The sequence below is a fragment of the Caulobacter sp. GW821-FHT11A05 genome (assembly GCF_058809015.1).
This window is the reverse complement of record NZ_JBXASF010000012.1, coordinates 1-54898: the sequence shown is the minus strand read 5'-3', so window position 1 is coordinate 54898 and position 54898 is coordinate 1. Positions and strand designations below refer to the sequence as shown.

At 69.1% G+C, this 54898-nt stretch carries 55 protein-coding genes and 1 pseudogene (1 of these 56 cut by a window edge); 30 read left to right on the top strand and 26 right to left on the bottom strand.

Features of this window, described 5'->3' with window-relative positions; translation table 11 throughout:
• The 5 genes from yidD to AC1RSK_RS16950 all read left to right on the top strand — a co-directional run.
• A protein-coding gene (gene yidD / locus AC1RSK_RS16970; RefSeq protein WP_492908775.1) for a membrane protein insertion efficiency factor YidD crosses the window boundary here: on the top strand, positions 1 to 122 show its 3' portion. It extends 121 nt beyond the left edge of the window; only the last 122 of its 243 coding nucleotides appear in the window; its start codon lies beyond the left edge, outside the window; the stop codon is at positions 120 to 122.
• Positions 119 to 2038, top strand: coding sequence for a threonine--tRNA ligase (gene thrS / locus AC1RSK_RS16965; protein WP_492908774.1), 1920 nt, complete (start codon positions 119 to 121; stop codon positions 2036 to 2038). The genes yidD and thrS overlap by 4 nt, the downstream gene beginning before the upstream one ends.
• Positions 2039 to 2306: 268 nt before the next feature.
• Positions 2307 to 3647: a flagellar protein export ATPase FliI gene (gene fliI / locus AC1RSK_RS16960; protein ID WP_492908773.1), complete on the top strand. Its 1341-nt coding sequence runs from the start codon at positions 2307 to 2309 to the stop codon at positions 3645 to 3647.
• Positions 3644 to 4054 (top strand): flagellar export protein FliJ, encoded by a 411-nt coding sequence (locus tag AC1RSK_RS16955; protein ID WP_492908772.1) that lies wholly within the window; start codon positions 3644 to 3646, stop codon positions 4052 to 4054. Before fliI ends, AC1RSK_RS16955 begins: the two co-directional genes overlap by 4 nt.
• Positions 4051 to 5106, top strand: a complete 1056-nt coding sequence (locus tag AC1RSK_RS16950) for an endo-1,4-beta-xylanase (protein ID WP_492908771.1) — start codon at positions 4051 to 4053, stop codon at positions 5104 to 5106. Before AC1RSK_RS16955 ends, AC1RSK_RS16950 begins: the two co-directional genes overlap by 4 nt.
• A gap of 324 nt (positions 5107 to 5430) precedes the next feature.
• Here the strand turns inward: AC1RSK_RS16950 and AC1RSK_RS16945 are convergent, their stop codons facing one another.
• Both AC1RSK_RS16945 and AC1RSK_RS16940 read right to left on the bottom strand, forming a co-directional pair.
• Positions 5431 to 5871, bottom strand: a complete 441-nt coding sequence (locus tag AC1RSK_RS16945) for a hypothetical protein (RefSeq protein WP_492908770.1) — start codon at positions 5869 to 5871, stop codon at positions 5431 to 5433.
• An 18-nt stretch (positions 5872 to 5889) separates the two neighbouring features.
• Positions 5890 to 6285 (bottom strand): DUF4282 domain-containing protein, encoded by a 396-nt coding sequence (locus AC1RSK_RS16940; RefSeq protein ID WP_492908769.1) that lies wholly within the window; start codon positions 6283 to 6285, stop codon positions 5890 to 5892.
• Between the two features lie 222 nt (positions 6286 to 6507).
• Between AC1RSK_RS16940 and secA the strand changes: the two genes are divergently transcribed.
• Both secA and AC1RSK_RS16930 read left to right on the top strand, forming a co-directional pair.
• Positions 6508 to 9276 (top strand): preprotein translocase subunit SecA, encoded by a 2769-nt coding sequence (gene secA / locus AC1RSK_RS16935; RefSeq protein ID WP_492908768.1) that lies wholly within the window; start codon positions 6508 to 6510, stop codon positions 9274 to 9276.
• 7 nt (positions 9277 to 9283) lie between these two features.
• Positions 9284 to 9751 carry a hypothetical protein gene (locus AC1RSK_RS16930; RefSeq protein WP_492908767.1) on the top strand — a complete coding sequence of 156 codons (468 nt, stop codon included), beginning with the start codon at positions 9284 to 9286 and terminating at the stop codon, positions 9749 to 9751.
• A gap of 242 nt (positions 9752 to 9993) precedes the next feature.
• On the opposite strand, the gene AC1RSK_RS16925 is transcribed toward AC1RSK_RS16930, so the two are convergent.
• Genes AC1RSK_RS16925 through AC1RSK_RS16895 form a run of 7 tightly spaced genes read right to left on the bottom strand, consistent with a single transcriptional unit; the run spans position 9994 to position 13626 of the window.
• Positions 9994 to 10734 carry a glycosyltransferase family 2 protein gene (locus tag AC1RSK_RS16925; RefSeq protein ID WP_492908766.1) on the bottom strand — a complete coding sequence of 247 codons (741 nt, stop codon included), beginning with the start codon at positions 10732 to 10734 and terminating at the stop codon, positions 9994 to 9996.
• 27 nt (positions 10735 to 10761) lie between these two features.
• Positions 10762 to 11205, bottom strand: a complete 444-nt coding sequence (locus AC1RSK_RS16920; RefSeq protein ID WP_492908765.1) for a hypothetical protein — start codon at positions 11203 to 11205, stop codon at positions 10762 to 10764.
• Positions 11205 to 11672, bottom strand: coding sequence for a hypothetical protein (locus tag AC1RSK_RS16915; RefSeq protein WP_492908763.1), 468 nt, complete (start codon positions 11670 to 11672; stop codon positions 11205 to 11207). The genes AC1RSK_RS16920 and AC1RSK_RS16915 overlap by 1 nt, the downstream gene beginning before the upstream one ends.
• 7 nt (positions 11673 to 11679) lie before the next feature.
• On the bottom strand, positions 11680 to 12135 hold the full coding sequence (locus tag AC1RSK_RS16910; protein ID WP_492908762.1) for a hypothetical protein: 456 nt from the start codon (positions 12133 to 12135) through the stop codon (positions 11680 to 11682).
• A 54-nt stretch (positions 12136 to 12189) separates the two neighbouring features.
• A complete protein-coding gene (locus tag AC1RSK_RS16905) occupies positions 12190 to 12642 on the bottom strand; it encodes a hypothetical protein (protein ID WP_492908761.1) in 453 nt (150 codons plus the stop codon).
• Between the two features lie 30 nt (positions 12643 to 12672).
• Positions 12673 to 13113, bottom strand: coding sequence for a hypothetical protein (locus AC1RSK_RS16900; RefSeq protein WP_492908760.1), 441 nt, complete (start codon positions 13111 to 13113; stop codon positions 12673 to 12675).
• A gap of 60 nt (positions 13114 to 13173) precedes the next feature.
• The gene (locus AC1RSK_RS16895; protein WP_492908759.1) at positions 13174 to 13626 is read right to left on the bottom strand and encodes a hypothetical protein; all 453 of its coding nucleotides are present in this window, start codon (positions 13624 to 13626) and stop codon (positions 13174 to 13176) included.
• A 161-nt stretch (positions 13627 to 13787) separates the two neighbouring features.
• Between AC1RSK_RS16895 and AC1RSK_RS16890 the strand changes: the two genes are divergently transcribed.
• Genes AC1RSK_RS16890 through AC1RSK_RS16835 form a run of 12 tightly spaced genes read left to right on the top strand, consistent with a single transcriptional unit; the run spans position 13788 to position 25520 of the window.
• Positions 13788 to 14702, top strand: coding sequence for a lysophospholipid acyltransferase family protein (locus AC1RSK_RS16890; RefSeq protein WP_492908757.1), 915 nt, complete (start codon positions 13788 to 13790; stop codon positions 14700 to 14702).
• A 22-nt stretch (positions 14703 to 14724) separates the two neighbouring features.
• Positions 14725 to 16290 carry an HAL/PAL/TAL family ammonia-lyase gene (locus tag AC1RSK_RS16885; RefSeq protein ID WP_492908756.1) on the top strand — a complete coding sequence of 522 codons (1566 nt, stop codon included), beginning with the start codon at positions 14725 to 14727 and terminating at the stop codon, positions 16288 to 16290.
• Positions 16290 to 16715, top strand: coding sequence for an acyl-CoA thioesterase (locus AC1RSK_RS16880; protein ID WP_492908755.1), 426 nt, complete (start codon positions 16290 to 16292; stop codon positions 16713 to 16715). The genes AC1RSK_RS16885 and AC1RSK_RS16880 overlap by 1 nt, the downstream gene beginning before the upstream one ends.
• The gene (locus AC1RSK_RS16875) at positions 16658 to 17242 is read left to right on the top strand and encodes a LolA family protein (protein ID WP_492908754.1); all 585 of its coding nucleotides are present in this window, start codon (positions 16658 to 16660) and stop codon (positions 17240 to 17242) included. The genes AC1RSK_RS16880 and AC1RSK_RS16875 overlap by 58 nt, the downstream gene beginning before the upstream one ends.
• Positions 17243 to 17248: 6 nt before the next feature.
• Positions 17249 to 19495 carry an MMPL family transporter gene (locus AC1RSK_RS16870; RefSeq protein ID WP_492908753.1) on the top strand — a complete coding sequence of 749 codons (2247 nt, stop codon included), beginning with the start codon at positions 17249 to 17251 and terminating at the stop codon, positions 19493 to 19495.
• The gene (locus tag AC1RSK_RS16865; RefSeq protein ID WP_492908752.1) at positions 19479 to 20717 is read left to right on the top strand and encodes an NAD(P)/FAD-dependent oxidoreductase; all 1239 of its coding nucleotides are present in this window, start codon (positions 19479 to 19481) and stop codon (positions 20715 to 20717) included. Before AC1RSK_RS16870 ends, AC1RSK_RS16865 begins: the two co-directional genes overlap by 17 nt.
• Entirely contained in the window at positions 20714 to 21307 is a 594-nt protein-coding gene (locus tag AC1RSK_RS16860; RefSeq protein ID WP_492908751.1) for a DUF3261 domain-containing protein, read from the top strand. The genes AC1RSK_RS16865 and AC1RSK_RS16860 overlap by 4 nt, the downstream gene beginning before the upstream one ends.
• Complete coding sequence (locus AC1RSK_RS16855; RefSeq protein WP_492908750.1) at positions 21304 to 22482, top strand: beta-ketoacyl-ACP synthase; 1179 nt, start codon at positions 21304 to 21306, stop codon at positions 22480 to 22482. Before AC1RSK_RS16860 ends, AC1RSK_RS16855 begins: the two co-directional genes overlap by 4 nt.
• Entirely contained in the window at positions 22479 to 22946 is a 468-nt protein-coding gene (locus AC1RSK_RS16850) for a hotdog family protein (protein ID WP_492908749.1), read from the top strand. The genes AC1RSK_RS16855 and AC1RSK_RS16850 overlap by 4 nt, the downstream gene beginning before the upstream one ends.
• Entirely contained in the window at positions 22943 to 23683 is a 741-nt protein-coding gene (locus AC1RSK_RS16845; RefSeq protein ID WP_492908748.1) for a 3-ketoacyl-ACP reductase FabG2, read from the top strand. Before AC1RSK_RS16850 ends, AC1RSK_RS16845 begins: the two co-directional genes overlap by 4 nt.
• Positions 23683 to 24900: a beta-ketoacyl-ACP synthase gene (locus tag AC1RSK_RS16840; RefSeq protein ID WP_492908747.1), complete on the top strand. Its 1218-nt coding sequence runs from the start codon at positions 23683 to 23685 to the stop codon at positions 24898 to 24900. The genes AC1RSK_RS16845 and AC1RSK_RS16840 overlap by 1 nt, the downstream gene beginning before the upstream one ends.
• A gap of 2 nt (positions 24901 to 24902) precedes the next feature.
• Complete coding sequence (locus tag AC1RSK_RS16835; protein WP_492908746.1) at positions 24903 to 25520, top strand: LysE family translocator; 618 nt, start codon at positions 24903 to 24905, stop codon at positions 25518 to 25520.
• On the opposite strand, the gene AC1RSK_RS16830 is transcribed toward AC1RSK_RS16835, so the two are convergent.
• From AC1RSK_RS16830 to AC1RSK_RS16820, 3 genes are all read right to left on the bottom strand, one after another.
• Positions 25517 to 27196: an ATP-binding protein gene (locus tag AC1RSK_RS16830; protein ID WP_492908745.1), complete on the bottom strand. Its 1680-nt coding sequence runs from the start codon at positions 27194 to 27196 to the stop codon at positions 25517 to 25519. The genes AC1RSK_RS16835 and AC1RSK_RS16830 overlap by 4 nt on opposite strands.
• Positions 27183 to 28706, bottom strand: a complete 1524-nt coding sequence (locus tag AC1RSK_RS16825) for an ATPase domain-containing protein (RefSeq protein ID WP_492908744.1) — start codon at positions 28704 to 28706, stop codon at positions 27183 to 27185. The genes AC1RSK_RS16830 and AC1RSK_RS16825 overlap by 14 nt, the downstream gene beginning before the upstream one ends.
• Before the next feature lie 104 nt (positions 28707 to 28810).
• Positions 28811 to 29062 (bottom strand): hypothetical protein, encoded by a 252-nt coding sequence (locus AC1RSK_RS16820; protein WP_492908743.1) that lies wholly within the window; start codon positions 29060 to 29062, stop codon positions 28811 to 28813.
• 288 nt (positions 29063 to 29350) lie between these two features.
• On the opposite strand from AC1RSK_RS16820, the gene AC1RSK_RS16815 reads away from it, so the two are divergent.
• A complete protein-coding gene (locus tag AC1RSK_RS16815; RefSeq protein ID WP_271066175.1) occupies positions 29351 to 29557 on the top strand; it encodes a cold-shock protein in 207 nt (68 codons plus the stop codon).
• Positions 29558 to 29634: 77 nt separating this feature from the next.
• Here the strand turns inward: AC1RSK_RS16815 and AC1RSK_RS16810 are convergent, their stop codons facing one another.
• The 9 genes from AC1RSK_RS16810 to AC1RSK_RS16770 form a co-directional block, all read right to left on the bottom strand.
• Complete coding sequence (locus AC1RSK_RS16810; protein WP_492908742.1) at positions 29635 to 29973, bottom strand: hypothetical protein; 339 nt, start codon at positions 29971 to 29973, stop codon at positions 29635 to 29637.
• Positions 29974 to 30163: 190 nt separating this feature from the next.
• Positions 30164 to 31789, bottom strand: a complete 1626-nt coding sequence (locus AC1RSK_RS16805) for an ApeI family dehydratase (RefSeq protein WP_492908741.1) — start codon at positions 31787 to 31789, stop codon at positions 30164 to 30166.
• Positions 31790 to 31988: 199 nt separating this feature from the next.
• Positions 31989 to 32561: a COG4648 family protein gene (locus AC1RSK_RS16800; RefSeq protein WP_492908740.1), complete on the bottom strand. Its 573-nt coding sequence runs from the start codon at positions 32559 to 32561 to the stop codon at positions 31989 to 31991.
• A 34-nt stretch (positions 32562 to 32595) separates the two neighbouring features.
• Positions 32596 to 32844, bottom strand: a complete 249-nt coding sequence (locus AC1RSK_RS16795; protein ID WP_492908739.1) for an acyl carrier protein — start codon at positions 32842 to 32844, stop codon at positions 32596 to 32598.
• An 11-nt stretch (positions 32845 to 32855) separates the two neighbouring features.
• Positions 32856 to 33122, bottom strand: a complete 267-nt coding sequence (locus tag AC1RSK_RS16790; protein ID WP_492908738.1) for a phosphopantetheine-binding protein — start codon at positions 33120 to 33122, stop codon at positions 32856 to 32858.
• Positions 33119 to 33898: a lysophospholipid acyltransferase family protein gene (locus AC1RSK_RS16785; RefSeq protein WP_492908737.1), complete on the bottom strand. Its 780-nt coding sequence runs from the start codon at positions 33896 to 33898 to the stop codon at positions 33119 to 33121. Before AC1RSK_RS16785 ends, AC1RSK_RS16790 begins: the two co-directional genes overlap by 4 nt.
• A complete protein-coding gene (locus AC1RSK_RS16780; RefSeq protein WP_492908736.1) occupies positions 33898 to 34551 on the bottom strand; it encodes a beta-ketoacyl synthase chain length factor in 654 nt (217 codons plus the stop codon). The genes AC1RSK_RS16785 and AC1RSK_RS16780 overlap by 1 nt, the downstream gene beginning before the upstream one ends.
• Before the next feature lie 153 nt (positions 34552 to 34704).
• On the bottom strand, positions 34705 to 36093 hold the full coding sequence (locus AC1RSK_RS16775; protein WP_492908735.1) for a carotenoid oxygenase family protein: 1389 nt from the start codon (positions 36091 to 36093) through the stop codon (positions 34705 to 34707).
• A gap of 23 nt (positions 36094 to 36116) precedes the next feature.
• The gene (locus AC1RSK_RS16770) at positions 36117 to 37169 is read right to left on the bottom strand and encodes a DUF2855 family protein (RefSeq protein WP_492908734.1); all 1053 of its coding nucleotides are present in this window, start codon (positions 37167 to 37169) and stop codon (positions 36117 to 36119) included.
• Between the two features lie 79 nt (positions 37170 to 37248).
• Here AC1RSK_RS16770 and AC1RSK_RS16765 point away from each other — a divergent pair, with 79 nt between their 5' ends.
• The 5 genes from AC1RSK_RS16765 to AC1RSK_RS16745 all read left to right on the top strand — a co-directional run bounded on the left by AC1RSK_RS16765 (position 37249) and on the right by AC1RSK_RS16745 (position 43403).
• Positions 37249 to 37851, top strand: coding sequence for a TetR/AcrR family transcriptional regulator (locus tag AC1RSK_RS16765; RefSeq protein ID WP_492908732.1), 603 nt, complete (start codon positions 37249 to 37251; stop codon positions 37849 to 37851).
• 60 nt (positions 37852 to 37911) lie between these two features.
• On the top strand, positions 37912 to 38979 hold the full coding sequence (locus AC1RSK_RS16760) for a calcium-binding protein (protein ID WP_492908731.1): 1068 nt from the start codon (positions 37912 to 37914) through the stop codon (positions 38977 to 38979).
• A gap of 59 nt (positions 38980 to 39038) precedes the next feature.
• On the top strand, positions 39039 to 39416 hold the full coding sequence (locus tag AC1RSK_RS16755) for a hypothetical protein (RefSeq protein WP_492908730.1): 378 nt from the start codon (positions 39039 to 39041) through the stop codon (positions 39414 to 39416).
• 60 nt (positions 39417 to 39476) lie between these two features.
• Positions 39477 to 40769 (top strand): hypothetical protein, encoded by a 1293-nt coding sequence (locus tag AC1RSK_RS16750; protein WP_492908729.1) that lies wholly within the window; start codon positions 39477 to 39479, stop codon positions 40767 to 40769.
• Positions 40770 to 40868: 99 nt separating this feature from the next.
• Entirely contained in the window at positions 40869 to 43403 is a 2535-nt protein-coding gene (locus tag AC1RSK_RS16745) for a beta strand repeat-containing protein (protein ID WP_492908728.1), read from the top strand.
• Between the two features lie 169 nt (positions 43404 to 43572).
• Here the strand turns inward: AC1RSK_RS16745 and AC1RSK_RS16740 are convergent, their stop codons facing one another.
• The 4 genes and pseudogenes from AC1RSK_RS16740 to AC1RSK_RS16725 all read right to left on the bottom strand — a co-directional run bounded on the left by AC1RSK_RS16740 (position 43573) and on the right by AC1RSK_RS16725 (position 48002).
• Entirely contained in the window at positions 43573 to 44640 is a 1068-nt protein-coding gene (locus AC1RSK_RS16740) for a lipocalin-like domain-containing protein (protein ID WP_492908727.1), read from the bottom strand.
• On the bottom strand, positions 44640 to 47180 hold the full coding sequence (locus AC1RSK_RS16735) for an FtsX-like permease family protein (RefSeq protein ID WP_492908726.1): 2541 nt from the start codon (positions 47178 to 47180) through the stop codon (positions 44640 to 44642). The genes AC1RSK_RS16740 and AC1RSK_RS16735 overlap by 1 nt, the downstream gene beginning before the upstream one ends.
• Positions 47177 to 47318: pseudogene (locus tag AC1RSK_RS16730) on the bottom strand (hypothetical protein); the annotation flags it as partial. The pseudogene AC1RSK_RS16730 and the gene AC1RSK_RS16735, both read right to left, overlap by 4 nt.
• 12 nt (positions 47319 to 47330) lie before the next feature.
• The gene (locus tag AC1RSK_RS16725; protein WP_492908725.1) at positions 47331 to 48002 is read right to left on the bottom strand and encodes an ABC transporter ATP-binding protein; all 672 of its coding nucleotides are present in this window, start codon (positions 48000 to 48002) and stop codon (positions 47331 to 47333) included.
• A gap of 388 nt (positions 48003 to 48390) precedes the next feature.
• Between AC1RSK_RS16725 and AC1RSK_RS16720 the strand changes: the two genes are divergently transcribed.
• Positions 48391 to 51780 carry a hypothetical protein gene (locus AC1RSK_RS16720; RefSeq protein WP_492908723.1) on the top strand — a complete coding sequence of 1130 codons (3390 nt, stop codon included), beginning with the start codon at positions 48391 to 48393 and terminating at the stop codon, positions 51778 to 51780.
• 16 nt (positions 51781 to 51796) lie between these two features.
• On the opposite strand, the gene AC1RSK_RS16715 is transcribed toward AC1RSK_RS16720, so the two are convergent.
• Positions 51797 to 52657: a pirin family protein gene (locus AC1RSK_RS16715; protein WP_492908722.1), complete on the bottom strand. Its 861-nt coding sequence runs from the start codon at positions 52655 to 52657 to the stop codon at positions 51797 to 51799.
• A gap of 101 nt (positions 52658 to 52758) precedes the next feature.
• Here AC1RSK_RS16715 and AC1RSK_RS16710 point away from each other — a divergent pair, with 101 nt between their 5' ends.
• The 4 genes from AC1RSK_RS16710 (at position 52759) to AC1RSK_RS16695 (ending at position 54817) form a co-directional block, all read left to right on the top strand.
• The gene (locus AC1RSK_RS16710) at positions 52759 to 53064 is read left to right on the top strand and encodes a type II toxin-antitoxin system TacA family antitoxin (RefSeq protein ID WP_492908721.1); all 306 of its coding nucleotides are present in this window, start codon (positions 52759 to 52761) and stop codon (positions 53062 to 53064) included.
• On the top strand, positions 53061 to 53564 hold the full coding sequence (locus AC1RSK_RS16705; protein ID WP_492908720.1) for a GNAT family N-acetyltransferase: 504 nt from the start codon (positions 53061 to 53063) through the stop codon (positions 53562 to 53564). The genes AC1RSK_RS16710 and AC1RSK_RS16705 overlap by 4 nt, the downstream gene beginning before the upstream one ends.
• A gap of 75 nt (positions 53565 to 53639) precedes the next feature.
• Positions 53640 to 54590 (top strand): aldo/keto reductase family protein, encoded by a 951-nt coding sequence (locus AC1RSK_RS16700; RefSeq protein ID WP_492908719.1) that lies wholly within the window; start codon positions 53640 to 53642, stop codon positions 54588 to 54590.
• Entirely contained in the window at positions 54590 to 54817 is a 228-nt protein-coding gene (locus AC1RSK_RS16695) for a hypothetical protein (RefSeq protein ID WP_492908718.1), read from the top strand. The genes AC1RSK_RS16700 and AC1RSK_RS16695 overlap by 1 nt, the downstream gene beginning before the upstream one ends.
• Positions 54818 to 54898 lie beyond the last annotated feature (81 nt).

Genomic DNA, 54898 nt, shown 5'->3' with positions numbered 1-54898 from the left:
TGATCCAGCACGGACCGATCAAAGGCGGCTACCTGACCGTCCATCGCCTGTGCAGATGCCATCCCTGGGGAGGATCGGGCTACGACCCCGTCCCCCCACCCAAGAAATGCGAAGTGTCATGATCGACCTGATTTTTCCCGACGGCAGCGTCCGTCAGTATCCCGAAGGCAGCAGCGGCCGCGACGTCGCCGCCGCCATCTCCAAAAGCCTTGAGAAGCGCACCCTGCTGGTCCGCCTGGACGGCAAGCTGATCGACTTCGACCGCCCGCTCTCCAGCGGCAAGGTCGAGTTCGTCGACCGCTCCGACCCCGACGCCCTCGACACCATCCGCCACGACACGGCCCACGTCCTGGCCGAGGCCGTGCAGGAGCTGTTCCCCGGCACGCAGGTGACCATCGGCCCCAATGTCGAGGACGGCTTCTACTACGACTTCGCCCGCAACGAGCCCTTCTCGACGGACGACTTCGCGGCCATCGAGAAGAAGATGCGCGAGATCGTCGACCGCGACGAAAAGATCGTTCGCGAGGAGTGGGACCGCGACGAGGCCATCGCCCACTTCGACAGCATCGGCGAACAGTACAAGGCGCAGATCATCCGCGACCTGCCGACGACCGAGCCGATCAGCGTCTATCGCCAGGGCGCCTGGAAGGACCTCTGCCGCGGCCCCCACCTGCCGTCGACGAAGCACATCGGCAAGGCCTTCAAGCTGACCAAGCTGGCCGGCGCCTACTGGCGCGGCGACCAGAACAACGCCCAGCTGCAGCGCATCTACGGCACGGCCTGGGCCTCGGAAGAGGACCTGGCCGCCTACCTCAAGCGCGTCGAGGAGGCCGAGAAGCGCGACCACCGCAAGATCGGCAAGATCATGGACCTCTTCCACATCCAGGAAGAGGGCAAGGGCATGGTGTTCTGGCACCCCAAGGGCTGGACGATGTACCGCGCCCTGGAGGCCTACATGCGCCGCATGACCGAGGCCGGCGGCTACGTCGAGGTCAAGACGCCCCAGATCCTCGACCGCTCCCTCTGGGAAAAGTCGGGCCACTGGGAGAAGTTCGGCCACGCCATGTTCACCTGCGAGACGGACGAGGGCGAGAGCCTGGCCGTCAAGCCGATGAACTGCCCCGGCCACGTGCAGATCTTCAACGTCGGCCAGAAATCCTACCGCGAGCTGCCCCTGCGTATGGCCGAGTTCGGCGCCTGCCATCGATTCGAGCCCTCGGGCGGCCTACACGGCATCATGCGGGTGCGGGCCTTCACCCAGGACGACGGCCACATCTTCTGCCGCGACGACCAGATCGAGGACGAAACGACGACCTTCGTGAAGCTCCTCTACCAGGTCTACGAGGACCTGGGCGTCGAGCTGCACAGCGTCAAACTGGCCCTGCGCCCGGACCTGCGGGCCGGCACGGACGAGGTCTGGGACATCGCCGAGAGTAAGCTGGAACGGGCCGCCATCGCCGCCGGCATGACGGTCGAGATGCTGCCGGGCGAGGGCGCCTTCTACGGCCCCAAGCTGGAGTTCCACCTGAAGGACGCCATCGGCCGCACCTGGCAATGCGGCACGCTGCAGCTCGACTTCGTGCTGCCTGACCGCCTCGACGCCGAATACGTCGGCGAGGACGGCCAGAAGCACCGGCCAGTCATGCTCCACCGCGCCATCCTCGGCACCTTCGAGCGCTTCCTCGGCATCCTGATCGAGAACTACGGCGGGGCCTTCCCGCTGTGGCTGTCGCCGGTCCAGGCCGTGGTGGCGACGATCACCTCCGACGCCGATGAGTTCGCGCTGGCGACGGCCGCGAAGTTCAAGGCCGCCGGCCTGCGGGTCGAGACCGATCTTCGCAACGAGAAGGTCGGCTACAAGATCCGCGAGCATAGCCTGGCCAAGGTTCCGGTCATCGCCGTCGTCGGCCGCAACGAAGCCGAAGCCGGCCAGGTCGCCATCCGCCGCCTGGGCAGCCAGGAGCAGACGATCGTCACGGTCGAGGACGCCATCGCGATGCTGACGGCGGAAGCGACGCCGCCGGACCTGAAGCGGTAGTCACAGTTCCTCCCCCTTTCGGGGGAGGGGGACCATCGCGCAGCGATGGTGGAGGGGGTCCCCACCGGCGGCGGCCAGGCCAACAGGCTCGGCCGCCGGCAGGGATTGGAGACCCCCTCCGTCAGCCGCTACGCGGCTGCCGCCTCCCCCGTATCGGCGCTGCGCGCCTGGGGGAGGAACTGCCGTTTCGCCGCACCGAGTCTTCACCACCGGTTAAGGCCGCGAGCCCAGAATCATCGCCTGTAACACGCTCCGGATTTTCCCCGCCTTGCGCAGTCTCATCGCCGCCGTCGAGCGTATCGAACCCCTGACCGTCTACGGTCGGGTGGCGGCCGTGAACGGGCTGTTGATCGAGGCCCGCGGCGGGCTTTCCCACCTCGCCGTCGGGGCCCGGGCCGAGATCACCCGCCGGGCCGCCACGCCGCTGGCCGCCGAGGTCGTCGGCTTCCGCGACAGCCGCGCCCTGCTCATGCCCTTCGGCCCGGTCGAGGGCGTCGCCCCCGGGGCCGAGATCCGCATCCAACCGGACGGCGCCAGCGTCCGCCCCAGCAAGGCCTGGCTCGGCCGCATCGTCGACGCCTTCGGCGAGCCCATCGACGGCAAGGGCCCCCTGCCCCAGGGCGAGGCCAGCTATCCCCTGCGCGCCTCCCCGCCGCCGGCCCACGCCCGTGGCCGGGTCGGCGAGCGGCTCGATCTCGGCGTCCGCGCCATGAACGTCTTCACCACCACCTGCCGGGGCCAGCGCCTGGGCATCTTCGCCGGGTCCGGCGTCGGCAAGTCGGTGCTGCTCTCCATGCTGGCCCGCCAGGCCGACTGCGACGCCGTCGTGGTGGGTCTGATCGGCGAGCGGGGTCGCGAAGTCCGTGAGTTCATCGAGGAGACCCTCGGCGAAGAGGGCCTCAAGCGCGCCGTGGTCATCGTCGCCACCAGCGACGAGCCGGCCCTCAAGCGCCGCCAGGCCGCCTACATGACGCTGGCCGTGGCCGAAGCCCTGCGCGACCAGGACATGGAAGTCCTCTGCCTGATGGACAGCGTCACCCGCTTCGCCATGGCCCAGCGCGAGATCGGCCTGGCCGCCGGCGAACCGCCGACCACCAAGGGCTATACCCCCACCGTCTTCACCGAGCTGCCCAAGCTGCTCGAACGCGCCGGCCCCGGCCCCGTGCGGCCCGACGGCACCACGGCGGGACCGATCACCGGCCTGTTCACGGTGCTGGTCGACGGCGACGATCACAACGAGCCGATCGCCGACGCCGTGCGCGGTATTCTCGACGGCCACATCGTCATGGAACGGGCCATCGCCGAGCGTGGGCGCTTCCCGGCGATCAACGTCCTCAAGTCGATCAGCCGCACCATGCCCGGCTGCCAGAACATGGACGAACGCGACGTGGTCAAGGGCGCCCGCCAGGTGATGGCCGCCTGGGCCAACATGGAAGAGCTGATCCGCATCGGCGCCTATCGGGCCGGGGCCGACCCGGTGGTCGACCGCGCCATTGCCCTGAACCCGGCCATCGAGGCCTTCCTCAGCCAGGACGCCCATGAGGCGACCTCGCTCGAGGACAGTTTCGCCCATCTCGACCAGATTCTGCACCAGGGTGAGTTCGCATGAAGGCCGTCGGCTCCCTGATCCGCCTCTCGACCTTCCAGGTCGAGGAACTGCAGAAGCGCCTCAGCGTCATCGTCGACGCCCGCACCCAGTGCGAGCTGAAGATGGCCGTGCTGGAGGCCGAGGCCGAAACGGAACTGATCAACGCCCGCGCCTGCGCCGAGGCCGGCTGGTACATGGTCGGCTTCCGCGAAGGGTTGAAGGTCCGCCGCAAGGCCATCCAGGACCGCATCGACAGCCTGGCCGCCGAAGAGGAAGGGGCCCGCGACGCGCTGGGCGAAGCCTTCGAAGGTCTCAAGAAGTACGAACAGGTGGCGACCAAGGTCGCCGCCGCCGCCCGCAAGGAAGAAAGCCGCCGCGAGACGGCCGCCCTCGACGAGCTGGGCCTGCGCCGGGTGTCGGCGCGGTGACTTCCGCGACCCGGCGCGCCGTCCTCGGCTCCGCCCTTGCCCTTGCCGCCTGTGGGCCCAAGGCCAACGGCCAGCCGGCCGGCGGTCCCGTGGCCCCGCTGAAGTCCCTGGCCCCCTTCCCGATCGGGACCTGCGTCCAGGTCCGTCTGCTCGAAGATCCGGCCTACGCCGCCCTGGTCGGCGAGCACTTCTCCCAGCTCACCGCCGAGTGGGAGATGAAGATGGAATACACCGTCCTCGATGACGGCTCCTTCCGCTTCGACCGCCCCGACGCCATCGCCGCCTTCGCCCGGGCCCGGGGCCTGCGCCTCTTCGGCCACACCCTGGTCTGGTATGCTCAGGCGCCGGCCGCCTTCGTGAACCTGGACGAGAGCCGCACCAGCTTCGCCCGCGCCTATGATGCCTACATCACCGCCTTCGTCGGCCGCTACCGGGGCCAGGCCAGCGGCTGGGATGTCATCAACGAGCCGATCCGCGATGACGGGTCCGGTTTGCGCGACCATCTGTGGAGCCGGCGCCTCGGCGAGATCGACCACATGGTCCGCGCCTTCCACGTCGCCCACGCCGCCGATCCGCAGGCGGTGCTGCTGGTCAACGACTACAATCTGGAGAGCAACCCGGCCAAGCTCGACCAGTACCAGCGCCTGATCGACCGCCTGCTGAAGGCCGGCGCGCCGATCACCGGCATCGGCTGCCAGACCCATTGCAACGCCGACCTGCCCGCCGGCGCCCTGACCCGGACGATCGAGGCCCTGGCCCGCTTCGGTCTCAAGGTCCACGTCTCGGAGATGGACGTCTCCATCGTCCGGGCCGGCGGCTGGTTCGTCTCCCGCGAAGAGAAGGAGGCGGCCCAGGCCCGCCTCTACGCCGAGGCCATAACCGCCTTCGCAGCCTTGCCCGAGGCCCAGCAGTTCGCCTTCACCGTCTGGGGCGTGCGCGACCCCGAGAGCTGGCTGGTCAAGGAGAATGGCGCCGACACCCCGCTGCTGTTCGACGGCGCGGGGCGGGCCAAGCCGGCGCTGCGGGCGGTGGAGGCGGCGCTGCGGGGCTGAGGGCTATCGAAGCGGCGATCCATTATACCGCGCCCCGACAGGCCTACAAAAAAGCCGTGCGCATTTCATTGGCCGCGACAAACCGGCGAAATCCCGCGGTCCGTGGGCTTTTGCGTTGGCCCAAGGGCCGCGAATGTCGCCCCGGACGTAGGTCGGTGCGTAGGCCGACCAGCGGGGTTTGTAGGTCGCTTTGTGCTTCCGGCGACCTACGCGGCGGGCGGGCGGCGCGGAAACAGCCGAAAAAAGGGACGGAAAGGCTCAGATTAGCGATGAATATGTCTAGACATATTCCGTAACATATTGATTTTTAAGCAATTTATGGCGCTAAATTTCCATCCCGGCCGCGACTTCGCCCAGAATGGAGTCCAGCGAGTCCCCCGAGGCCGTTTCCGACTCCGCGAACAGGCTGACCACCCCGGCGGGTAGCACCAGCCCGACGAAGCTGAACGCCCCGCCGGCCCGCAAGGCCCCGTGGTAGGCGACCATCCGGCCCCAGTCCTGGGTGACGATGACCGGGTCGACCATGTCGAACAGCCAGCCGTGCGCCTGGGCGGCGGTGAGGTGGGTCTCGATGCGGTGGTCGGCCAGCTTTCGCGCCACGGCGTCCAGCTCGTCGGCCGCCGTGACCATGACCTCGGCAGAGATCGTCAGGCTGGCATCGCGCAGCGGCGACTCGAACAGGTAGCGGCCCTGCATGTCGCCCGCGACCCGGACCCAGTCGTCGTCGAGCGTCAGGGCGAAAAGCGTCGTGTCCAGCCGCGACATCGGACCGGGAGGTTCGGCCTAGCCCGCGAACGGCCGCTGCGGCGGGCCGCCGGTGTTGACCGGGCCGCCCACTTCCCGCTCGGCGGCGATGCGCAGGCCCTTCAGGTCGTCGGCGATGCGGAACACCGCCACGTAGAACTCGCAGAAGGAGCGCCACAGCAGCACCAGGGCGAAACAGATCAGCATCCCGGCGACGGCCAGCGGAATGGCCAGGAGCTTGCCGACGATCTCCTGCTCCTTCAGCGCCACGCCGATGGCGGCGCCGATCGAGCCGAAGGCCCCCAGCACGATGACGCCCAGGCCGGCCCAGTAGATGAGATGGATAACCGGCCCCGTCAGGAGCCGCTCGAAGGTCAGCAGATCCCGGAGCACTTCACCGGTTTCGCCAGACTTCCGCTTAGGTTTCGTGGGCATCCCCGACCTCTTGGGTTGCGGCCGTGAAGACGCTGGCCGCTCGTTGCCGCATCGCTATCAGCGCGCGAGCGACCCTGCAATGGGCGCCCTTGTCACGGGTGCGCGCGTTGACTTCGGGGGGGTCGCTGCTTAAGTCTCCCGCGCGCTTGAAATGCGGTTTTCTGGCGTGTTCCCGGGCGTTTGCGCCCACGCCAGTCACTTCTATACGGACCTATTCCCTACATGCTCGGCTTCGCTAGAAAGCTCTTCGGTTCCGCCAATGACCGTCAGGTCAAGGCCTTCGCCGCCCAGGTCGCCAAGATCAACGCCCTCGAGCCGGCCATGACCGCCCTCAGCGACACCGAGCTGCGCGACAAGACCGCCGAGTTCAAGGCGCGGCTGGAGAAGGGCGAAACCCTCGATCAACTGCTGGTCGAAGCCTTCGCGGTGGTCCGCGAGGCCTCCAAGCGGGTGCTGGGCCAGCGGCACTACGACGTGCAGATGGTCGGCGGCATGATCCTGCACAAAGGCGGTATCGCCGAGATGCGGACCGGCGAAGGCAAGACCCTGGTCGCCACCCTGCCGACCTACCTCAATGCGCTCGAGGGCAAGGGCGTCCACGTCATCACCGTCAACGACTACCTGGCCAGCCGCGACGCCGAATGGATGGGCCGCGTCTATCAATTCCTGGGCCTGAGCGTCGGGGTCATCGTCAACGGCCTGAGCCAGGGCCAGCGCCAGCAGTCCTACCGCAGCGACATCACCTACGGCACCAACAACGAGTTCGGCTTCGATTACCTGCGCGACAACCTCGTCTACGACGTCAGCGAGATGGTCCAGCGCGGCCACAACTTCGTCATCGTCGACGAAGTCGACTCCATCCTCATCGACGAGGCCCGCACGCCGCTGATCATCTCCGGCCCGACCGAGGACCGCAGCGAGCTCTACAAGATCGTCGACCTGATCGTGAAAGAGCTGATCCTCGACAAGACCAACTACGAGTACGACGAGAAACAGCGCCAGGTGCTGCTGACCGAGATCGGTCAGGAAAACGTCGAGAACATGCTGATCGCCGGCAACCACCTGGGCGAGGACACCGCCGGCCTCTACGACGCCGCCAACGTCTCCATCGTCCACCATGTGAACCAGGCGCTGCGCGCCAACGTCATCTACCAGCGCGACAAGGACTACATCGTCAAGGCCGGCGAGATCATCCTGATCGACGAGTTCACCGGCCGGATGATGACCGGCCGCCGGCTGTCGGAAGGCCTGCACCAGGCCATCGAGGCCAAGGAAGGCGCCGACATCCAGCCCGAGAACCAGACCCTGGCCTCGGTGACCATCCAGAACTACTTCCGCCTCTACAAGAAGCTGTCGGGCATGACCGGCACGGCCGCGACCGAGGCCCAGGAATTCGGCGACATCTACAAGATGGACGTCCTCGAAGTCCCGACCAACCGCCCGATCGCCCGCATCGACGAGGACGACGAGGTCTACCGGACCGCCGCCGAAAAGAACGTCGCCATCATCGCCCAGATCGAGGACTGCTATCGCCGCGGCCAGCCGATCCTGGTCGGCACCGTCTCGATCGAGAAGTCCGAGCAGCTCTCGGAACTGCTCAGCGAGCATAAGTTCGAAATCGACGGCAAGACCGTCAAGGGCATCCCGCACAGCGTGCTGAACGCGCGCTACCACGACCAGGAGGCCCTGATCGTCGCCGACGCCGGCGTGCCCGGGGCGGTGACCATCGCCACCAACATGGCCGGCCGCGGCACCGACATCCAGCTGGGCGGCAACGTCGAGATGCACCTGGCCAAGTGGCGCCAGGAGCAGCTGGGCCTGGGCATCGAGCCGGACGGCAAGGTCGAGGCCGAGGAAAAGGCCGCCTTCGAGGCCCAGATCGCCGAAGCCAAGGCCCACGCCCTGCGCGAGGGCGGCCTCTACGTCCTGGGCACCGAGCGCCATGAAAGCCGCCGCATCGACAACCAGCTGCGCGGCCGCACCGGCCGTCAGGGCGACCCCGGCCGCTCGAAGTTCTTCCTCTGCTGCGAGGACGACCTGCTGCGCATCTTCGCCGGCGATCGCCTCGACGCCATCATGCGCTCCTTCGGGGTGCAGGAAGGCGAGGCCATCACCCACAAGTGGCTGAACAGCGCCATCGCCACCGCCCAGAAGCGCGTCGAGCAGCGCAACTACGAGATCCGCAAGAACCTCCTGAAGTACGACGACGTCGTCAACGACCAGCGCAAGGCCGTGTTCGAGCAGCGCCAGGAGTTCATGGAGGCTTCCGACCTGTCCGAGTTCATCACCGAGATGCGCAAGGACACTGTTGAGGACATGGTCAATCGCCATCTGCCGCCCAAGGCCTATGCCGAGCAGTGGGACGTCGACGGCCTGACCGAGCGCTGCGAAGCCATCCTCGGCCTGCAGCTGCCGATCAAGGAGTGGGCCGCCGAGGAAGGCATCGCCAACGAGGAGATCGAGGAGCGGGTCAACGCCGCCGCCGACGCCCGCGCCGCCGAGCGCGAGACCATCCTCAGCGCCGAACAGATGCGCTCGGTCGAGAAGAACTTCCTGCTGCAGATGATCGATCTGCAGTGGCGCGAGCACCTGATGCACCTGGACCACCTGCGCAACGTCATCGGCCTGCGCGGCTACGGCCAGCGCGACCCGCTGAACGAGTACAAGACCGAGGCCTTCAGCCTGTTCGAGACCCTGCTGTCGAACCTGCGGACCAACACCACCCGTTGGCTGATGACCGTCGAGTTCCAGTACGCCGACCCCGAGCCCGACCCGCTCGCCGGCCTGCAGGAAATCCACATGGACCCCAACACCGGCGAGAACGAACGGGCCCGCAGCCTGGCCGCCGCCGGCGCCGATCTCGACAGCCAGCAGCGCTCGGCCCTGCCCGTCTCGGCCCTGCCGGACGGCTGGGAACGCACCAGCCGCAACGCCGCCTGTCCCTGCGGTTCAGGCAAGAAGTTCAAGCACTGCCACGGCTCGTTGGTCTGACAACCAGATGGACGGGCGGCCTCGATACGCCGTTCGCCGCCTGCCGGACTACGAACCGGGCCAGCGCCCACCCAAAGCCCTGGAAAGCGCGGCAACCCGCGCCCTCCAGGCCGAACTGGACCCGGCCACAACGCTGTTTTCACGCAGCCACGGCCGGGGCCTGATCGCCGCCGCCGTGGCCGCCCCGCCGGTCACCCACCTCGGCATCGACGTCGAGTGGATCGATCCGCGCCGCCGCATGGCCGAGATCGCCGAGCACTACCTGGGCGCCGCCGAGGCGGTGACGCCCGAGCAATTCTTCCGCGGCTGGACCTTCGGGGAAGCCTGGTTCAAGGCCTTTGGGCGGGATCCGGAGCCGGCGCTGATCAGGATCGCGGGGGGCAATACCTCCGCCGCGCCGATCGCCGTCGGCGAGGCCTGGCTGCTGCAGACGCTGCCGGAGCCTGGGTTCGTCCTCAGCCTCGTGTGGCGCTGAAAATCCTCCTTCGGGGCGCGCAGCGTCACGGGGGAGGGGGACCGCCGCCGAAGGCGGTGGTGGAGGGGGCAGCGCCGGCGGATGGGGTTGATCATGAACGCGGGTGTTTCGACCGCGCCAGAACCCGCCCCGTGCTGACGAGCCGGCGCGGGGGGGGGGGGCGCGGCCCCCTCCACCACCGGCCCTGAGTCGGGCCGGCGGTCCCCCTCCCCCGTCGCGCCTGCGGCGCGCCGAAGGAGGATCTAGCTTGGCCGCTTCCGCAGAAGCTTGAGCGGCAGCCTCACCGGCGCCTGCAGGATCAGCCCCAGGTGCATCAGGCTGATCCGCACATTGTCGGCCAGCATCCGGAAGTTTGAGGTGTTGTCGGGCGGATAGACCACCTGCACCGGCACATTGATCACCGGCGTGCGGCGCCAGTGCAGCTGGACCAGGATCTCGGTGTCGAACTGCATGCGCGGGCCGATGTGCTCGGACGTAATCGTCTTCAGCGTCGGCCCAAGCGGATAGAGCCGGAAGCCGCACATGCTGTCGGCGATGTCGAAGGAGGCGGTCTCCACCCAGACCCAGAAGTGGGTGATCCAGCGGCCGAATTTGCGGGCCTTGGGCACGGTGTCGTCATAGGTCGCCTGCCCGGCGATCACCGCCGTCGGGTTGGCGCGGGCGAGCTCGACGAACTTCGCCGCCTGTTCCGGCTCATGCTGGCCGTCGGCGTCGATCTGCAGGGCGTGGGTGAAACCGGCCTGGGCGGCGTGGCGGAAGCCGTCCATCACCGCCGCGCCCTTGCCGCCATTGGTTGGCCGCCGGACGACCGTGACGCCCCGCTCCGGCGCATGGAAGGCCGCCAGGCCGGACCGCGCCGGCTCGAGGTTGCCGTCATCGATGACGAAGACGTCGAGGCCGAGCGCCCGCACGCCCGCGATCACCGGCCCGAGGCGCAGATAGTGGTTGTAGGCGGGAATCACCGCGCACGGACGAAAGCTCATGACCGGAGGTGTGCCAGAGACGCGTCCCTATTTCACCTGCGCCAGTTCGCCCGAGACGGCGACGTGGACGATGCTGTTGGAGGTCCGGCAGCGGAAGGTGGTGTCAGTCCCCGGCTGGTCGTCGAGCGTCGAGCGCAGGCCGATGACGGCGTTGCCGCCGGCGGCCTTGGCCTGGTCGCCCATGCTCTTGAGCGCGCCCAGCAGCGCCCAGCGGCAGGCGTCGCTGATCGTGCGGGCGCCCTTGACGGTGGCCCGGCTGCTGCGGGTCGCGCCGAATTTCTGAACCACCTCGACCGGCTGGGCGCCGAAGGTGAAGCGCACGTCGGCCGGCAGTTTGGCCACCAACTCGGCGTTGCGGAACAGCGGCGCGACCGAGACGTCGAGGTACTGGGGTCCGCCCTTGGCGGCGCCGCTCGCGCCGACGAGGAGGAGGCCGCCCAGCACAGCCGTCAAAATCAGGCGAGGCGACATCAGTTGGGACCTTCGAGAACACCGACCAGCGACACGCTGGTGAGCGATTTGCCGCGACCGCATTTGTAGGTCTGGCTGCTGGACGTCGGATAACCGCCCCAGAAGGAGCGCAGGTTGACCACCCGCGTCCCGCCGCGCTTGCGAGCCGAGATCGCAATCGACTCGAGCGTGGCCATCAAGGCCTCCTCACAGTCGGCCTCGGCGCCCCTGTTGGTGTTACGCGCCTGCTTGCGGGACCGTATCCGGCCCTCGGGCGGTATCGGACCCGGGGCGTCGGCGAACTTGAAGGTGATGTCGCGGCCGAGCCGATCAAGGTTTTCGGGCTTTTCGAGAACCGACAACGGCGCATCGAGGACCACGTCGGTGGGCTTGGTGGCGGCGGCCTGGCCGAGGCTCGGGCCGAGCAGCGCGGCAAGCGCCAGGACGGCGACGGCGAGCCGCCGTCCATGAGGAACCAGCTGGGCCATCACGACGCTACTCGACCACTGCGATGTCGCCCTTCAGGGCGACGCCGACCATCATGCCGCCGACGCCGCACCGGTAGGTGCTGCTGCTGCTGGTCTCGATGTTGCCGAAGTTGGACTTGATGCCGACCACGGCGTTGCCGCCCTGCAGGCGCGCCTCCTCGGCCAAAGCGACCAGGGCGCTGGTCAGGGCCCAGGGGCAGGTGACGGCGGCGCCCTTGCCATTGCTGGTCTTGCGGCTGGACCGGACCGGACCGAGCACCTGTTTCACGGTCACCGGCTGGTCGCCGAAGTAGAACTTGATGTCCTTGGGAATCTTGTCCTCGACCAGCGGATGATGGAAGGCGCTCTGGATCGACATGTCGAGCATCTTGTCCTTGCCGCGAGACGCTGCGGTCGACGACATCGGGGCCACGGCGAAGGCCAGCACCGGCAGCGCCAGCACGGCCAGAGTCTTGAACTTCATCCCAAACTCTCCTCTTTCGCGCCGGCCGGCGCGACCATCTGAAAAAAGACAGATCTACTCGACGACGGCGACCGTGCCGCTCAGGGCGACGCCGAGCATCTGTGCCCCAATCGCGCAGTCGTAGCGATCGACGCTGGCGTTCAGGTTGCCGTCGAAGTTGGAACTGATGCCGATGACGGCGTTGCCGCCGCGCTTCTGGGCGTCGAGGGCCATGGCGACCAGCGCATCGCGGGCGACGGTCCGGCAGGCGGTGCTGATCGGCGTCTTGCGGGCCGGCGTCGGCCGCTTGCGCGAGCTCTTGGTGGGGCCGATCTGCGACTTCACGGCCGCCGGCTGGTCCCCGAAATAGAGCTTCACCCCGGCCGGCGCCCTGGCGATGAACTCCGGGTCGCCCAGCACCGCCTCATAGCTGTAGGCGCGGATCTCGTTCCCCCAGGCCCAGGCGCCGACGGGCGTCAGGCCCGCGACCAGAACCGTCGCCAGGATGGCGATCTTGAAACGCTTCATGACTTCCCCCAACACAAAATCTGCACGCGTCTACTCGACGATCGCGGCCTCACCGGTCAATGCCACATTGACCATCAACGTCCCAAGACCGCAGCGGTAGACGGTGCGGCTAGTGGTCGCGACCCCCTCGAGGTTCGACTGGATGCCGACCACGGCGTTGCCGCCGCGCTTCTGAGCCTCCTCGCCCAACGCCACCAGGGCACTGACCATCGCCCAATCGCAGGCGCTCGGCCCCTTGCCGTTGCTGGTCCGGCGGCTGGTGTGGATCGGGCCGAGGCCGGACTTCACCGTGACCGGCTGGTCGGCGAAATAGTACCTCACCCCGACCGGCAGTTTGGCCCGGTACTCGGGGTTGGCCATCAGGGCGGTGATCGAGACGTCATAGCCGGTCGTCTTGCCGGCGGCGGTCCCGACGTTCGGCAGAGCCGCGGCCAGGATCACCGCCAACGCGACCGCGAGCTTCATCTTCATGCCGTTCCCTTGAACTCCCCCTCGCCCGAACAGTCGGGCGTTCCACTGACATGTTAGGTTCTAGCGGACGACCGCCACGGTCCCGGTCAGGGCCACCCCGGCCATGATGTTGCCGGCGCCGCAGACGTAGGTGTCGTTGCTGCTGGTCAGATTGCCCTTGTAGTTGGACTTGATGCCGATCACGGCGTTGCCGCCCCGGCCCTTGGCGTCCTCGCCGATGGCGATCAGGGCGCTGAGCATGGCCCATTCGCAGGCGGTCTTGTCGCTCTTCTTGAACGAGCTGGTCTTCTTGTTGGTCTCGGTCGACCCCAGGCTGCGGGAAACCCGGGCCTTCTGGGTTCCGAAATAGTAGCGGACCCCGGCCGGCAGCTTGGCCTTGAACTCGGGGTTGTTCAGCACGTCGGCGATCGGAAAGCTGATGTGCTCGTCGCGACCGGCGGCCAGCACCGTGGTGGGTGCGGCCGACGCCAGGGCGATGATCAGGGCCAACGGCATGGCGGCAAGCTTATGCATGACAGTTTCCCAAAATTCGGCGCGTCCGCGACCCGCCGACAACACCGGCCCGAGAATACACCGCACCGCAGCGGACTCAACGTGGACGCGCTGGAATCCGTGGCCTAAGACAACCCCCTTCGCGGGTTTGGCGATGGTTTTATCGGGGGAAGTGCAGGCGTATGGCGGCCACCTGGGCCAATACGGCTGAACGGGGCGCGTTCGCGGGACTGTGGTTCGTGGCCACGGTCTACCGGCTGCTGGGCCGGGCCGTGACCATGGTGCTGATGGCGCCGCTGGTCTTCTATTTCTACCTTACCGGCAAGCGCCAGCGGGAGGCCTCGCTGGCCTGGTTGCGGCTGGCCAAGCAACACGGCGCCGACGTCGGCGAGGTGACCTGGTGGAGCGGCCTGAAGCATCAGATGACCTTCGCCGGCGGCGCGCTGGACCGTTTCTCGGCCTGGCTGGGCGACATCGGGCCGGAGAAGGTCGACGGCCTCGACGATCCGGAGTTCCAGGCCGCCCGCCACGACCCGCGCGGCGCTGTCGTGCTGTCGGGCCACCTGGGGGTGCCCGAGGTGATGCGGGCCATCGCCACCATCGGCGAGCGGCGAGGCGTCAACATCCTGGCCCACAGCGCCAACGCCGCCAAGTTCGCCGAGCTGATGGCCAAGATGGCCCCGATGTCGAGCGTGCGGATCATCGAGGTCACCGACATGGGCCTGGCCGCCGCCATGACCCTGTCGGCCTCGATGGAAAAGGGCGACTGGGCGGTGATCCTGGCTGACCGCATCGCGCCGGGTGGCAAGAGCCCGTCGGTCTGGGCGCCGTTCCTGGGCAAGGACGCCCCCTTCCCGATGGGGCCGTTCATCCTGGCCTCGGCCCTGAAGAGCCCGGTCTACACCCTGTTCTCGGTGCGTCAGAAAGGCAGATATCGCGTGACGCTCCGGAAGTTCAGTGAACGTCTTGATTTTCCACGCAAGGATCGCGAAGCAGCCCTGAAGGCCACAGCGACGCGATTTGCGGCGGTCCTCGAGGAACAGGCGCTCGCCAACCCGTTCCAATGGTTCAACTTTTATGATTTCTGGCGACTGTAGGGGTTTGGGGGATATGGACGGCGTGAACGATTTTTCCGGCTACAGCCAGGGCATCGCCTTTGGCGACGGCGATCTCAGCATCGACGACATCTGGGCCCTGTCCACGGGACAGGTCTCCCTGCGCCTGACCACCAAGGAGCCGGCGCTGGCCGCCATCGCCCGCTCGGCCGGCCATGTCGAGGCCACGCTGGCCCGTGAAGGCGTCATCTACGGCGTCACCACCGGCTATGGCGACAGTGTCACCCGTGGCGTGCCCAATCCCCTGGTCACCGAACTGCCGCTGCACCTGACCCGTTTCCACGGCTGTGGCCTCGGCCGCATCCTCGAGCCGCACGAGACCCGCGCGGTGATGGCCGTGCGGCTGGTCACCCTGATGCGCGGCTGGTCGGGCGTCAGCCTCGACCTGGTGCGCCTGCTCAGCGACATGCTGCGCCTCGACATCCTGCCGCTGATCCCGGCCGAGGGCAGCGTCGGCGCCAGCGGCGACCTGACCCCGCTGAGCTACATCGCCGGCGCGCTGGCGGGCGAAAGGGACGTCCTCTACCAGGGCCATGTCATGTCCTCGGCCGAGGCGTTTGCGAAGGCGGGCCTCAGCCCCATCAAGCTGAAGCCCAAGGAAGGCCTCGCGGTCATGAACGGCACCGCCGTGATGACCGGCCTGGCCGCGCTGGCCTTCCATCGCGCCGAACAGATGTCGAAGCTGGTCTGCCGCCTGAGCGCGATGGCGTCGCTCGCCCTGCTCGGCAACCCGGCCCACTTCGACGAAGCGCTGATGAGCGCCAAGCCGCACCCCGGCCAGATGCGCGTCGGGGCGCGTCTGCGCGCCGACCTGGCCGAGTTCGCCCGGCTGCACACCCCCACCCGGCTGCAGGACCGCTATTCGATCCGCTGCACCCCGCACGTCGTCGGCGTGCTGGAGGACATGCTGGGCGTCTTCCGCGCCACCATCGAGACCGAGATCAACAGCGCCAACGACAACCCGCTGTTCGATCCCGAGACCGGCCGCACCCTGCACGGCGGACACTTCTACGGCGGTCACATCTGTTTCGTGATGGACAGCCTGAAGAACCTGATCGCCAACCTGGCCGACCTGATGGACCGTCAGCTCGCCCTGCTGGTCGACACCCGCTACAACAACGGCCTGCCGTCCAACCTCTCCGGCGCCACCGGCGACCGCGCCCCGATCAACCATGGCCTGAAGGCCGTGCAGATCGGCGTCAGCGCCTGGACCGCCGAGGCCCTGAAACTGACCATGCCGGCTTCCGTCTTCAGCCGTTCGACCGAGTGCCACAACCAGGACAAGGTCTCGATGGGCACCATCGCCGCCCGCGACTGCCTGCGGGTGCTGGAGCTGACCGAACAGGTCGCCGCCGCCCACATCGTCGCCTGCACCCAGGCCGTCCGCCTGCGCCTGCGCGACGGCGGGCTGAAGGAGGCGGAGCTGGGCCAGCGGGTCGGCGACTTCCTCAAGGAAACCTCCGACCACGTGCCGTTCATCGACGAGGACGCCCCGCTCGACAAGACCCTGCGGGCCCTCTGCGCCAGCCTCGCCGCCGGCCAGTGGTCGGGGATCCTGGCGGACATCTGATGAAGGCTATCGTCACGGCGACGACCACGGCCAAGCCGCAGTTCTACGACATCGACTCGATGAACATCGTCTGGCACGGCTACTACCCCAAGTTCATGGAGCTGGGCCGCGTCGCCATCCTCGACAAGATCGACTACGGCTACACGGCGATGATCGAGTCCGGCTATGGCTGGCCGATCATCGACATGCGGTTCCGCTATGCGCGGCCGATGCGACTGCACCAGGAGATCGAAATCGTCGCGGGCATTGTCGAATGGGAAAACCGCCTCAAAATCGACTATGAATTCAAGGACCTGAAGACGGGTCAGAGACTCAACCGCTGTTCGAGCGTCCAGGTGGCGGTCGAGATCAAATCGGAGACCATGCTTTGGGAAACCCCGCCCGTCCTGCGCGAAAAGCTGGCGCCCTGGTTGCCGGCCTCCTGATCGCGGCGGTTGCGGGTCCGTCCTTCGCGGCCTGCGCCGACCCGTTCAAGCTGAAGGCCGAGACCGGCAGCTTCGATTTCAAGCAGACCCGCCGCCTGTCGAGCATGAAGACGCCGCTGATCTCGACCGGCGTGGCCAGCGCCAGGCCGGGCCGGATCGACTGGCGGGTGGTCAAGCCGGTCGATGTGCGGCTGACCATCACCCCCGGCAAGATCACCCAGTCGGTGCAGGGCGGTCCCGCCCAGGCGGTCGGGCCGGCCTCGGCCGATCCTTTCCTGCGCAGCTCCGGCCTGTTCGAGATTCTCAGCGGCAACTACGAGGCCCTGAAGCGCTACTACACCATCAGCGGCGGGGCGGCCGCGCCTGGCGGCGCCTGGAAGCTGGCGCTGAGACCGAAGGACGCCAATCTCGGGCGCTTCCTGAACACCATCGAGATCGCCGGCTGCAGCCGCGCCGAGGCGGTGACCATCCGCCAGGCCAACGGCGACACCATCGCCATCGAGATGGGCGCCGTGCGCAAGGGGTAGGTTCAGGTGTCGGGGGGACGTAACGGACTGCTTTGGGCCTACCTGGCCGCCTGCGTTCTGGCGGCGGTGTTCATCGCCGTGCGCCTGCTGGGCGGCGGGGCGCTCGACACCGACATCCAGTCCCTGCTGCCCGCCAAGGCGCTGAAGCCTCCGATCCGCGAGGCCATGGTCCAGGCCGGCGCCGCCGCCTCCAGCCGGGTGGCCATGCTGGTCTCGGCGCCGACGCCGGAGAAGGCCGAGGTCGCCGCCGCCGACCTTTCCAAGCGCCTGAAGGACAGCGGCGTCTTCGTCGACGCCGCCGTCGACGGCGAACAGACCGCCCGCTGGATGTTCGCCAACCGCAACCAGCTGCGCTGCGAGCCGACGCCGGCCGGGTTCGACCCAGAGAGCGCCGTGCAGGCGTCGCTGGTGCAGCTCTATTCGCCGGTGGCCCCGGTCAGCGGCGAGATGCTGCTGCGCGACCCCTTCCTGCTGACCCTGCGGCTGACCGGCTGCCTGCTGCCGCAGACGGGCTTTGGCGCGCCCGGCGAAGACGGGGCGATCCTGATCACCGGCCGGCTGACCGGCTCGGCCTTCAAGCTCGACACCCAGGCCTCGTTCACCGGCGTGGTCGAGGCCTGGCGCCAGGACCACCTCAAGGACGGGGTGAAGATCGCGCGGGCTGGCGCGGCCTTCCATGCCGAGGACGGCGCAAGGCACGCCAAGAAGGACATTTCCACGGTCGGGGTCGCCTCGACGCTGGGCATTGTGCTCCTGCTGCTGATCGTCTTTCGGCGCTTCCGGGCCTTGCCGATCACCCTGCTGGTGGTCGGGGCCGGCTACCTCGGCTCGCTGGCGGCGGTGTTCGCGGTCTTCCAGACGGTCCATATGCTGACCTTCGTGTTCGGCTCGGCCTTCGTCGGGGTCACCGCCGACTACGCCATCTACTACCTCTCCACTGGCCCGATGACCCGCTGGCAGGGCAGCGCCGAGCGGCTGAAAATGATCGTCCGGCCGGTGACGGTCTGCATGCTCACCAGCGCCATGGGCTTTGCCTGCCTGGCCCTGTTCGGGGTGCCGATCTTCAGCCAGATGGCGGTGTTCGCGGTCGGCGGCCTGCTGAGCGCCTGGGCCTGCGCCTTCCTGATCGTGCCGCTGTTCGATCGCGGCGTCGCGCCGGCCAAGGCCGAGCGGTTCGCCGGACTCTGGGCGAAGCTGGAGGCGGCGCGGGGCCGGCTGTCGTGGAACGCCTGGACGCTGGGCGCCTTCATGGTCGTCTTCACGGCCGGCGCCGCCTGGGCCATCACCCACTTTTCGACGCTGGACGACGTCCGCAAGTTCCAGCCGCGTTCGCCGGTGCTGATCGCCGAGGAAGAGGCGGTGCGCAAAGCCTCGGGCGTCGGTTTCAGCCCCAACTTCCTGCTCTCCTGGGGACCGACCGCCGACGCCGCCAAGGCCCGCGAGGCCTCGGTGCTGGCCACCCTGCCCGCGGAAGCGCGCGGCGGCATCCTGGCCCCCGGCCGCTTCGATCCGCCGGCCGCCGAGCGGGCGGCGAGCGAGGCCCGCATCCGCGAGACGCTGATCACCCCGCGCCTGCCCGAGCGGGCCGCCCTGCTCGGCATCCCGGTGGCGGCGTTCAAGCCCTTCGACGCGCCCCAGGGCGTCAAGCTGCCCCAGTGGATCGCCAGCCTCGGCGGCGAGTCGCAGCACCTCAGCTACCTGATCGCTCCCGTGCCCGAGGCCGCCGCACCTGCCGTCATCGCCGCCGCCAAGGGCCTCTCCGACGCCGCCTACGTCGACCCGGCCAGCGCCTACAGCGAGGCCTTCGGCAGCTATCGCCGGATGGCCGGCCTGGCGGCGCTGGCCGCCTTCTTCGCCATCGGCCTCGTCCTGCTTGCTATCTATCGGCGCCTCTCGGCGCTCAGCATTCTGATCGCGCCGGCCATGGGCGTCGCCGGCGGGGTCATCGCCGCCAGCGCGCTCGGCACGCCGATGAGCTTCTTCTCGCTGATGGGGGCCTTCGTGGTGGTCGGCACGGGGGCGGACTATTCGATCCTTCGCTACGAGGCGGCCATCGGCAAGCGCTCGCCCCTGGCCGGCCTGCCGATCCTGATCACCGCCCTGACGGCGATTTTGTCGATGGGGCTTTTGAGCCTCAGCTCCACCTATCCCGTGAGGGCTTTCGGCATCGCCGTTGCAGCGGGCCTCGCCATCTCTTACGGGTTGTCCTTTGTCGCCGCGTACTTCGGGGAAAAAGATGTCCGAAAAGCTTGATGTCGTCATCATCGGGGCAGGTCCCTCGGGCGCCGCCGCGGCCGCCTTCCTGCGCCAGAAGGGGCGCACGGTCGAGGTCATCGAGAAGACCCACTTCCCGCGCTTCTCGATCGGCGAGAGCCTGCTGGCCCAGTCGATCGCCATCCTCGACGACGCCGGCCTGCTGCCGGCCGTCCAGGCCGGCAACTTTCAGTTCAAGGACGGCGCCGCCTTCCAGCTGAACGACGACTACAAGGACATCTACTTCCCCGACAAATCCTCGCCGGGGCCGGGCACCACCATCCAGGTGATGCGCTCGAAGTTCGACAAGATCCTGGCTGACGGCGCGGCCGAGATGGGCGCCAAGGTGGTCTATGGCGAAGAGGTCACCGCCTTCGAGAGCGACGATGACGGCGTCAAGCTGACGGTGAAGAATGAGGCCGGCGAGACGCGCACCATCGAGGCCCGCTTCTGCCTGGACGGTAGCGGTTTTGGCCGCACCCTGAGCCGGCTGCTGGACCTGGAGGTCCCCTCCGACTTCCCGCCGCGCCAGGGCATCTTCTGCCAGGTCATCGACAACATCGACGATCCGACCTTCGACCGGAACAAGATCCTGGTCTCGATCCATCCCGAGCATCGCCACGTCTGGTACTGGCTGATCCCGCTGGCCGACGGCATCTCCTCAATGGGCGTGGTCGGCTCGCCCGAGATCATCCAGGCCGCGGGGGCCAACGAGCAGGAACGCTTGGATAGGTTGGTCTCCAAGGTCGGCCGCATGCAGGAGGTGCTGAAGAACAAGCAGCCCTACCGCGAGCCGGGCACGATCCACGGCTATGCCTGCAGCGTCAAAAGCCTGTTCGGGCCGTCCTACGCCCTGCTGGGCAACGCCGCCGAGTTCCTCGACCCGGTCTTCTCCTCGGGCGTCACCATCGCCCTGAAGTCGGCGCAGCTGGCCACCGGCCTGATCGACCGCCAGCTGAACGGCGAGACGGTCGACTGGCAGACGGAGTTCTCCGACGAGCTCTACGTCGGCATCGACACCTTCCGGGCCTGCGTCGCCACCTGGTATGACGAGAGCCTGCAGCGGATCATTTTCAACAAGCCGGACGCGACCAACGACATTGTCCGCCACCTGACCTCGGTGCTGGCCGGCTACGCCTGGGACCGCAACAACCCGATCGTGCAGCACCCCGCCAAATACCTGAGGACGGTGGACCGGTTCCTGACCACCATGGCGGAATGACCGCGCGCCGTCTCGCTCCCCTGCTGGCCGGCCTGTTGCTGGCCGGCTGCGTGACCGCGCCGCCCGGTCCGCCGCCGCCGGCCGGCGCCGCCGCCGTGGCCCGCGATCAGGTCTACCTGACCCTGCCCAACCCGCCGGGCTATCCGGGCGAGCGGGAGATGGCGCAGTCGATCGTCGCGTCCTACGGCCCCCGCAAGGTCGCCTTCGACGCCCTGGTCAGCCTGTCGCTCAGCAAGGTGACCATCATCGTCACCGCCCCGGCCGGCCCGCGCGTCGCCCAGATCGACTGGGACGAAGGCGGCGTGCATAGCAAGACGGACGGCCCGCCGCCGCCCGGCTTCCGGGCCGAGAACGTGCTGGCCGACATGGTGATGAGTAACTGGCCCAAACCGGCGCTGGAAAAGGCCCTGGCCGGAAGGCTGGAGGTCTGGGACTACCCCGACGGCCACCGCAAGCTGGTCCGCGGCCACGAACTGGTGGTCGACATCCCGCCAGCCGTCCGCGACGCCGACGGCTCGACCAGGCGTACCCTGACCAACCACGACTTCGGCTACAGCCTGACCATCGTCAGCCGCGAGGCCGGCGAGTGAGCATTCGGCGCGCTTTCGTCCACAGCCACGCGGTGGCCTGCGCCCTGGGCGCCGATCGGGGCGAGGTGGCCAGAAACCTGTTCAGCGCCGCCCCGCCGACCGTGGCCGGCCGCTGGCGCCTGGCCGACGGCCGCGAGGTTCCAGTCGGGGCCCTGCCCTTCGCCCTGGAGGCCACGGACCTTGAGCAGCCGGCGATCCGCAGCCGCACCAACCGCATGCTGGACCATGTGCTGAAGGACATCGGCCCGGCCGTCGCCGCCGCCATCGACAGATACGGCGCCGCCCGCGTCGGGGTGGTGCTGGGCACCAGCACCTCCGGCGTCGACGAGAGCCTGCACGCCCTACGCAGCAAGCTTGAGGGCCAGCCCTGGCCCAAGGGCTACCATTTCGACGTCCAGGAGCTGAACGACCCGGTCGCGGCCGCCCAGGCCCTGACCGGCGCGGCGGGCCCCGCCTACGCCGTCTCCACCGCCTGCACCTCCGGGGCCAAGGCCATCGCGGCGGCCGCCCGGCTGATCGCCGCCGACCTCTGCGACGCGGTGCTGTGCGGCGGCCTCGACACCCTGTGCGACCTGACCCTCAACGGCTTCGGCGCCCTGGAGGCCCTCAGCCCCGAACTGACCAACCCCTTCAGCGTCAACCGCAAGGGCATCAACATCGGCGAGGGGGCCGGCCTGTTCCTGCTGACCGTCGACGAGACCCCCGTCCGTGTGGCCGGCTGGGGCGAGACCAGCGACGCCCACCACATCAGCGCCCCCGACCCGACCGGGGCCGGCGGCGAGGCGGCCGCCCGCAAGGCCCTGGCCATGGCCGGGCTCGACGCCCGCGACATCGGCTATGTCCACCTGCACGGCACCGGCACGGAGCTGAACGACCGCATGGAAGCCGGCGTCATCAACCGGGTGTTCGGCGACGCCACCCCGGTCAGCTCGACCAAGCCGCTGACCGGCCACACGCTGGGCGCCGCCGGGGCGGTGCAGGCCAGCTTCTGCCTGCTGGCCTTCGAGAACGACGGCGCCCTGCCGCCGCACATCTGGGACGGCCAGGCCGACCCCGAGCTGGCCCCCGTCCGCCTGGCCGCGCCCGGCGATCGGGCGAACGGCCTTCGTCACGCCCTATCGGCCTCCTATGCCTTCGGCGGCAACAACGCCGCCGTCATCCTCAGCCAGTCATGACCGATTATCCCGCCCCCTATCCTGACATCGACCGCCTGGTCCCGCACCGCGCGCCCATGCTGCTCATCGACCGCGTCGTCGGCGAGGAGGGCGAGATCACCCGCGCCGACTATGTGATCCCGGCCGACAGCCTGTTCCTGACCCCGGGCAAGGGCGTGCCGACCTACGCCGCCTTCGAGATGATGGCCCAGGGCATCTGCGCCACCGACGGCCTGCGCCGGTTCCGCCGCGGCCAGGAGGCGTCGCTCGGCTTCCTGCTCGGCTGCCGCAAGTTCGCGGCCTCCAGGAACTGGCTGCAGCCGGGCGAGACCCTGACCCTGGAATCCACCTGCCTGATCGACGGCGAGACGAGCAGCTATCAGTGCCGGGTGCTGGACGCCGACGGGGCGGAAGTGGCCAATGCGACGGTCAACGTCTTCCAGCCCGACAACATCTCCGCCTACCTCGAGGGGACAAAGCTGTGAGCCGCGAGCTGAACGCCAAACGGCCGGTGCTGGTCACCGGGGCCAGCAAGGGCATCGGCAAGGCCAGCGCCATCCGCATCGGCGCGGCCGGCCATCCGATCACCGTCCACTACGGCGGCGATCGCGCCGGGGCTGAAGCCACCGCCGAAGAAATCCGCGCCGCCGGGTCGGAAGCCGACCTGATCAGCTTCGACGTCTCCGACCGCGCCGCCGTCACCGCCGCCCTGCAGGCGCGGCTGGCCGAGAAGGGCCCCTACTGGGGCGTCCTGCTCAGCGCCGGCATCACCCGCGACAACGCCTTCCCGGCCATCGACGGCGACGACTGGGACATTGTGCTGCGCACCAACCTCGACGGCTTCTATAACGTGGTCCATCCGCTCACCATGCCGATGATCCGCCGCCGCGACGGGGGCCGGATCATCGCGCTGTCGAGCGTCTCCGGCGTCATGGGCAACCGCGGCCAGGTCAACTACAGCGCCGCCAAGGCCGGCGTCATCGGGGCCTGCAAGGCGCTGGCCATGGAGCTCGCCACACGCAGGATCTGCGTCAACGCCGTGGCCCCCGGACTGATCGACACCGGCATGATCGGCGAGGTGCGTCCGGAGGTGATCGAGGCCATCCCGATGCGCCGAATCGGGCAGGTCGACGAGGTTAGCGCCCTGATTGCGTTTCTCTTTTCGCCGGAAGCTGGTTACATCACCCGGCAGGTTATCGGGGTAAACGGGGGATTGGTGTGATGCGTCGTGTCGTGGTGACCGGAATGGCGGGCATCACCTCGATGGGCCAGCAGTGGTCCGAGATCGAGGCGAGGATGCGCGCCGGCGAGACCGGCATCCGCTACATGCCCGAGTGGGAACGGCTCACCGACATGGGCATCAAGGTGGCCGGCGGCGCCGACTGGTTCAAGCATGAGGGCCACTTCCCCCGCCAGGCCATGCGCTCCATGGGCCGCGTCTCGGTCATGGCCGTCGACGCCGCCGACCGGGCCCTGCAGCAGGCCGGCCTGAAGGACGATCCGATCCTGGCCACCGGCCGGGTCGGGGTCGCCGCCGGCAGCTCCTACGGCTCGACCGAGCCGACGGTCGACTTCGGTAACTTCATGGTCACCGGCAAGGCCGGCAAGCTGAACGCCACCAGCTATATCCGCATGATGGCCCATACCGCGCCGGTCAATGTCAGCGTCTACTTCGGCATCAAGGGCCGGATCATCACCACCTCCAGCGCCTGTGTCTCGGGCAGCCAGGGCATCGGCTACAGCGTTGAGGCCATCCAGGCAGGCAAGGCCGACGTCATGCTGGCCGGCGGCGCCGAGGAGCTGTGCCCGACCATGGCCATGGTCTTCGACCGCCTCTACGCCACCAGCAAGATCAACGACCACACCGCCAGCCGGCCGTTCGACGTCTCCCGCGACGGCCTGGTCACCGGCGAGGGCGCCGCCTTCCTGGTGCTGGAGGAGCTGGAGCACGCCCTGGCGCGCGGCGCGACGCCGCTGGCCGAGATCGTCGGCTTCGCCACCAACGCCGACGGGGCCCACATCAGCCACCCGGACGGCGACGTCCAGGCGGTGGTCATGCGCGACGCCCTGCGCGACGCCGGCCTGGCGCCCTCGGACCTGGCCTTCATCAGCGGCCACGGCACCGCCACCGTCGCCGGCGACACCTCCGAGGCCAAGGCGACGTTGGAGGTCTACGGCGACAAGGTCCCCTTCCACACCCTGAAGGGCCACTTCGGCCACACCCTGGGGGCCTGCGGGGCCATCGAGGCCTGGCTTGGCATCGAGATGCTGCGCACCGGCTGGATGGCGCAGATCGCCAACTTCAAGGAAGCCGATCCGCGCTGCGCCCCGCTCGACTACGTCGATGGGACGGGGCGCGACGTCGACGGCGAGTTCTTCGCCTCGAACAATTTCGCCTTTGGCGGCATCAACACCTCGGTGATCTTCAAGCGGGTCTGAACATGGTCGATCCCTTCGCCTTCATCCTGGCCACGCTGCTCCTGCTGGGGACGCCTGGGCCGACCAACACCCTCTTGGCCACGTCCGGGGCGGCAGCAGGGCTGCGGCCCTCGCTGCGCCTGCTGGGCGCGGAGCTGGCCGGCTACATGATCTCCATCCTTGTCCTGACCCTGGCGCTTGGCGCCCTTGTGCGCGGCAATCCGATGGTCGGGGTGACATTGAAGGTGCTCTGCTCGGCTTACCTGGTCTGGCTGGCGGTCAAGCTGTGGCGCGAGGGCTCCAGCGCCCTGATCTCTACCGACCCGGTCAAGTTCCGCCGGGTGTTCACCACCACCCTGCTCAATCCCAAGGCGGTCATCTTCGCCTTCACCATCCTGCCCCACCTGGCCGACGGCCGGCTGCTTCAGGGACTGCCCTATCTGTTGGGTCTTTGCGCCATGATCGTGCTGGTCGGCGGCAGTTGGATCGCCCTTGGCGCCGGCATCCGCGCCGGCAGCGCCGGACAGCTGCCCAGCGGCGTGGTCCGCCGCGTCGGCGCCGGGGCGCTGGTCGTCTTCGCCATGGTCCTGAGCAGTTCAGCCTGGACGACGGCGCACGCCGTGGCGGCCGCCGCCCACTAAGCCTCGCCCATCGTTTCCCGGATCGCGCTGGCCAGCTCCTCCAGCCGGTAGGGCTTGGGCAGCACATGCACCCCGACGTCCGCGGCCGCCCGCTTCGAGGCCTCCGCGAACCCGCTGGTCAGCAGGATCGGCAGGTCGGGCCGGCGGTGGTGGATCTCGCGGGCCAGGTCGACGCCGTTCATTGCCCCCGGCATCATGATGTCGCTGAACACCACATCGATCTTGCGGCCGTTGGCCAGGGCCCCCAGACCGCCGGCGGCCGAGGCGGCGCGGGTCACGTCGAAGCCGATCTGGTGCAGCATCTCGGTGACCAGGGCCGCGACCTCGTCGTCGTCCTCGACCAGCAGCACGCAGCCGCTGAAGCGGCTGGGGCTCCGCACCGGCCCCGTGTCCAGCGCCGGCCTCGGGGTCTCGCTGACCGGCCTGGTCGAGCGCGGCAGCATGAGGATGACGCTCGTCCCCTCCCCGACCTTGGACTCGATGCGCACCGAACCGCCCGACTGCCGCGCGAAGCCGTAGGCCTGGGCCAGGCCCAGCCCGGAGCCCTTGCCGACCTCCTTGGTGGTGAAGAAGGGCTCGAACACCCGCGCCTTCACCGTCTCGCTCATGCCCGAGCCGTTGTCGCGCACCTCCAGCCACACGAAGTCGCCGATCACGTCGCCCTCGCGCCAGTCCTCGACATTGCGGGCTGAGATGATGATCTCGCCGCCCTTGGGCATGGCGTCGCGCGCGTTGAAGGCCAGGTTGAGGATGACCAGCTCCAGCTCGCCGGGATCGACCTCGACCGGCCACAGGCCCTCGTCGAACTCCAGGTCGACATGGACATCGCCCCGCAGCGAGCGGTCGAGCAGCTCGCGCATTCCGCCGACCCGGACCCGCAGATCGACCGCCTCCGGGGCCAACGGCTGGCGGCGCGAGAAGGCCAGCAGCTGGCGCGTCAGGGCCGAGCCCCGCTCGGCTGCCTGGCGCATCCCCTGCAACAGCCGCGCCTGCCGCGCCGGATCGTCCTGGCGGCCCATCATGTCGAGCCCGCCCTGGATGACCATCAGGAGGTTGTTGAAGTCGTGAGCGACGCCGCCGGTCAGCTGGCCGATGGCCTCCATCTTCTGGGCCTGGCGCAGGTTTTCCTCGATGCGGGTGCGCTCGGCGATCTGGGCGACCAGTTCGGCGTTGGCGGTCTTCAGCTGCTGGGTGCGGGCCGCGACCAGGGCTTCCAGATCGTGGGCCGCTCGTTCGCGGGCGGCCAGCAGGGCCTGCACCTCATACTGCCGGAAGCGGGCCCGCAGGGCCGCCTGAACGGCGCTGGTCAGGGTGATCGGCTGGACGGGGCGTTCCAGCAGGGAGACGTTGCGCAGGGTCTCGACGATCGCCTTGCGCCAGGCGGCGACGCGCGGCTGCTCGTGGCGGCTGGTCAGCACCACGAAGGGCAGGTCCGACCAGGGCGGCTGGGCCTCGATCCATCCCGACAGCGTCGTCAGCTCCTTGCCGAACAACCCCTCCTCGGCGACGAAGACGGCGGCCGCGCCGGCCTCGAGCTCCCGCACCAGGCAGGGCAGGTCCTCGCAGACAAAGGCCTCCAGCCCGCCCCGCCGCAGCAGTTCGGCCGAAGCCGGCCCGTCCCGGCCGATCGGGGCATAGACCAGGACCCGGCCGGGCTGCTCCTCAGCGGACGCCATGGTCCTCAAAGCCCAGCAGGGGGGCATCGTCGCCGTGATAGGTCGGCGTGCCCGAGAAGATGCCGCTGAACTGGGTCAGCGGCGGCCCGACGGAAATGCCCTGCGACGACAGCTTGAACTCACGGATGGTGTGCTCGTGGTCGCCGCTGCGCTTCTTGACCACCGACAGGGCCCGCCGCACCCGGCCAGCGTGCTCGAAGTAGCGCAGCATGATCACCGCGTCGCTGAGATAGCTGATGTCGAGCGGCGTCTCCATCGGCCCGACCAGGCCGTGCTGGGCCAGGACCAGGATGGTCAGGACGCCCTGCTGCGCCAGGTAGCTGAGCAGTTCGTGCATCTGCAGGATCAGGAAACGCCCGTCCGGCATGGCGTTGAGATAGCCGTTCAGACTGTCGATGACGACGACCCGCGCCCCGCGCTCCTCGACGCTGCGGATGACGTTGTCGGCGAACTCCCCCGGCGACATCTCGGCCGGGTCGATCTGCTGGTAGCGAATCAGGCCGCTGTCGAGCTTGTCCTTCAGGGGCAGACCCAGGCTCTCGGCCCGCGCTTCCAGGGTGCCGCGTCCCTCGTCGAAGGCGAAGTAGACGGCGTGCTCGCCCCGGTCGGCGGCGGCGATGGCGTAGGTCAGGGCGAGCGACGACTTGCCGACCCCGGCGGCGCCGATCAGCAGGGCGTTGGTGCCCCGCTCCAGACCTCCGCCCAGCAGCCGGTCCAGCTCGGGGTTGCCGCTGGGGGTGAAGACGCCGGAGAAGCTGGCGTGATGCTCGGCGGCGATCAGGCGGGGGTAGATGGCCAGGCCGCCCCTGGCGATCTTGAAGTCATGGAAGCCGCCCCGGAAGTTGATGCCGCGCATCTTGACCACCCGCAGCCGCCGCCGCTCGGCCCCGTACTCGATCGCCAGCTGTTCCAGCAGCACCACGCCGTGCGAGATCGAATGCAGCTGCAGGTCGGTCTCGTGGGCGGTGAGGTCATCGAGCAGGACCACCGTGCAGCGGCGGGTCGTGAAGAAGTGCTTCAAGGCCAGGATCTGGCGGCGATAGCGCAGGGAGCTCTGGGCCAGCAGCCGCAGCTCCGACAGGCTGTCGACCACCAGGCGGCTGGGATTGATCGCCTCGACCTGCTCGAAGATCAGCTTGGTGGTTTCGCTGAGCTCGACCTCGGCTGGGTGCAGGACGGTCAGCTCGCGTTCCGGATCGAGGACGTTCTCCGGCGGCACCAGTTCGAAGATGTCGATGCCGTCCAGGCTCCAGCCGTGGCGGCTGGCGACCAGCTCCAGCTCACGGCGGGTCTCCGACAAGCTGATGTAGAGAACCCGCTCGCCGTTGCGGGCGCCCTCGAGCAGGAACTGCAGGGCGATGGTCGTCTTGCCGGTGCCGGGCCGGCCCTCGTAGAGATACATCCGGTCGGCGTCGAGACCGCCCGTCAGGATGTCGTCCAGCCCGTCGTTGCCGGTCGAGATCCGCGGAGGATCGTCGACGGGCCGGGAAGATGTCGATGTCGTCGGCACAGCCGCTCCGGCGCTTCGGGCCGCAGCAAAACGCCGCCCCAGCCCGATAACGACGAAAGGTAAAAGCGGTTGCAGGATCGGCGGCTATTTGTCGGCGGGCGAGTCTAGGCGACCTCGGTGACGACGTCCTCCTGGCTGGCCTTGCGCTTGGCCGGAACGCGCGCCTTGCGGGCCGCCGAAAGCGCCGCCGACTTTGCCGCGCCGCGGGTCTCGGCTTCGGCCTCGAGCGCCGGCAGGATTTCGCTGGCCGCCGCCTTGCGGGCCGCATGATCGCCCTCGCTCAGGCGGCGGGCGTTGGCCAGCAGATTGTTGACCTCGACGTCGGTCAGGCCGGGCAGGCGGTCGAGAAGGGTCATGTGGGGGCTCCGATGGCGGGCAGGATTCGCCGTTCATCGACAAAACGCCTGAAGGTCATATCGGGATGCGTGAGCGTCAATACGAGGGGCCGCAAAACACTTCCGGAAATATTTCTTGCGAAACCTTCGAAGGTCTGTCAGTTTTGGGGCATCGAATTCGTTTCGGTTCGGCCGTATATCCCCTGCTTCACTCAGTGAAGCGCCCGGACCTGCACCCCGACCATCTCGAAATTGATCACCCGCGCGACATGCGCGTGGGCGAGAACTCATGATCTAAGGACTACCAATATGTCTACCGGCACCGTCAAGTGGTTCAACGGAACCAAGGGCTTCGGCTTCATCCAACCTGATGAAGGCGGCGCTGACGTCTTCGTGCACATCTCGGCCGTCGAGCGCGCGGGTCTCCGCGGCCTCGAAGAAGGTCAGAAGATCACGTACGAACTCGAGAAGGACAAGCGCAGCGGCAAGATGTCCGCTGGCAACCTCCAAGCCTAATCAGCTTTCGAGCGTGACCAACGAGAAGGGCCGGCTCCGCGAGGAGCCGGCCCTTTTTCGTTGCCGGTTGGCCCTGGCTAGCCGCGCACGGCCATGGTGGCCTTGGCCGCCGTCGGCGGGGTGCGCAGGATGCCGGCGACGCGCTCGAGGAACTCCCGGCGACGCGCCATGGCCCCGGCGATGTCCTGCATTTCGCGGACGACGCGGCTGCTGGTGCGGCTGGCTTCCTCGACCAGGCGGTCGGCGACCGCCGGCAGGTGTCCGTCGCCCTTGCGCGCGTCCATCAACGCCGCATGGCTCCGCGCCTCACCGATCCGCTTCTGGACCAGCGCCTCCACCTCGACCCCCGCCTCGGCGCGCGCCGCCAGGCTAGAGAAGTCGTTGGCGTAGAGGCGGACGAATCCTTCCTCGATCATGGGGTCTCCTGTCAGGGACGGCCGAGGGCGCGAATGTCATGGGTGCCCATGCGTCGCTCCACAGCCTGCAGGCGGGAGTACGCGGCTCATGGCCGTCTCTCTCAGTCGCTGGCGCCCAAGGGTCTTGGCCAGCGATGGAAGCTGTTTAGCCGCAATGGCCCGAAAAGTCACCCGAAGATGGTAATCGCGCCTAGCCCACACTGCCGGAGGAGGCTTCGCCGCCGTTGGCGCGCAGCCAGCGGAAGCTCAGGCGGCCCCTGTCGCGGTCGGCGGTCAGGGTCAGGTCGAGGGTCTCGCCCGGCCGGACGATGTCCTTGAACTTCACCCGGTTGAGGTCCGAGCCCTCCGGCGCCCAGCCCAGCACCTCGGCGGCCAGCAGCACGGCCATATGCACCTGGCTGATGCCGGGCAGGATCGGCTCGCCGGGGAAGTGGCCCTGGAACCAGGCCATGGTCGGCGGCAGGGTCACCTTCAGCTGCGCGACGTCGCCCTCGCGGCTGACCAGCGCGAAGGGCGGCATGCGGGGCGCGTCGAACAGGGCGCGAAGGTCACTCAAGCGGCGTTTTCCCTGGGCGTCGGTCGGCAGTCGATCGACGAACCGCCAGTGTTTAGGCCTCTCGATCGGCTCCAGTCTATCGGCCAAGGCGGCGCGAAGATGGCGCCCGAGCCGAAAAGCCCCTTCCGCCTCCAGCGCCGCCTGACCGTCAGGGCTCAGGGCGACGACGGCGGCCAGCGCGCCCTTGCGGTCCTGCAGGGTGAAAGCGGCCGCCTCGGTGGCCAGCGGCAGGGCGGCCAGGGCCTCCTCGACGCGGGTCAGGGAGACGCGCTTGCCGTCGATCTTCTCCATGCGGTCGGCGCGGCCGAGCAGGCGGAAGCGGCCGTCAGTGAGCGCCTCCCCACGGTCGCCCATCGGGAAGGGCTCGCCGCCGTCCAGGTAGGGGGTGGTGACGCTCAGGGCCCCGTCCTCGCCCCAGCCCAGTGTGACCACCTCGAACGGCGTCCAGGGCTCGTCGCCGGCCTGTTGGCGGCGCCAGGCGACGCCGCCGGTCTCGGTGCTGCCCAGCACCTCGGTCACCGGCCGGCCGAAGGCGGCGGTGCAGGCCAGGGCGGCGGGGGTCTGCAGGAGCTGGCCGGAGGAGAAGATCAGGTCCGGCGCCTGGGCGGCCAGGTCCATGCCGGGCGGCAACCGGGTCAGGTGGGCCGGGCTGGAGATCAGGGTGACGCCGCGGCCCAGCCTGCCGTCGAGGTTCTCCCAGTATTCGGCGGCCCGGTCGGCGCTGGGGCGGCCGGCCATCACCGGCCAGACGATGCGGTAGATCAGGCCGTAGATATGCTGGTGCGAGACGGTGGCCTGCACGGCGCCAGCCTCGGGGCCGAACACCGCCTCCAGGGCCCGGGCCTCGGTCTCCAGCTGGGCCAGTCGCCGTTCAATGCGTTTGGGAACGCCCGTCGAGCCGGAGGTGAAGAAGGTCAGGGCGACGTCGTCGGCGGCGTCGCCGAAGGTCGCATCGATACCGTCCGACAGGACGATGGCCGCGTCGTCGAGCAGCCGCGCGCCGGCTCCGCCAACCTCGGCCAGGTAGGAGGCCTGGGTATGGGCCGGAAGCACCAGAGGCCTGCGGGCCACGGCGGCGGCCAGCAGGGCGGCGGCGAACAGGGCGGCCGAGGCGGTATGCAGGAACAGCGGTTCCTCGCCGTCCATCCGGGGGGCGAGGTCGGCGGCCGTGGCCCGCAACTGGCCGGCGGTGACGTCGCGCTCGCCGGTGAACAGCACATGGTCGGCCCCGGCCGCCAGCAGGGTGGCGATGAAGGACATCACAGTGCCCTTCTCCCGCTTGTCGGGAGAAGGTGGCCCCCGAAGGGGGTCGGATGAGGGCGGCGCCGGCTGAGGAAGGTAGGCGGCTGTACGGGTGGCGCCAGAACGCGCGCAATCGGACCGGCCGGCGCTGCCCTCATCCGACCGCTTCGCGGCCACCTTCTCCCGACAAGCGGGAGAAGGAACGAACCCTCGCCCGTCACGCCGCCTCCCCCTTACGCACCCACTTCCGCACCAGGAACTCGCCGCCGAACAGCGCCCCCATCAGCAGATAGGCGATGAAGCCATTGTACAGGGTCCAGACCTCAAGGCTGGCATAGAGGGCGGTCCACAGGGCGGCCAGGCCGTTGAGCAACAGAAAGCCGCACCAGACGAAGGTCACCTTGCGGGTGTAGCGCACGCCGGCTTCCGGCAGGTCCGGCTCGGCGATGCGGGCCAGCCGCTCGATCATGCTGGGGCCTTTGAAGAGGCTGGCCGCGAAGGCCGCCAGCATGGCCGCGTTCATGAACACCGGGTAGAAGCGCACCGCCTTATGGGCGTCCCAGACCATGGTCAGGCCCATCAAGAGGGCGACGACCAGCGGGGCCAGGGCCATGCCCAGCGGCACCCCCTTGCCCCAGCCGAAGGCCACCCGCAGCACCAGCAGCAGGCACAGGGCCGCGACCACGGGGATCGGGCCGATGGCCTTGACCGCGAACAGGGCGATGAACGGATAGAGCAGGGTGATCACCGCCAGGGCGACGGTGGCCAGGTCCGGGCGACGCCGCCCCACCCCTTTGCCTTGGGCGGGCGGACCCGCCGTCGGTTCAGCCATTGGCGGTGAGTTGTTCCGTCACGTCGAGCACGTCGTTGATCGTCCGCACCGACTTGAACTGCTCCGGCGTCACCTTCTTGCCGGTGATCTCCTGCAGCTTCACCATCAGGTCGACGGCGTCGATGCTGTCGAGGCCGAGGTTCTCGACCAGGTCGGCGTCGGGGGTCAACTCATGCTCGGGGACCTCGAAGGTCTCCACGAGGAAGTCGGCGATCTCTTTGTAAACGGCCTGTCTGTCCATCATCCCCTCCGTCACGCGGCCTGCTGTTGGGCGGCGACGAACTCGGCGAGCGAACGGACCGACTGGAAATGGGCCCGGGTGCTCTTGTCCTCGGCATTGATCTTGATGCCGTACTTTTTCTGCACGCCGACGCCAATCTCCAGCGCGTCGATGGAGTCGAGCGCCAGGCCGGAATCGCCGAACAGATTTTCCTGCGCGTCGATGTCATCGGGGGTCACGTCCTCGAGGTTGAGGACATCGATGATCATCACCTTGATGTCGTGTTCCAGGTCGCTCATGCGCGCAGCTTCTCTTCCATCATCTCGTCGACACGAGTCACCAGGTGACGCGCCGCGACAGGCAGCGGGTCTTGCCCTGCGAATTCAAAAACTTCAATGCGGTCATGCACGATCAACGTCCAGTGCGGCTTAGTGACCGGCACCCGGTACCAGGGCACGCCCTTCTGCAGATTGGGCGGCACGCAGGTGATGCTGACCAGCCGCACGGGCGCGCCGGCCTTCAGCGCCGCATAGGCGAAACCGCGCTGCATGACGCGTGGCTGGCCGGGAACGGTGCGCGAGCCCTCCGGGAAGATCACCACATTGTTGCCCTCGCGCAGGGCCTGGGCGCAGTCCTCGAGCAGCCGTTCGGGATCGCCGAGGTTGGGGATGTAGCCGGCGGCCCGCACGACGCCGGCCATGAACGGGTTGTTCCACACCCCGGCTTTCACCACGCATTTGGTGCGCTGCATGAAGGCCATCATGAAGACGATGTCGAGCAGCGAGGGATGGTTGGCGACGACCATCACCCCATGGTCGGCTTTCAGCTTGTCCTCGCCGCGGCATTCGTAGGTCAGGGTGCCCATCAGCCGCATGATGCGGATGTAGAGCCGCCAGGTCCGCTGCACGATGATCTGGGCGATCCGCTGGCGCAGGTCGCGGGCGTGGAAGCCGATGTTGATCAGCGGGAAGATGGCCAGGGCCATGGCCAGGCCGCCGACGCCGAACAGCAGGAAGGAAATGCCGGTGCTCACCACCCGGCCGCCCCGCTCGACCTTGCGCAACAGGCCCATCATCAGGCGGCCGCCCGAACGTCGGCGGCGGCCCTGACCGCCCCGGCGCCCGCTTCCAGGGCCCCGATCAGGGCAAGGGCGCCGGTCCGGCCGCGCCCGACCTCGGACACATCGCCCGCCGCGCCCAGGCCCAGACGCAGCGCCAGGGCGACGAAGGGCGCGTCCGGCTCGTGGTCGAACTCGGCGTAGACGCCCGGCATGATCTGCTCGGCGAACAGCACGACGACCTGCGCGGCCTCGCCCGACGATAGCCGCAGCCAGGCTTCCAGCAGGCCGGCGGCCAGGCTGGCGTCGCCGGCGGCGACCGCCGTGTGGCTGGATTTCTCGCCGACCACCTGGGCGGTCAGCCCCGGGGCGGCATTGTGGACGCAGGCCGAGAAGGCTGACGGCGACAACAGATCGGCCGCGACGATCGCCTCGGAGAGCATGAGGGCGGTGGTCACGTCGCCATAGCGCGAGGCGAACACCAGCTCGCAGCCGGGCGTGGCGACGCCGACCGCGCAACGCACGGCGGCCAGGGAAAATTTCGGCATGCGTCGGCGCAGGCCCGTGGGCACGGCGTCGGTCCCCGCCGCCCGTCCATGCACGGACTCAAGACCCGCCGCGTCGATGACGACGCCGCTCCAGTCCAAAACCGCCAGATCGGCGATAGCCATCAGCCCCACTCACGCTCGGCGCCGGACCTATACGCGTCCAGCCTTGACCGCCCCGGCTGGCCCCCTGCCCACCGTTGGTTTTCATCCTAGACGGACCCGTGGGCGGAGCAACCTATGAAAGGGGGTGTGGCGGCGAACAACCGCAACTGTGGCCTAGAGGGCAACGAAATTGGCGTGGAAACCGAAGGGGATGCGGCGCGGCACGGGGGCCAGGGCCACCGGCCCGGCGGCCACATCCAGGGCGTCGAACACCGCCAGCTCGCTGGTGTCGGTGCGTGGCCTGAACAGGATGGTCAGGATCCAGCCGTCGCCCTCGGCCGAATCAGCCGAGCGCGGCACGAAGATCGGCTCGCCGACCCCGCCGACGCCCTCCTCGGTCCAGACGCTGCGCTCACCCGTGTGGGTGTCGAGATGGGCCAAGCTGTCGCCGCGGATGTCGCCCGGCCGGCGCTGCTGGCCGGAGAACCAGGCGTGGCGGTGCGGCTGCTGGGCCCGGCGCTCGTCGCAGCGAGGGAACTCGCCGGCCAGGTCATCGAGGACCTGCTCGGTCGCCACCGGTTCTTCGCCGGAGAGGTCGATCCGCCAGCGCAGGGACACCGCCCCGGTCTCGCGGCCCGGAGAGCCGTCGGCCAGCGGGAAGAAGGGCGCCTGCGGGTAGCGCATGACGTCGACCACCAGGCTGTCGCCCTCCTCCCAGGCGTTGGTCACATGGAAGACATAGCCGGCCGAGACCGGCGCCCAGCGCAATGAGGCCACACCCTGCTCGCGGTCGATGATGGCCAGTTGGGCTTGCTTCTCCGGCTCCCAGGCGAAGGCCGGCTTGCCGCTCATCGCCCGCTCCAGGCTGCCGGTCAGCGGCAGCAGCGGGATGATCACGAAGCGGTCGGTCAGGGCGAAGTCATGGATCATCGAGCAGTAGGGGGCGTCGAAGGTCTCGCGCTTGATCAGCACGCCATCGGCCCCGGCGACGCCCCAGCTGACCTTGTTGTTCAGCGGCATCTCGTCGTCGGAATAGGCGATGAAGACCAGCTCGCCGGTGCGCGGGTCGACCTTGGGATGGGCGGTGACCTTGCCGCCGAAGTCGCGGTAGCCGACCGGCTCCAGCGTGCCGGCTTCGACCTCGAACGGGGCATGCGCCTCCTCCAGGGCCAGCAGGCGGCCAGCGTGCAGCATGATGTTGGTGTTGGCCACCCCGCTGTCGGTTCCCATGACGCTGGGATCGGTCAGCATCGGGTTGCCCATCGGCCCGTACAGCCGCCGGCCGGCCGCGTGCTCGGTCTGCCAGCGCGGAGTGCGGACATAGCGGTTGCGGTAGCGCACCTTGCCGCCCTCGATCTCGAAGGCATGGACCATGCCGTCGCCGCCGAACCAGTGGTAGGCCCGCTCGTCCGGTTCGTACTGCGGGTTGGGACCGATGCGGTACAGAGTCCCGGAGATGGCCTCCGGCAGCAGGCCGATGACGGCCAGGTCGAAGTCGTCTTCGCTGCGCACCGGCGCGAAGTTGCCGCGCAGAAAGGGGTTGCCCCGAGATTCGCCATCCATGATCCGCTTCTCCCGTTTGTTTTCTAGAGTTTGACGATCAGCCCGGTGTCGGGCGACGCCTTGCCGCCGACCACCGCCGCCCAGGCCTGCGCCAGCCCGTCCGGCCCATGGGCCGTCTCCAGCTTCAGCCAGGGGCTGCCGGCCACGAAATCGGCGAGGGCCTCGGCGAACCGCCGGCCGAACTCTGCCGGGCCCCACTCCCCAATCCGCTTGCGGATCTGGTCGGGGGCGAAGAACAGGGCCCGCGGCGCGCCCGGCAGGTCGCCCTGTTCGGGCGCGGCCTCCCAGTGGGTGACCCCGACGATGGCGCTGTGGACGACGGCCTCGGCGAACTTGCGGTGCAGGCGGCCGATGACGCCCGCGTTGCCGGCGAAATCGACGATGGCCACCGGGCCGTCGAGGCTCAGCCTTTCGATGTCGTCATAGGCGACGACCTGGCCAAACGTCCCCACCGTCTCCAGGAAGGCCTTGTTGCCGGGCGAGGTCAGGCCGATGACGGCGACGCCGCGCTTGGCCAGGCGATAGGCCAGGCCCAGGGCCGTCTTGCTGGAGGCGCTGGTCAGGATCACCGATCTGGCCCCGAAGTCGCCGGCCTCTTCCAGGAAGTCGTCGATCAGCCAGCTGGTGGCGAACAGCGGCCGCAGCAGGGAGCGGTGATCGTCCGTCGCCGTCGGCTCCTGCGCCTGGGCATACTCGTTGTAGGTCGGCGGCAGCTGGGCCCGGTGCTCGGCCGCATCGACGTAGCCGCCGCCGCGCTTGACCAGCCTGGCCGTGAAGTGGCTGGACATCGGCAGGTAGCCGAACAGGCGCAGGCCGGGCTCGATCCCCTCGACCTTCGAGGCCACGACGGTCGCGAACCCCCAGACCGGAATGCGGCCGTACCCGTCGGGGGCCGGGAAGAATTTCCAGTAGCCGAACGCGTCGCCCATCGCCCCGTAAGTGACGTTGTTGGCGGTGACCGAGAAGCTCTCGACCGCCAGCAGGGCCTCGCCCTCGGCCAGGTCGGCGGCCGGCGCGGCGCGCAGCTCACCTTTGGTCAGGTCGTCCTTGGCGATCAGATAGTCCCAGCGATCCATGGCGTCCTCTTTATTTTACGATGTAAACTTATAATGTAAGCTATAGGCTCTGACAACAGCTTCTCATGGTTTTGTGTCCTTGCCCCGCGCCCTTTCCCCCTCCCAGGTCGAAGATTTCCGAGAGCGCCTCTGCGCCGCCGCCGAGCGTCTGTTCGCCGAGCATGGCCCCGAGGCGGTGACCATGCGCCAGCTGGCCGCCGAGCTGGGAGTCAGTCCGATGACCCCCTACCGCTACTTCAAGGACAAGGACGACATCCTCGCCGCCGTCCGGGCCAGCGGCTTCGGCCGTTTCGCCGAGGCGATGGAGGCCGCCTTCCACGCCGAGACCGACCCGGTCGCCCGGTCGGAGGCGGTGGGCCGGGCCTATGTCCGCTTCGCCCTCGAACAGCCGGACGCCTACCGCCTGATGTTCGACCTGTCGCAGCCCAATGAGGCCGACTATCCCGAGCTGGTCGCCGCCAGCGGCCGGGCCCGGGCGATGATGGTCGGCCAGGCCCAGGGCCTGGTCGACAGCGGCAAGGCCAAGGGCGACCCGGAGCTGATCGCCCATATGCTGTGGGCCACCCTGCACGGCGGGCTGGTGCTGCAGATGGCCGGCAAGCTGCCCTCCACCGTCGACCCCTCGGCCCTGCGCCGCGGCGTCTTCCAGACCCTGCTCAAGGGCCTCGCCCGCGACGACTGAGCCGTTGCCCACAACGGGGCGCCCGGCTAGGGTGAGGTCAGTGTCTTGAGGGGGTTTTCCATGTCCAGCGCCAGCACCATCGCCGAGGAACTCGCCGCCGCCGCGGCCGGCGGCGACCAGGACGCCCTCGGCCAGTTGCTCAACGACGCCGTCACCCTGTCGCTGCCCGATCCGGACGACGATAACCTGGTCATCGGCGGCGGCCACGACGACACCTTCGACGGCATGGAGGGTGACGACACCCTCCGGGGCATGCGCGGCGACGACACCCTCAACGGCGGCGAGGGCGACGACGCCCTGTTCGGCGGGGGCGACGCGGACGTCCTCAACGGCGGAGAAGGCATCGATAACCTCGACGGCGGCAACGGCAACGACGCCCTGAACGGCGACAACGGCGCCGACATCCTCTACGGCCAGCGCGGCGCCGACACGCTCAAGGGCGGCGCCGGCGAAGACAAGCTGTACGGCGGCCACGCCGCCGACACCCTCGACGGCGGGGCCGGGGTCGACACCCTCAAGGGCGGGACGGGCAACGACACCTACATCGTCGACGTGGTCGGCGACATCCTGCAGGAGGTCGGCTTCGGCCGCGACACGGTGGAGTCGGCGGTTACCTGGACGCTGGGCATGTTCTTCGAGGAGCTGGAACTGACCGGTTCCACCGCGATCGACGGCACGGGCAACGACGCGAAGAACAAGCTGACCGGCAACAGCGGCGCCAACAAGCTGCTCGGCCAGGACGGCAACGACACCCTGGCCGGTGGGGCCGGGGCGGACACCCTGACCGGCGGGCGCGGCAACGACAGGATGGCCGGCGGGGCCGGAGCGGACACCTTCGTGCTGTCCGCCGAGAGCGTCGGCCTGCGCGAGAAGGACCGCATCAGCGACTTCTCGGTCGGCGACGGCGACCTGATCAACCTGACCGCCATCGACGCCAACACCGCGACCGACGGCGACCAGGCCTTCACCGCCGTGGCCGAGCTGACCGGCGTCGCCGGCCAGATGAGCCTCTCCTACAAGGCCGGGACCACCACCCTGAAGCTGGACGTCGATGGCGACGGCAAGGCCGACTACACCATGAAGATCAACGGCGACGTGACGATGCACACCTCGACCTGGCTGCTTTAGGCCGGATCGACCGGGCCCCTCGGGCGTTTGAGTGGAAACCAGTTCAAGGAGTTCCCCTCATGCCCGCCGCCCAAGGTCCCGCTTACGTCCCCACCCAGTTCACCGACGGCGCCCCCGCCAACGACGGCGGCGGCGCGCTGGGCTTCCTCGACCGCTTCTTCGGCGTCGATACCCGCCAGGCGGTGGCCGAGAAGGCCCATGACGCCCGCGCCCTGGTCGCCGAGAAGACGCAGGACGCCCGCGCCAACCTGTCGGTCGCCGGAACCCGGCTGGTCGCCACGGCCAGGGCCCATCCCGTGCTCAGCGTGCTGGCGGTGGTCGGCGGCATCGCCGCCATCGGCCTGCTGGCCAATCCCGCCACGCGCCGGGCGGCCATCGCCGGCGGGACGACGCTGTGGTCGAAGTACGGCTCCAAGCTGACGACGCCCAGCGCCTAGCTACCCAATCGCCCGAGAGCATGCGAAACCCCGGACGGTCTCCACTGTCCGGGGTTCTCCATGTTCAAGCGCCTGCTGCCCGTCCTCGCCGCCTGCCTGCTGACCGCCTGCGCGGGAACCCCCAAGGCCGCCCCCGACAGCCTCGACGCCATCGCCGTCGACTTCGTGAAGCTGACCCTGGAGGCGGGCGTGCGCGAGGAGGGCTACGTCGACGCCTACTACGGCCCGCCCGAATGGCAGGAAGCCGCCAAGGCCGCGCCGCGCGATCAGGCCAGGCTGCGCACGGACGCCCGCGCCCTCTCCGCCCGCCTCGCCGCCCTGCCGGCCGCCACCGACCCGCTGGTCCAGCGACGCCGCGTCTTCCTGGCCGGCCAGCTGAAGGCCGCCGACACCCGCCTGTCCATGGCGCTGGGCGACAGGTTCAAGTTCGCCGACGAGGCCGAGGGCCTGTTCGGCATCCGCCCGCAGCTGAAGCCGCTTGCCGCCTACGATCCCCTGCTGGCCCGCATCGAGGCCCTGGTCCCGGGCGAAGGGCCGCTGTGGCAGCGGGTCGACGCCTTCCAGAACCGCTACATCATCCCGACCGACAAGCTGGATGTGGTCATGCGGGCCGGCATCGCCGAGTGCCGCAAGCGCACCGCCGCCCACATCGCCCTGCCCGCCAAGGAGCAGTTCACCCTGGAGTTCGTGAAGGGCAAGAGCTGGTCGGGCTACAACTGGTACAAGGGCAACGCGACCAGCCTGATCCAGATCAACACCGACCTGCCGATCCGCATCAGCCGCGCCATCGACCTGGGCTGCCATGAGGGCTACCCCGGCCACCACGCGCTGAACATGCTGCTCGAGCAGAAGCTGGCCAAGGGCCATGGCTGGATCGAGTACGCCGTCTATCCGCTCTACAGCCCGCAGTCGCTGATCGCCGAGGGCACCGCCAACTACGGCATCGACCTGGCCTTCCCCCTGGCCGACAAGATCACCTTCGAGCGCGATGTGCTGTTCCCCCTGGCCGGGCTGGACCCGGCCACGGCCGAGCGGCAGGTGGCGCTGGGCGAGGCGACCAAGGACCTGGCCGGCGCCCGCCTGACCATCGCCCAGATGTATCTGGACGGCGAGATCGATCGCGAGACGGCCATCGGCCTGGCTCAGAAGTACCAGCTGATCAGCCGCGCCCGGGCCGAGCAGTCGATCAGCTTCACCGAGACCTACCGCAGCTATGTCATCAACTACGGCCTCGGCCAGGAGATGGCCCAGGCCTATGTCGAGGCCGCCGCGCCCGACCAGGACGGGCGCTGGAAGGCGTTCGAGCGGCTGATCTCCGAGCCGACGATTCCGGCCGACCTGCTGAGGCGTTAAACACCCCATTTCGGGGGCTTTCGAAAATATCGGCGTTCGGTAGTCTGTCGAAATCCCGACTGAGGCAGGCGCTTCGGTTCGCCAGACCCGGAGCCCCCGATGCCTCTCGCCGCCGTCATTGAAGTGTTCGCCCTGGACGGAGACACCGGTTTCCAGGTCAACGGCGAGGCAACCCTCGACTATGTCGGCAAGACGGTGGCGGCAGCGGGCGATATCAACGGCGACGGCATCCAGGACTTCATCATCAGCGCCGTCGGCATCGATCCCAACGGCGTGGTCTCGGGCGGCGCTTACGTGGTCTTCGGCACGGCCTCCGGCTTTGCCGCCAACCTGAACCTGTCGACCCTGGACGGGACCAACGGTTTCCAGATCAATGGCGAGGCGGGCAGCTTCACCGGCGGCGGCTCGCTCGGCGGCACGGTCTCGGCGGCGGGCGATCTCAACGGCGACGGCGTCGATGATCTGATCGTCGGCGGCCCCAGCGCCGCGCCCCACGGCGCCAACTCCGGCGCCGCCTGGGTGCTGTTCGGCAAGGACACCTCGGTCGATGGCGACTTCTCGGCCAACATCGAACTGAGCGCCCTGAACGGGACCGACGGCTTCCAGATCAACGGCGAGGCGGTCGGCGACCAGGCCGGGGCGGTGGTCTCCTCGGCCGGCGACATCAACGGCGACGGGTTCGACGATGTCATCGTGGCGGCCTATCGCGCCGATCCGAACGGTTCGCTGTCGGGCGCGGTCTATGTGGTGTTCGGCAAGGACACGGCCGTCTCCGGCGGGTTCGGGGCCAACTTCGAGCTCAGCAGCCTGGACGGCACAAACGGCTTCCAGATCAACGGCGCCGTCATCGAGGACTACGCCGGCTTCTCGGTCGCGGCGGCGGGCGACATCAACGGCGACGGCGTCGACGACCTGATCATCGGCGCGATCGGCTCGGACGATCCCACGAGTACGGCCGGGGCGGCCTATGTGGTGTTCGGCAAGACCAGCGCCTTCACCGCCGGCTTCGACCTTGCCGACCTCGATGGGACCAACGGCTTCCGGGTGACCGGCGACCTCACTGGCGACTTTGTCGGCGTCTCGGTGGCGGCGGCGGGCGACTTCAACGGCGACGGCGTCGACGATCTGGTCATCGGCGCCCACAGCGACGAGTCCATCGGCAGCACCGCCGGCGCGACCTTCGTCGTGTTCGGCAAGGACACCGCCGTCGACGGCGACTTCACCGCCAGCTTCGCCTTGAGCACGCTGAATGGGACCAACGGCCTGCGGATCAACGGCCAGGCGGGTGAGTACAGCGGCCGGTCGGCAGCCGGGGCGGGCGACGTCAACGGCGACGGCATCGACGACCTGGTCATCGGGTCCTACCGGGCCTCGCCCAACGGCATGACCTCGGGGGCCGCCTATGTGGTCTACGGCCGCGACACCGCCTTTGGCGCCACGCTCGAGTTGGCCGACCTGGACGGGACCAACGGCGTCGTCATCAACGGCGAGGACGCGGGCGACTACCTCGGCGTCGACGTCTCCGCCGCCGACGTCAACGGCGACGGCCTGAGCGACCTGATCATCGGGGCCAGCTATGCCGACCCGGGCGGCGACGCCTCCGGCGCGGTCTACATCATCTTTGGGCAGGCCGCCGGCTTCGCGGGCACACCGGCCGACGACGGCTACACCGGCGGCGGCGCGGGGGAGACCATCTCGGGCCTGGGCGGCAAGGACACGCTCAGCGGCCTGGGCGGCGACGACACCATCGACGGCGGCAACGACAACGACCTGCTCTACGGCGGCGACGGGCTCGACGACCTGATCGGCGGCTCGGGCAACGACTGGCTGCAGGGCGACGCCGGGGACGACGGCCTCAGCGGCGGCGACGGGGCCGACAAGCTGTTCGGCGGCACGGGGTCCGACAGCCTGCTGGGCGGGCTGGGCAACGACCGCATGGAGGGCGGCAGCGAGGCCGATGCCCTGACCGGCGCCGACGGCAACGACTACCTGGACGGCGGGACCGGAGCCGATGTGATGACCGGCGGCCTGCTCAACGACGTCTACATCGTCGACGATGCCGGCGACACGACGGTGGAGCTGGTGGGCGAGGGCTACGACATCGTCCGCACGGAGCTGAACTGGTTCCTGGCCGACAACATCGAAGCGCTGGAACTGCAGGGCTCGACCGATGTCGACGGCAACGGCAATGCCGGGGCCAACAACCTGCAGGGCAACAGCGGCTCCAACACCCTGTACGGCGCCAACGGCGTCGACACCCTCAACGGCAATGACGGTAACGACTTCATCCAGGGCGGCCGGGGCAACGACCTGCTGCGCGGCGGCCTGGGGGCGGACGCCTTCCTGGTGTTCTCCGAAAGCTTCGGCAATGCGGCGCTGGAGACCGATCAGATCTATGACTTCTCGGCCGCCGAGGGCGACTACATCAACCTGTCGCCGATCGACTCCGGCGCCGCTGGCGGCGCCTTCACCTATGTCGGGACCACCTTCACCAAGCAGGCCGGCGAGATGACGCTGACCTTCGCCGGCGGCATCACGACGCTGCGGCTCGACATCAACGGCGACAGCAAGGTCGACTACCAGATGAAGATCAACGGGGATGTCACCGGCGAGACGGGCGACTGGGTTCTGTAGGGCGCCCCCCACGTTCCGATCATCCCGACGAAAGTCGGGACCCAGTGTCCACCGGCGGACCAGGCGCTGGCGCTGATCAGAGCTGAACCCACAACCTACTTGCCAGCTGGGTCCCGACTTTCGTCGGGATGATCGGAATGTGGGGGGAGTTCGGGGAGGCTGACTGGCCCTACAGCGTCAGTTTCCCGAAGTACCCCGTCAGCTCAAGGTAGCCGCTCGCCTCCTCGCCGCTGACCGCGCCTTCCCAGTAGACCGGGCCGCCGCCGGCCCGGCTGTCGAGTTCCTGGTCGTCGAACAGGGGCTTCAGCAGGATGGTGCGCGGCCCGCCGGGCAGCGGGGCGGTGATCGCTTGTTCGACCGGGTAGAGCGCCTGAGTGCGCGGCGAGCGCCAATGCCGGCGGGCCTCGAACTTGAGTTCCCCTGGCCGGAAGACGGTCAGCTGGCCCGTGGGGCTGCGGTAGGAGCCGCCGGTCCATAGGGGCTTGCCGGCGGCGTCGCGGACCTGGAAGGCGGTCAGGGCGCCGCCGTCCTTGAGGTTGAGGCCGGCCCAGTCCCAGCCGACGGCGGCGGGGTTCAGAAGGGTCGAGGACCATTCGCGGTCGAGCCAGGCGCGGCCCGTGACCTTCACCGTCTTGCCGCCACGCCGCACCGTGCCGGTCACCGCCATCTGTGGCAGGCTGTAGTAGTGGCTGGCCTCAGTGGGTTGCGGCCCCTTGCGACTGTAGCCGTTCTGGCCTTGCAGCAGCGGCGGCTGACCGGGGGCGAAGGTCAGGTCGAGGGCGAAGTCGCCGCCGCCGGCGTGGGTGCGCCAGCGGTTGTCGGGGCCGCGCCTGAGCGACCAGTCGTCGAGGATGAGAGCGCCGTCGGTCTCCGACGCCTCGGCCAGGCCGAAGCCTGCGCGGGCGACGCGCTGGCTGTGCAGCAGCTTTTGCTCCTTCGGGTCGGACAGGGCGGCGTGGGCGAAGAGCACCTGCTTGGCGGCGAAAGCGCTGGGGTTGGCCTGGTCGACGTCGGGGCGGGTGCGGAAGAAGGTGACCTGGAAGCCGAGTGGCCCGTCCGGGGCGTCGAGCCAGCCGGTGACGTACCACCACTCGGTGCGGAACTGGGGATGGGAGCCGTGGTCACGCGGGAAGGCGATGGTCTCGGCCGGGGTGACGGGCGCGTAGACCGGGGCGACGCGGCCGGTGTCGGCGGCGATCAGCAGCAGCGCGGCCAGGGCGGCGACAAGGCTACGCATCACCAGTCCTCCCGCACGGCGCGGACGGCGTCGGTCGACAGGGCCCGGCGGCCGGCCAGCAGGGCGGCGCCGGCCGAGGCGGCGATCAGGGTCACCGTCACCACCGCGAACAGGCCCCAGGGCAGGCGGGTCTGCATGGTCCAGTGGAAGGACTGCGGATTGACCACATGGATCAGCACCTGGCTCATGATCAGGCCCAGGGTCAGGCCGGCGGCGACCCCGACCGTGCCCAGCAGGGCCCCCTCGATGGCCAGCATGGCGGTGATCTGGCGTTTGCGGACGCCGAGGTGGCGCAGCATGCCGAACTCCTTGGTCCGGGCCAGGGTCTGGGCCGAGACGGTGGCGGCGACGCCGGCCAGGCCGACGAGGATGGCGACCAGCTCCAGCACATAGGTGATGGCGAAGCTGCGGTCGAACAGGCCAAGGGCGATGGCGCGGATCTGGCCGGGTCGCAGCATCTCGGTGCGGGCGGCGACGTCGGGCGGCAGGGCGGCGCGGACGGCGGCGGAGACCTCATCGACCTTGGCGCCGGGTTTCAGGGCGATGGAGGCCTCGCCGCGCAGGGGGTCGCCGGTCAGGCGGCTGTAGTCGTCGCTGGTCAGGACCACGGCCCCGTTCTGGCGGGCGTAGTCGCGCCAGAGGCCGGCGACATAGGCCTTGGGGCGGCCGTTCAAGGGCAGCTCGATCGTCTGGCCGACCTTCAGGTGGTTGAGCCAGGCGGCCGGTTCGCTGACCCAGATGGGGGTCAGGCCACCGGGGGCGGGGCGGGATTGGCCGATCAGCGGCACCCGGGCGCCGGGGTTGTCGCGGGTGATCGGCTGGGCGACCAGGGCGACGGGCGGGGCGTCGGGGGTCAGGCGCAGGGGCGTGGCGCGGGTGAAGTGGACGGCGGCGACGCCGGGGACGGCGGCGATCCTGGCCTGGCCGGCGGCGTCGAGGCCGCCGACCTCGGAGGGGCCGGCGAAGCGGATGTAGAGGTCGTCGGGCAGCACCTGGCCCAGCCAGTCGTCGACCGAGCCCCGGAAGCTGGAGACCATGACGGCCATGGCGATCATCAGGCTGGTCGAGGCGACGATGCCGCAGAGGGCGACGGCGGCCTGGCTGGGCGCGCCCCACAGGCGGCGGACGGCCAGCTCGGCGGCGGGGCTGGGCAGGGCGCGACGCTCCAGCGGCGAAAGCAGCAGCCGGGCCAGCCAGGGCATGGCCGCCACCCCACCGGCCAGCAGCAGTGCCATGGAGACGTAACCCAGCAGCGGCAGGCCGTAGACGGCGGGGGCGAAGGCGCAGGCGGCGCCGAGGCCCAGCAGGATGAGGGAGAGGCGGATGCCTGGCCGGGCCGAAGGGTCGATAGCGTCGCCGACGTTCTTCAGGGCCACGGCCGGCTGGGCGTTGGCCGCCTCGCGGGCCGGGATCAGGCTGCCGACCACGGCGCAGGCCAGGCCGAGGACGAAGAAGACGCCGGCCGCGATGGGGGCGAAGATCAAGGTCGGCCGGGCGCCCTGGAAGTAGCCGCTGCCGAGGTCGCCGCCGAGCAGGCGCAGGGCGGTGTCGGCCAGCAGCAGGCCAAGGCCCAGGCCCATGCCGGAGCCGACCGCGCCGACGATGGCGCCCTCGGTCAGCACCTGGACCAGCAGGGCCCGGCGATTGACCCCCAGCACCCGCAGCAGGGCGAACTGGGCGCGGCGGCGGGCGACCGACAGCGACTGGGCCGAGAAGACCAGGAAAGCGCCGGTGAGCAGGGCCATCAGGGCCAGCATGTTGAGGTTGACCCGGTAGGCGCGGGAGAGGCTGTCGCTGCGCCGGGTCTGGCTCTCCTGAGTGACCACCTCGGCCTCGGGCGGCAGGACGGCGGTCAGGCCTTTGCGGACAGCGGCGGGATCGGCGCCGGGGCGGAGCTTGAGGTCGACGCGCTGCAGGCGGCCCAGCTGGCCGAAGCGCCACTGGGCGGCGGCGATGTCCATGACCACGATGCGGCGGCCCTCGGCGACGCCCGGCAGCGGCCCGGCGATGGTCAGGGGCACGGTGCGACCGCCGGCGGCGATGACGATGGTCTGGCCCGGCTTGCGGCCCTCCATCAGGGCCGGGGAGACGAAGGCGGCGTTCTCGTCGAACACCGCCCCGGCCGCGCCGAAACCGCCCTCGCCTGCCCCTGACGGCCGGCCCAGCAGGTTGGGGGTGACGGCGGCGGCGCGGAAGATGTCGAGGCCGATCAGGGTCAGCCGCTGGTCCTCGCCGGGGACGACGGCGGTCAGCTGGATGACCGGGCTGGCCAGGGCGACGCCGGGGGCGTGGGCCAGCCGGGGATAGAGGGTCTCGTCGAAGCCGGCGGGGGAGACCGACTGGACCTGCAGGTCGGCGTCGCCGTTGACGGTGCTGATGGCCTTGGAGAATTCGGTCAGGGCCGAGGCGTTGATCAGGTGGACGGCGAAGCCCAGGGCCACGCCAACGGCGATGGCCAGGGCGGCGGTGACGACCCGCACCGGCTGGCTGCGCCACTCGCCGAGGATCAGCCAGCGCAGAGCTGCCAGACTGATGCTCACCCCTCCCCTCCGTCATCCCGGACGGCCCGAAGGGACGATCCGGGACCCAGGGGGGGACGGAGCGCCGGCATCGCGGCTGCCGACTTCAGCGCGGGCGGCCCCTGGGTCCCGGCTCTCCGCTTCGCTCCGGCCGGGATGACGGTGAGTTTGTCAGCCATGGGGCCGCAGGCCTTCGCGGGTCAGGGTCAGCCAGCGGTCGGCGGCGGCGCCCACCTTCTCCGAATGGGTGACGATCAAGAGGGCGGCGCCGGCCTCGCGGGCCTGGGCGCCGAGCAGGTCCATGATCCGGCCGGAGGTTTCCGGATCGAGGTTGCCGGTCGGCTCGTCGGCCAGGATCAGGGCCGGACGGTGGACCAGGGCGCGGGCGATGGCCACCCGCTGCAGCTCGCCGCCCGACAGCTGGCGGGGATAGTCGCCGCCCCTGCCCTGCAGGCCGACGGCGTCGAGCATGGCCGTGGCGCGGGCCAGGGCTTCAGACGGCGCCGTATGGGCCAGGACCAGCGGCAGGGCGACGTTGCGGGCCAGGGTCAGGTGCGGCAGCACATGGAAGGCCTGGAAGACGAAGCCGATGCGGTCGCGGCGCAGCAGGGTGGCGCCGTCGTCGTCGAGGCCCGACAGCGACTGGCCGCCGATGACGATCTCGCCCTGGTCGGCCCGGTCCAGGCCGGCGATCAGGTTGAGCAGGGTCGACTTGCCCACCCCACTCTCGCCCATGACGGCGACGAACTCGCCGGCCGCCACGGCGAGGTCGAGGCCCTCGAACAGCACCCGTCCGCCGGGCAGCGACTTGGTCAGGCCATGGAGCGCCAGCATCGGGGTCATGCGGCGCGCCTATCGAAGCGGGACCCAGTATAGCAGGTTTTCACGGCGGAAAGTATGCAAACCTTTGAATTAGATGATTTTTTGTGTTGTTGCGGGGTATGGAAAGGGTTGTGGTCGGATAGCAATAACGTTGGGGTGACGTTGCGGTTTTGCCGGTGCGCAGTTGCAGAAGGGTCGGGTGTCGCGGGCGGCGGGCGGGAGGTCATCGGCGGCAATCTAACGGCTGAGCCGGCGAGGGAAAGGCGGCGATTGAGGAACCGGAATTTTACCCGGGGAGAATGGCGAGGGCCTTTAAAACCACGCAACAACCCCTTGACGAATTTCTGAGTCAATCGCAATTCTGGCGCGAATTTCCAACCGCACTGACAGTCCTGGGGAGGGCGATGTCATGACGGCTCCGCGTCTAGCCGACCAGCTCGAATTCATCGCCAGCGCGCCCGATCCGAAGGCCGAGAGCTACTATTTCGAGCACAGGATCAACCGCATCGCGCCGACCGCCCCGGCCGATCACCGGATCATCGGGGTGACGGTGGTGCTGGAGGCCGGGGGCAAGCTGCACGCCGCCCTGCACAAGGAGCGCAAGGACAACAAGCTCGACCGCACGACGCCGAGCATGGACATCCGCTCGGTGACCATCCTGTGCGACCGGCTGGAGATCAACAGCCCGGTCTGCATCCCCGAGGCGGATCTAAGAATCTTTGCCCGGGAGATCGTCTTCGGGCCGAAGGGCGAGCTGGACACCCGCCCGCTGGACTGGCGGATGCAGCGGGCCCAGGACGCCAACACCACCGGCGGCGACGGTGAGACCGGGGCCAACGGCCACAACGCCGGCGCGATCACCCTGATGTGCGGCACGGTGCGGCAGTCGGACGGCAAGGCGCTGGGCGCGGCCAAGCGGCTGAAGGCTAACGGCGGCCGGGGCCAGGACGCCGGCCACGGCAAGAACGGCCGGGACGGCGACTCGCGCAACACCCTGACCAGCCACCGCTTCGGCCATAACGAGTGGCCGTTCAAGGACAGCTGGTTCAAGCCCAAGTTCACGCCGCCGGCCTATTATTACGACGCCTCGATCAAGGTGCTGGAGGGCATCACCGCCGAGCATAAGAAGTGGGGCGCGGAAGCAGCGCCGACCTCCGGAACCGACGCCCGGGCCCCCGGCATCCCTGGCGACGGGGGCGACGCCGGAACGCTGACCACAAACGCCGCCGACCTGGCCAACAGCTTCGAGTCGGGGGCCGGGGCGGCGGGGGCGATGGCCCCGGACGCCGACGGCGGCAAGGCCGGCCAGCCGACCGAGAGCGCCAACTACACCCTGACCTGCTACTACGACATGGGCGGCACCGACGACGGCCGGGTCGACTATGCCAAGACCACCACCAAGACCACCGCCGGGGTCAGCCACAAGGCCAAGCCGTCGCTGAACGGCGGCGGCAAGCGGCCGGCCTCGCCGCCGCTGGCGGCGCAGCAGGCCTGGCTGCATCCCGACCTGTTGCGCCATATGCTGATGGTCATCCGCGACCTCTACCTGGGCAACGCGCGCGAGCGGGTCGGCCTGCTGCTGGGCGCCTATGCCGACACCCTGGTTCTGGGGCCGCCGTCGGGGGCGGCGAGCGGCTGGACGGCCGAGAACACCCCCGAATGGCACGCCTCGCTGGCCGAGGTCTCGGCGCTGCGCCAGCGGCTGGAGCGGCAGGAGGACTATTTCGGCAACCCGGCCGGTTACGCCCCCTTGCTGTCGCTGCAGAGCGCGCTGCGGGCCTATGACCTGGAGTCGGAGACGGCGCTGAAGACCCTGCTGCTGGCGCGCTGGGTGGCGGCCAAGGCCCAGACCCAGGCCAACGCCAGCAGCGCCTGCGACGCGGCGGTCACCGTGCTGAACGAGAACAGCAGCAAGATCGCCGCCCAGATGATCAAGACCCAAGCGCTGCTGACCTCTCTGGAGGCCCAGGCCGACGAGGTGCTCGACGATATCGACGCCGCCCAGACCAGCCTGTTGCGGCTGCACACCAAGCTGATGAACGAGGCCGGCGCCGACGCCATGAAGAAGGCCCAGATCAAGTTCGCGGTGAACCTGGGCGCCGCCATCCTGCAGGTGGTGCCGGTCGGCCAGCCGGTGCTGGGCACGATCGGCAAGCTGGCCTCGGTCGCCGCCGACTTCGACAAGAAGGACCCGACCGCCTCGGTCAAGGAAGCCGGCGAAACCATCAAGGACGCCGTCAAGAAGTCCAAGGAGGCCAAGAAGGAGGCCGAAAAGGCCACCAAGGAAGCGGTCAAGCAGGCCAAGGAGGACGGCAAGACCGAGGAAGAGATCGAGGCCATCAAGAACAAGAAGCCCTCGGCCTGGGCCAAGGCCTCGGCGGGGCTGGGCCCGGCCGGCGAGCTGGCCGGCAAGGCCTTCAAGAGCCTGCAGGTGCCGCAGTCGGAACTGGACGCCGAGGTCGAGAAGTTGAAGGCCAAGAGCAAGGAATGGGAGAAGCTGGCCGAGGAGATCCGGGTGCTGGCCGAGAAGAAGGCCAAGCTGTTCACCGAGATGGGCAAGGCCATCCAGCAGATCTCGGAAGGCTACGCCCGGGCCTCGAACAACGCCTCGGCGGTGGTGTCGCTGAGCGGCCAGCGCAGCAAGGCCCTGGCCCTGCTCGACCCGGCGGCGCTGCAGTACATCGCCGACCTCGGCCAGCGGGCCGAGATCGCCCTGACCACCAGCCTCTACTACCTGGTGCGGGCCTATGAGACGACGGCCTTCCGCCCGGCGGAGGTGAATTGGGCCATCGTCCAGGTGTTCAAGAAGATCGACGAGCTGATCACCGCCGGCAAGGACAAGGACGCCGAGACGGTGCTGGCCCAGGTCAAGCTCCTGAGCCCGATCTTCGAGCAGAACCTCAAGACGCTGCACGGCAATCTGTTGAAGGACGGGCTGCTGCAGACCGAGGTCCTGCCGCTGGAGCTGACCATCGGGCCGGACCAGCCGGAGGCCCTGGCCGAGCTCAACGGGGTTGGCCGCACCCGCATCGATCCGGTCCGCCGCGGCCTGGTGCGGCCGCGCCAGCAACGGGCCCTGCTGTCGAAGATCCACCTGGACACGCTGGAGTTCGAGGGGGCGGCGCCGGGGTCGGGCAACTGCCTCCTGACCCTGACGGTGGGCGACACCGGCGTGGTGCGGATCGACGAGCACCTGTTCGGGGTGCGGCGCGACAAGCCGATGGTGTGGAGCTGGAGCTATGGCTTCACGGGCAGGAAGGTGTCGCCCAGCGTGCCCAGCCCCTCGTCGCTGGACCTGCTGAACGCCATCCTGCAGACCACCGACCAGGGGGTGCGCCAGAAGCTGTCGCTGCCGCCGGTGTGGACCGACCTCGACCTGGAGGTGGCGTTCAGCGACCTGCCGGCCAGGGCCGAGCCGCCGAAGATCAGCAAGCTGGTGCTGCGCTTCGAGATCGAATGGTCGCCGACCAAGCAGGGGCAGGTGGTGCTGGACGTCCGTCCCGGCCACCCGGCCCTCGAGGTGGCCCTGAACCGCGCCGACCTGGGGGGCCGCAAGGACGGCATGGGCGGCTTCCAGCGGGTGTTCGGCCGCGGCGCGACCGTGGAGCTGAAGGCCGACAACGGCCGCGACTTTGCGTTCAAGGAGTGGGAGATCGACGGCAAGGGACGGGGCAAGGGGCCGCTGACCCTCGAACTGAAGCAGGACACGGTGGTCACGGCGGCCTGCGTCGCCATGTTCATTCCGACCGAGGCCGATCTGCTCGCGAATATCCCGAAGCCGCCGAGGGTGTTCCGCTGAGGGGGCGGGGCTCAGATTAGAGCGAGACGGTCCCGAACTGGCCGGCGTTGTAGTCGGCGATGGCCTGGCGGATCTCCTCGACGGTGTTCATGACGAAGGGGCCGTGGGCGACGACCGGGGCGCCGATGGGGTCGGCGTGGCCGAAGGCCAGGCGGGCGTCCGGCAGGCCCTCGATCTCCAGATGATCGCCGGCCAGGTCGAGGGTGACTAGGTTCCATCTGGGGATGTCGCGGCCGGCGATGCGGACGGCGCCGTCGACCACGTAGAGGAAGACGTTGCGGCCGGCGAGGCCGTCGAAGTGCAACCGGCCGCCGCCGCGAAGGTCGAGGGTCGACATGAAGACGCCGGTCAGGCTGTCGATGGGGCCGACGGTGTCGCCATACTGGCCGGCGATCAGATGCAGGCGGGCGCGGCCGTCGTCTGCCTCGTGGACGGGGATGTCGGCCTCCTGCAGGCCGATGTAGCGGGGCGGGGCCATCTTCAGGGCCGGCGGCAGGTTGACCCACAGCTGCAGGATCTCCAGCGGGCCGCCCTGCTGCTTGAAGGCGGCGGGAGAGACCTCGGCATGGACCAGGCCGGAGCCGGCCGTCATCCACTGCACCCCGCCGGCCCGGATGACGCTCTCATGGCCGCCGCTGTCGAGGTGGGCCATCTCGCCGGCCAGGATGAAGCTGACGGTCTCGAAGCCGCGGTGCGGATGGGGGCCGAAGGGCAGGCCGCGATTGTTCGGCGGGTAGGTCTGCGGGCCGTGGTGGTTGAGGAACAAGAAGGGGTCGACCTGGTCGAGGCCCGGACCCGGCACGGGGCGGCGGGTGGTCAGGTCGGCGATGTCGTCGCGGCGGGCCGGGTGCAGGGCGAGGACGGTCTTGTGGGACATGGGACCTGTACTTCGGCGCGGACGCCCCGTTCGGCAAGAGGGGGTCGGAGACGATCCCATTTCGTCATGACATTGTCCGGACAATGTGCTAGGCTGCAACCATGACCGCCAAGGCCTCCCGCTCCGAGAAACTGGACCTGCGCCTCACGCCTGCAGACAAGCAGCTGTTGCAGGCCGCCGCGGCCGCCAATGGACGGTCGGTCAGCGAATTCGTCCTGGATAGCGCCTTGGCGCGGGCGGAAGATACGCTGCCGGATAGGCGTCGGTTTGCGTTGAACGCCGAGGACTGGGCCACCTTCCAGGCCGCGCTGGACGCGCCGCCCCGGCCCGTGCCCCGGATGGCCCGGCTGCTTCGGGAGCCCAGCGTCTTCGATGCGCCCTACCCCGGTGTGGCCGAGGAGGAATGAGTCCGCTCCTGCTGATCGAGAAGCTGCGGCGGGACCACGCCGTGGAGGACTTCGATTGCGGCAATGAGGCCCTCAACCGCTTCCTGATCCGTCATGCGCTTCAGAGCCAGATGGCGAGCGCCGCGCAGACCTATCTGGCCGTCGAGGGCCTGCAGGTCGTCGGCTACTACAGCCTGGTCGTTGGCGAGGTTCCCTACGACGATGCGCCGGAACGGCTCGTGAAGGGTCTGGCCCGTCACCCGGTGCCGATGATGCTGCTGGCGCGACTGGCGGTCGGGGTCGGTCATCAGGGGCGAGGTCTGGGCGCCGGCCTGTTGCGGGACGCCATGTTGCGCACGCTGCAGGCGGCCGACATCGCGGGGGTCCGGGGCTTGGCCACCCATGCCAAGGACGAGCAGGCGCGGGCCTTCTACGGCCGCTACGATCTGGTCCCGTCCCCCACCGACCCCTTGCACATGATGATGTTGCTGAAGGACGTGCGGGCGGCATTGCGCCGATAAGCCCGGTACGCAGTCAGGGCGGGTTGTTTTGGAAGACCCGGAAGGCCTAGGCTTAGGCAAACGGGAGAACGCACCATGAAGTACCGCCAGCTTGGGTCGAGCGACCTGCAGGTTTCCGAGATCGCGCTCGGCTCCTGGCTGACGGCCGGGGTCGGGGTGGAGAAGGATATGGCGATCGCCAATATCCGCCATGCCCTGGACCTGGGGATCAATTTCCATGACACCGCCAACGTCTATGGGCGCGGGGCGGCCGAGACGGTGACCGGCGAGGCGCTGGCCGGCGTGCCACGCGACTCCTACGTGCTGGCCACCAAGCTGATGGGCGACATGGGGAACGGCGACGTCGGGCTGTCGGCCGTGCAGGTGCACAAGCAGATCGACGCGTCGCTCAAGCGCCTGCGCACCGACTACGTCGACCTCTACCAGTGCCACCGGTACGATCCCAACACGCCGCTGGAAGAGACGATGGAGGCGCTGAGCGAGGTGGTGCGGGCCGGCAAGGCGCGCTGGATCGGGTTTTCGGAATGGTCGCCGGACAACATCCGCGCCGCCCTGGCCATCCCCGGGGTGGAGAAATTCGTCTCCAGCCAGCCGCAGTACAGCCTGCTGTGGCGGCGGCCGGAGAAGGAAGTCATCCCGCTGTGCGCGGCCAACGGCATCAGCCAGATTGTCTGGTCGCCGCTGGCCCAAGGGGTGCTGACCGGCAAGTACGACCCCGAGGCCCCGCCGCCAGCCGACAGCCGGGCGGCCAGCGAGGAGATGAGCGGGGCGATCAGCCGCTGGATGGAAAAGCCGGTGCTGCAAGCGGCGCAGGCGATGAAGCCGCTGGCCGCCGAGGCGGGACTGAGCCTGGCGCAGTTCGCCCTGGCCTGGGTGTTGCGCGTGCCGAACGTCGCCTCGGCCATCGTCGGCGCCAGCCGGCCCTCACAGCTGGACGACAACGCCAAGGCGGTCGAAGCCAAGGTCGATCCGGCCCTGTTCGCGCAGGCCGAGGCGATCGCGGCGGCGGCGCGGGAGGCGCGCTGATGCTGGCGCGGACGCCAAAGCCGGTGTGTGTGGAATGCGGCCTGGCCTATGGCGCGCCGGGCTTCGTCTTCCACCACGGGCGGCGCGAGGAAGGGCCGGCCTACTGGTCGGACCGTGGTCTGCTGTGCTCGCCGGGGTGTGCGACGGCGCATGCCAGGAAGCGGTTGGCCGAGGGGACGATGCCGAAGGGGCCGGTGGATTGTCCGGTGGACTGGTACGCGTTTTAGATTCAGTTCCTCCCCCTTCGGGGGAGGGGGACCGCGCGCGCAGCGCGTGGTGGAGGGGGTTCCCACCGGCGGTTCAGCTTC

What these genes read in the sequence shown, in the direction of transcription:
- AC1RSK_RS16700 (WP_492908719.1), top strand. Translation starts at nt 53,640, where the DNA reads ATGAAGTACCGCCAGCTTGGGTCGAGCGACCTGCAGGTTTCCGAGATC.
- AC1RSK_RS16900 (WP_492908760.1), bottom strand. Translation starts at nt 13,113, where the DNA reads ATGAAGATGAAGCTCGCGGTCGCGTTGGCGGTGATCCTGGCCGCGGCT.
- AC1RSK_RS16775 (WP_492908735.1), bottom strand. Translation starts at nt 36,093, where the DNA reads ATGGATGGCGAATCTCGGGGCAACCCCTTTCTGCGCGGCAACTTCGCG.
- AC1RSK_RS16805 (WP_492908741.1), bottom strand. Translation starts at nt 31,789, where the DNA reads ATGTCCTTCATCGCCACCCTGCTGGCGGCCGGGGCCGACCATGTGCTG.
- AC1RSK_RS16725 (WP_492908725.1), bottom strand. Translation starts at nt 48,002, where the DNA reads ATGACCCCGATGCTGGCGCTCCATGGCCTGACCAAGTCGCTGCCCGGC.
- AC1RSK_RS16940 (WP_492908769.1), bottom strand. Translation starts at nt 6,285, where the DNA reads ATGCCCACGAAACCTAAGCGGAAGTCTGGCGAAACCGGTGAAGTGCTC.
- AC1RSK_RS16755 (WP_492908730.1), top strand. Translation starts at nt 39,039, where the DNA reads ATGCCCGCCGCCCAAGGTCCCGCTTACGTCCCCACCCAGTTCACCGAC.
- AC1RSK_RS16820 (WP_492908743.1), bottom strand. Translation starts at nt 29,062, where the DNA reads ATGACCCTTCTCGACCGCCTGCCCGGCCTGACCGACGTCGAGGTCAAC.
- AC1RSK_RS16945 (WP_492908770.1), bottom strand. Translation starts at nt 5,871, where the DNA reads ATGTCGCGGCTGGACACGACGCTTTTCGCCCTGACGCTCGACGACGAC.
- AC1RSK_RS16770 (WP_492908734.1), bottom strand. Translation starts at nt 37,169, where the DNA reads ATGGATCGCTGGGACTATCTGATCGCCAAGGACGACCTGACCAAAGGT.
- AC1RSK_RS16915 (WP_492908763.1), bottom strand. Translation starts at nt 11,672, where the DNA reads ATGGCCCAGCTGGTTCCTCATGGACGGCGGCTCGCCGTCGCCGTCCTG.
- AC1RSK_RS16785 (WP_492908737.1), bottom strand. Translation starts at nt 33,898, where the DNA reads ATGATGGGCCTGTTGCGCAAGGTCGAGCGGGGCGGCCGGGTGGTGAGC.
- AC1RSK_RS16835 (WP_492908746.1), top strand. Translation starts at nt 24,903, where the DNA reads ATGGTCGATCCCTTCGCCTTCATCCTGGCCACGCTGCTCCTGCTGGGG.
- AC1RSK_RS16865 (WP_492908752.1), top strand. Translation starts at nt 19,479, where the DNA reads ATGTCCGAAAAGCTTGATGTCGTCATCATCGGGGCAGGTCCCTCGGGC.
- AC1RSK_RS16720 (WP_492908723.1), top strand. Translation starts at nt 48,391, where the DNA reads ATGACGGCTCCGCGTCTAGCCGACCAGCTCGAATTCATCGCCAGCGCG.
- AC1RSK_RS16740 (WP_492908727.1), bottom strand. Translation starts at nt 44,640, where the DNA reads ATGCGTAGCCTTGTCGCCGCCCTGGCCGCGCTGCTGCTGATCGCCGCC.
- AC1RSK_RS16905 (WP_492908761.1), bottom strand. Translation starts at nt 12,642, where the DNA reads ATGAAGCGTTTCAAGATCGCCATCCTGGCGACGGTTCTGGTCGCGGGC.
- AC1RSK_RS16715 (WP_492908722.1), bottom strand. Translation starts at nt 52,657, where the DNA reads ATGTCCCACAAGACCGTCCTCGCCCTGCACCCGGCCCGCCGCGACGAC.
- AC1RSK_RS16860 (WP_492908751.1), top strand. Translation starts at nt 20,714, where the DNA reads ATGACCGCGCGCCGTCTCGCTCCCCTGCTGGCCGGCCTGTTGCTGGCC.
- secA (WP_492908768.1), top strand. Translation starts at nt 6,508, where the DNA reads ATGCTCGGCTTCGCTAGAAAGCTCTTCGGTTCCGCCAATGACCGTCAG.
- AC1RSK_RS16780 (WP_492908736.1), bottom strand. Translation starts at nt 34,551, where the DNA reads ATGGCTATCGCCGATCTGGCGGTTTTGGACTGGAGCGGCGTCGTCATC.
- AC1RSK_RS16710 (WP_492908721.1), top strand. Translation starts at nt 52,759, where the DNA reads ATGACCGCCAAGGCCTCCCGCTCCGAGAAACTGGACCTGCGCCTCACG.
- AC1RSK_RS16695 (WP_492908718.1), top strand. Translation starts at nt 54,590, where the DNA reads ATGCTGGCGCGGACGCCAAAGCCGGTGTGTGTGGAATGCGGCCTGGCC.
- AC1RSK_RS16890 (WP_492908757.1), top strand. Translation starts at nt 13,788, where the DNA reads ATGGCGGCCACCTGGGCCAATACGGCTGAACGGGGCGCGTTCGCGGGA.
- AC1RSK_RS16925 (WP_492908766.1), bottom strand. Translation starts at nt 10,734, where the DNA reads ATGAGCTTTCGTCCGTGCGCGGTGATTCCCGCCTACAACCACTATCTG.
- AC1RSK_RS16750 (WP_492908729.1), top strand. Translation starts at nt 39,477, where the DNA reads ATGTTCAAGCGCCTGCTGCCCGTCCTCGCCGCCTGCCTGCTGACCGCC.
- AC1RSK_RS16880 (WP_492908755.1), top strand. Translation starts at nt 16,290, where the DNA reads ATGAAGGCTATCGTCACGGCGACGACCACGGCCAAGCCGCAGTTCTAC.
- AC1RSK_RS16810 (WP_492908742.1), bottom strand. Translation starts at nt 29,973, where the DNA reads ATGATCGAGGAAGGATTCGTCCGCCTCTACGCCAACGACTTCTCTAGC.
- AC1RSK_RS16830 (WP_492908745.1), bottom strand. Translation starts at nt 27,196, where the DNA reads ATGGCGTCCGCTGAGGAGCAGCCCGGCCGGGTCCTGGTCTATGCCCCG.
- AC1RSK_RS16930 (WP_492908767.1), top strand. Translation starts at nt 9,284, where the DNA reads ATGGACGGGCGGCCTCGATACGCCGTTCGCCGCCTGCCGGACTACGAA.
- AC1RSK_RS16815 (WP_271066175.1), top strand. Translation starts at nt 29,351, where the DNA reads ATGTCTACCGGCACCGTCAAGTGGTTCAACGGAACCAAGGGCTTCGGC.
- AC1RSK_RS16920 (WP_492908765.1), bottom strand. Translation starts at nt 11,205, where the DNA reads ATGTCGCCTCGCCTGATTTTGACGGCTGTGCTGGGCGGCCTCCTCCTC.
- AC1RSK_RS16760 (WP_492908731.1), top strand. Translation starts at nt 37,912, where the DNA reads ATGTCCAGCGCCAGCACCATCGCCGAGGAACTCGCCGCCGCCGCGGCC.
- thrS (WP_492908774.1), top strand. Translation starts at nt 119, where the DNA reads ATGATCGACCTGATTTTTCCCGACGGCAGCGTCCGTCAGTATCCCGAA.
- AC1RSK_RS16795 (WP_492908739.1), bottom strand. Translation starts at nt 32,844, where the DNA reads ATGGACAGACAGGCCGTTTACAAAGAGATCGCCGACTTCCTCGTGGAG.
- AC1RSK_RS16895 (WP_492908759.1), bottom strand. Translation starts at nt 13,626, where the DNA reads ATGCATAAGCTTGCCGCCATGCCGTTGGCCCTGATCATCGCCCTGGCG.
- AC1RSK_RS16850 (WP_492908749.1), top strand. Translation starts at nt 22,479, where the DNA reads ATGACCGATTATCCCGCCCCCTATCCTGACATCGACCGCCTGGTCCCG.
- AC1RSK_RS16790 (WP_492908738.1), bottom strand. Translation starts at nt 33,122, where the DNA reads ATGAGCGACCTGGAACACGACATCAAGGTGATGATCATCGATGTCCTC.
- AC1RSK_RS16745 (WP_492908728.1), top strand. Translation starts at nt 40,869, where the DNA reads ATGCCTCTCGCCGCCGTCATTGAAGTGTTCGCCCTGGACGGAGACACC.
- AC1RSK_RS16705 (WP_492908720.1), top strand. Translation starts at nt 53,061, where the DNA reads ATGAGTCCGCTCCTGCTGATCGAGAAGCTGCGGCGGGACCACGCCGTG.
- AC1RSK_RS16955 (WP_492908772.1), top strand. Translation starts at nt 3,644, where the DNA reads ATGAAGGCCGTCGGCTCCCTGATCCGCCTCTCGACCTTCCAGGTCGAG.
- AC1RSK_RS16910 (WP_492908762.1), bottom strand. Translation starts at nt 12,135, where the DNA reads ATGAAGTTCAAGACTCTGGCCGTGCTGGCGCTGCCGGTGCTGGCCTTC.
- AC1RSK_RS16840 (WP_492908747.1), top strand. Translation starts at nt 23,683, where the DNA reads ATGCGTCGTGTCGTGGTGACCGGAATGGCGGGCATCACCTCGATGGGC.